The sequence below is a fragment of the Paraglaciecola marina genome (assembly GCF_004360155.1).
Lineage (GTDB): Bacteria > Pseudomonadota > Gammaproteobacteria > Enterobacterales > Alteromonadaceae > Paraglaciecola > Paraglaciecola marina.
Window position 1 is genome coordinate 1 of the sequence record NZ_ML178724.1, and the last position, 57,671, is coordinate 57,671.

57 protein-coding genes and 1 tRNA gene (1 of these 58 running past the window's edge) are annotated in these 57,671 nt (G+C 39.3%); 19 read left to right on the top strand and 39 right to left on the bottom strand.

The window, feature by feature from the left end:
• Positions 1-266: 266 nt before the first annotated feature.
• Both EOK74_RS20800 and EOK74_RS04160 read right to left on the bottom strand, forming a co-directional pair.
• A complete protein-coding gene (locus EOK74_RS20800; protein WP_166638712.1) occupies positions 267-434 on the bottom strand; it encodes a hypothetical protein in 168 nt (55 codons plus the stop codon).
• A gap of 301 nt (positions 435-735) precedes the next feature.
• Positions 736-1,326 carry a helix-turn-helix domain-containing protein gene (locus tag EOK74_RS04160; RefSeq protein WP_133468665.1) on the bottom strand — a complete coding sequence of 197 codons (591 nt, stop codon included), beginning with the start codon at positions 1,324-1,326 and terminating at the stop codon, positions 736-738.
• A gap of 111 nt (positions 1,327-1,437) precedes the next feature.
• Here EOK74_RS04160 and EOK74_RS04165 point away from each other — a divergent pair, with 111 nt between their 5' ends.
• The gene (locus EOK74_RS04165) at positions 1,438-2,184 is read left to right on the top strand and encodes an SDR family NAD(P)-dependent oxidoreductase (protein ID WP_133468666.1); all 747 of its coding nucleotides are present in this window, start codon (positions 1,438-1,440) and stop codon (positions 2,182-2,184) included.
• Positions 2,185-2,201: 17 nt separating this feature from the next.
• Here the strand turns inward: EOK74_RS04165 and EOK74_RS04170 are convergent, their stop codons facing one another.
• From EOK74_RS04170 to EOK74_RS04200, 7 genes are all read right to left on the bottom strand, one after another.
• Positions 2,202-2,627, bottom strand: a complete 426-nt coding sequence (locus tag EOK74_RS04170) for a hypothetical protein (RefSeq protein ID WP_133468667.1) — start codon at positions 2,625-2,627, stop codon at positions 2,202-2,204.
• 26 nt (positions 2,628-2,653) lie between these two features.
• Entirely contained in the window at positions 2,654-3,214 is a 561-nt protein-coding gene (gloA, locus tag EOK74_RS04175) for a lactoylglutathione lyase (protein WP_133468668.1), read from the bottom strand.
• 128 nt (positions 3,215-3,342) lie between these two features.
• Positions 3,343-3,747: a DUF1801 domain-containing protein gene (locus tag EOK74_RS04180; RefSeq protein WP_133468669.1), complete on the bottom strand. Its 405-nt coding sequence runs from the start codon at positions 3,745-3,747 to the stop codon at positions 3,343-3,345.
• A gap of 11 nt (positions 3,748-3,758) precedes the next feature.
• Positions 3,759-4,955, bottom strand: a complete 1,197-nt coding sequence (locus tag EOK74_RS04185) for an FAD-dependent monooxygenase (protein WP_133468670.1) — start codon at positions 4,953-4,955, stop codon at positions 3,759-3,761.
• A 16-nt stretch (positions 4,956-4,971) separates the two neighbouring features.
• On the bottom strand, positions 4,972-7,086 hold the full coding sequence (gene ovoA / locus EOK74_RS04190; RefSeq protein ID WP_133468671.1) for a 5-histidylcysteine sulfoxide synthase: 2,115 nt from the start codon (positions 7,084-7,086) through the stop codon (positions 4,972-4,974).
• A 52-nt stretch (positions 7,087-7,138) separates the two neighbouring features.
• On the bottom strand, positions 7,139-8,236 hold the full coding sequence (locus tag EOK74_RS04195) for a hypothetical protein (protein ID WP_133468672.1): 1,098 nt from the start codon (positions 8,234-8,236) through the stop codon (positions 7,139-7,141).
• Between the two features lie 75 nt (positions 8,237-8,311).
• Positions 8,312-8,581 (bottom strand): TIGR03643 family protein, encoded by a 270-nt coding sequence (locus EOK74_RS04200; protein WP_133468673.1) that lies wholly within the window; start codon positions 8,579-8,581, stop codon positions 8,312-8,314.
• A gap of 157 nt (positions 8,582-8,738) precedes the next feature.
• Between EOK74_RS04200 and EOK74_RS04205 the strand changes: the two genes are divergently transcribed.
• The 3 genes from EOK74_RS04205 to EOK74_RS04215 are packed head-to-tail and all read left to right on the top strand — an operon-like array spanning position 8,739 to position 11,834.
• Positions 8,739-10,166 (top strand): cryptochrome/photolyase family protein, encoded by a 1,428-nt coding sequence (locus EOK74_RS04205; RefSeq protein WP_239024006.1) that lies wholly within the window; start codon positions 8,739-8,741, stop codon positions 10,164-10,166.
• Between the two features lie 2 nt (positions 10,167-10,168).
• Positions 10,169-11,707 (top strand): cryptochrome/photolyase family protein, encoded by a 1,539-nt coding sequence (locus EOK74_RS04210; protein WP_133468675.1) that lies wholly within the window; start codon positions 10,169-10,171, stop codon positions 11,705-11,707.
• A complete protein-coding gene (locus EOK74_RS04215) occupies positions 11,694-11,834 on the top strand; it encodes a DUF2256 domain-containing protein (RefSeq protein WP_133468676.1) in 141 nt (46 codons plus the stop codon). The genes EOK74_RS04210 and EOK74_RS04215 overlap by 14 nt, the downstream gene beginning before the upstream one ends.
• Before the next feature lie 86 nt (positions 11,835-11,920).
• Here the strand turns inward: EOK74_RS04215 and mdoH are convergent, their stop codons facing one another.
• Both mdoH and EOK74_RS04225 read right to left on the bottom strand, forming a co-directional pair.
• Positions 11,921-13,864: a glucans biosynthesis glucosyltransferase MdoH gene (mdoH, locus tag EOK74_RS04220; protein ID WP_239024007.1), complete on the bottom strand. Its 1,944-nt coding sequence runs from the start codon at positions 13,862-13,864 to the stop codon at positions 11,921-11,923.
• Positions 13,854-15,416: an OpgD/OpgG family glucan biosynthesis protein gene (locus tag EOK74_RS04225; protein WP_133468677.1), complete on the bottom strand. Its 1,563-nt coding sequence runs from the start codon at positions 15,414-15,416 to the stop codon at positions 13,854-13,856. The genes mdoH and EOK74_RS04225 overlap by 11 nt, the downstream gene beginning before the upstream one ends.
• Before the next feature lie 932 nt (positions 15,417-16,348).
• Between EOK74_RS04225 and EOK74_RS04230 the strand changes: the two genes are divergently transcribed.
• Genes EOK74_RS04230 through EOK74_RS04250 form a run of 5 tightly spaced genes read left to right on the top strand, consistent with a single transcriptional unit; the run spans position 16,349 to position 21,877 of the window.
• Entirely contained in the window at positions 16,349-17,677 is a 1,329-nt protein-coding gene (locus EOK74_RS04230) for a sigma-54-dependent transcriptional regulator (RefSeq protein WP_133468678.1), read from the top strand.
• Positions 17,678-17,724: 47 nt separating this feature from the next.
• A complete protein-coding gene (locus tag EOK74_RS04235; protein WP_133468679.1) occupies positions 17,725-17,940 on the top strand; it encodes a histidine kinase in 216 nt (71 codons plus the stop codon).
• Between the two features lies 1 nt (position 17,941).
• Entirely contained in the window at positions 17,942-19,444 is a 1,503-nt protein-coding gene (locus EOK74_RS04240; protein ID WP_133468680.1) for a sensor histidine kinase, read from the top strand.
• Positions 19,437-19,895 carry a response regulator gene (locus tag EOK74_RS04245; RefSeq protein ID WP_133468681.1) on the top strand — a complete coding sequence of 153 codons (459 nt, stop codon included), beginning with the start codon at positions 19,437-19,439 and terminating at the stop codon, positions 19,893-19,895. Before EOK74_RS04240 ends, EOK74_RS04245 begins: the two co-directional genes overlap by 8 nt.
• 26 nt (positions 19,896-19,921) lie before the next feature.
• Entirely contained in the window at positions 19,922-21,877 is a 1,956-nt protein-coding gene (locus EOK74_RS04250; protein ID WP_133468682.1) for a hybrid sensor histidine kinase/response regulator, read from the top strand.
• 33 nt (positions 21,878-21,910) lie between these two features.
• Here EOK74_RS04250 and EOK74_RS04255 read toward each other — a convergent pair whose 3' ends face one another.
• The 5 genes from EOK74_RS04255 to EOK74_RS04275 form a co-directional block, all read right to left on the bottom strand.
• Entirely contained in the window at positions 21,911-22,876 is a 966-nt protein-coding gene (locus tag EOK74_RS04255; RefSeq protein WP_133468683.1) for a diguanylate cyclase, read from the bottom strand.
• A gap of 263 nt (positions 22,877-23,139) precedes the next feature.
• Positions 23,140-23,715 (bottom strand): BON domain-containing protein, encoded by a 576-nt coding sequence (locus tag EOK74_RS04260; protein WP_133468684.1) that lies wholly within the window; start codon positions 23,713-23,715, stop codon positions 23,140-23,142.
• Between the two features lie 355 nt (positions 23,716-24,070).
• Positions 24,071-24,319, bottom strand: coding sequence for a hypothetical protein (locus tag EOK74_RS04265; protein ID WP_133468685.1), 249 nt, complete (start codon positions 24,317-24,319; stop codon positions 24,071-24,073).
• Between the two features lie 18 nt (positions 24,320-24,337).
• Complete coding sequence (locus tag EOK74_RS04270; RefSeq protein ID WP_133468686.1) at positions 24,338-24,748, bottom strand: hypothetical protein; 411 nt, start codon at positions 24,746-24,748, stop codon at positions 24,338-24,340.
• Positions 24,749-24,756: 8 nt separating this feature from the next.
• Entirely contained in the window at positions 24,757-25,077 is a 321-nt protein-coding gene (locus EOK74_RS04275; protein ID WP_133468687.1) for a DUF883 domain-containing protein, read from the bottom strand.
• A gap of 361 nt (positions 25,078-25,438) precedes the next feature.
• Between EOK74_RS04275 and EOK74_RS04280 the strand changes: the two genes are divergently transcribed.
• On the top strand, positions 25,439-26,410 hold the full coding sequence (locus tag EOK74_RS04280) for an endonuclease/exonuclease/phosphatase family protein (protein WP_239024008.1): 972 nt from the start codon (positions 25,439-25,441) through the stop codon (positions 26,408-26,410).
• A gap of 9 nt (positions 26,411-26,419) precedes the next feature.
• Here the strand turns inward: EOK74_RS04280 and EOK74_RS04285 are convergent, their stop codons facing one another.
• A complete protein-coding gene (locus EOK74_RS04285; RefSeq protein WP_133468688.1) occupies positions 26,420-27,517 on the bottom strand; it encodes a DUF748 domain-containing protein in 1,098 nt (365 codons plus the stop codon).
• A 296-nt stretch (positions 27,518-27,813) separates the two neighbouring features.
• Here EOK74_RS04285 and EOK74_RS04290 point away from each other — a divergent pair, with 296 nt between their 5' ends.
• The gene (locus EOK74_RS04290) at positions 27,814-28,746 is read left to right on the top strand and encodes a mechanosensitive ion channel family protein (RefSeq protein WP_133468689.1); all 933 of its coding nucleotides are present in this window, start codon (positions 27,814-27,816) and stop codon (positions 28,744-28,746) included.
• A 135-nt stretch (positions 28,747-28,881) separates the two neighbouring features.
• Here the strand turns inward: EOK74_RS04290 and EOK74_RS04295 are convergent, their stop codons facing one another.
• From EOK74_RS04295 to EOK74_RS04320, 5 genes are all read right to left on the bottom strand, one after another.
• Positions 28,882-29,133 (bottom strand): DUF2383 domain-containing protein, encoded by a 252-nt coding sequence (locus EOK74_RS04295; protein ID WP_133468690.1) that lies wholly within the window; start codon positions 29,131-29,133, stop codon positions 28,882-28,884.
• Between the two features lie 414 nt (positions 29,134-29,547).
• A complete protein-coding gene (locus EOK74_RS04305; RefSeq protein ID WP_133468691.1) occupies positions 29,548-31,173 on the bottom strand; it encodes a diacylglycerol kinase family protein in 1,626 nt (541 codons plus the stop codon).
• A gap of 50 nt (positions 31,174-31,223) precedes the next feature.
• Entirely contained in the window at positions 31,224-32,150 is a 927-nt protein-coding gene (locus EOK74_RS04310) for a phospholipase A (RefSeq protein WP_133468692.1), read from the bottom strand.
• Between the two features lie 182 nt (positions 32,151-32,332).
• Entirely contained in the window at positions 32,333-32,524 is a 192-nt protein-coding gene (locus EOK74_RS04315; protein WP_133468693.1) for a hypothetical protein, read from the bottom strand.
• Positions 32,525-32,569: 45 nt separating this feature from the next.
• Positions 32,570-32,746 (bottom strand): DUF1328 domain-containing protein, encoded by a 177-nt coding sequence (locus tag EOK74_RS04320; protein ID WP_133468694.1) that lies wholly within the window; start codon positions 32,744-32,746, stop codon positions 32,570-32,572.
• 415 nt (positions 32,747-33,161) lie between these two features.
• On the opposite strand from EOK74_RS04320, the gene EOK74_RS04325 reads away from it, so the two are divergent.
• From EOK74_RS04325 to EOK74_RS04335, 3 genes are all read left to right on the top strand, one after another.
• Complete coding sequence (locus tag EOK74_RS04325) at positions 33,162-33,557, top strand: DUF2391 family protein (RefSeq protein ID WP_133468733.1); 396 nt, start codon at positions 33,162-33,164, stop codon at positions 33,555-33,557.
• 81 nt (positions 33,558-33,638) lie between these two features.
• Entirely contained in the window at positions 33,639-34,523 is an 885-nt protein-coding gene (locus EOK74_RS04330; protein WP_133468695.1) for a mechanosensitive ion channel family protein, read from the top strand.
• Complete coding sequence (locus tag EOK74_RS04335; protein WP_239024009.1) at positions 34,524-35,513, top strand: zinc transporter ZntB; 990 nt, start codon at positions 34,524-34,526, stop codon at positions 35,511-35,513.
• 38 nt (positions 35,514-35,551) lie between these two features.
• On the opposite strand, the gene EOK74_RS04340 is transcribed toward EOK74_RS04335, so the two are convergent.
• Complete coding sequence (locus EOK74_RS04340; RefSeq protein WP_239024010.1) at positions 35,552-36,559, bottom strand: phospholipase A; 1,008 nt, start codon at positions 36,557-36,559, stop codon at positions 35,552-35,554.
• A 200-nt stretch (positions 36,560-36,759) separates the two neighbouring features.
• Between EOK74_RS04340 and EOK74_RS04345 the strand changes: the two genes are divergently transcribed.
• The gene (locus EOK74_RS04345; RefSeq protein ID WP_133468696.1) at positions 36,760-37,860 is read left to right on the top strand and encodes a hypothetical protein; all 1,101 of its coding nucleotides are present in this window, start codon (positions 36,760-36,762) and stop codon (positions 37,858-37,860) included.
• A gap of 60 nt (positions 37,861-37,920) precedes the next feature.
• Here the strand turns inward: EOK74_RS04345 and EOK74_RS04350 are convergent, their stop codons facing one another.
• The 9 genes from EOK74_RS04350 to EOK74_RS04390 form a co-directional block, all read right to left on the bottom strand.
• Positions 37,921-38,514 (bottom strand): hypothetical protein, encoded by a 594-nt coding sequence (locus tag EOK74_RS04350; protein WP_133468697.1) that lies wholly within the window; start codon positions 38,512-38,514, stop codon positions 37,921-37,923.
• A 45-nt stretch (positions 38,515-38,559) separates the two neighbouring features.
• Positions 38,560-39,594 carry an ACR3 family arsenite efflux transporter gene (gene arsB, locus EOK74_RS04355; protein ID WP_133468698.1) on the bottom strand — a complete coding sequence of 345 codons (1,035 nt, stop codon included), beginning with the start codon at positions 39,592-39,594 and terminating at the stop codon, positions 38,560-38,562.
• An 11-nt stretch (positions 39,595-39,605) separates the two neighbouring features.
• Positions 39,606-40,325: an arsenical resistance protein ArsH gene (gene arsH, locus EOK74_RS04360; protein ID WP_133468699.1), complete on the bottom strand. Its 720-nt coding sequence runs from the start codon at positions 40,323-40,325 to the stop codon at positions 39,606-39,608.
• A complete protein-coding gene (locus EOK74_RS04365) occupies positions 40,325-40,795 on the bottom strand; it encodes an arsenate reductase ArsC (protein ID WP_133468700.1) in 471 nt (156 codons plus the stop codon). The genes arsH and EOK74_RS04365 overlap by 1 nt, the downstream gene beginning before the upstream one ends.
• 20 nt (positions 40,796-40,815) lie before the next feature.
• Entirely contained in the window at positions 40,816-41,151 is a 336-nt protein-coding gene (locus EOK74_RS04370) for a metalloregulator ArsR/SmtB family transcription factor (protein WP_133468701.1), read from the bottom strand.
• Positions 41,152-41,645: 494 nt separating this feature from the next.
• Positions 41,646-42,065 carry a hypothetical protein gene (locus EOK74_RS04375; protein WP_133468702.1) on the bottom strand — a complete coding sequence of 140 codons (420 nt, stop codon included), beginning with the start codon at positions 42,063-42,065 and terminating at the stop codon, positions 41,646-41,648.
• Positions 42,066-42,225: 160 nt separating this feature from the next.
• A complete protein-coding gene (locus EOK74_RS04380; protein ID WP_133468703.1) occupies positions 42,226-42,753 on the bottom strand; it encodes a hypothetical protein in 528 nt (175 codons plus the stop codon).
• Positions 42,754-42,976: 223 nt separating this feature from the next.
• On the bottom strand, positions 42,977-43,429 hold the full coding sequence (locus EOK74_RS04385; protein ID WP_133468704.1) for a hypothetical protein: 453 nt from the start codon (positions 43,427-43,429) through the stop codon (positions 42,977-42,979).
• A 115-nt stretch (positions 43,430-43,544) separates the two neighbouring features.
• A complete protein-coding gene (locus tag EOK74_RS04390) occupies positions 43,545-44,615 on the bottom strand; it encodes a vWA domain-containing protein (RefSeq protein WP_133468705.1) in 1,071 nt (356 codons plus the stop codon).
• 278 nt (positions 44,616-44,893) lie between these two features.
• Between EOK74_RS04390 and EOK74_RS04395 the strand changes: the two genes are divergently transcribed.
• The 4 genes from EOK74_RS04395 to EOK74_RS04410 all read left to right on the top strand — a co-directional run bounded on the left by EOK74_RS04395 (position 44,894) and on the right by EOK74_RS04410 (position 47,385).
• Positions 44,894-45,421: a M48 family metallopeptidase gene (locus EOK74_RS04395; protein WP_133468706.1), complete on the top strand. Its 528-nt coding sequence runs from the start codon at positions 44,894-44,896 to the stop codon at positions 45,419-45,421.
• Positions 45,422-45,424: 3 nt separating this feature from the next.
• Positions 45,425-45,778, top strand: coding sequence for a YacL family protein (locus EOK74_RS04400; protein ID WP_133468707.1), 354 nt, complete (start codon positions 45,425-45,427; stop codon positions 45,776-45,778).
• A 418-nt stretch (positions 45,779-46,196) separates the two neighbouring features.
• Positions 46,197-46,613: a globin family protein gene (locus tag EOK74_RS04405; RefSeq protein WP_133468708.1), complete on the top strand. Its 417-nt coding sequence runs from the start codon at positions 46,197-46,199 to the stop codon at positions 46,611-46,613.
• 115 nt (positions 46,614-46,728) lie between these two features.
• Positions 46,729-47,385: an OmpW/AlkL family protein gene (locus EOK74_RS04410; RefSeq protein ID WP_133468709.1), complete on the top strand. Its 657-nt coding sequence runs from the start codon at positions 46,729-46,731 to the stop codon at positions 47,383-47,385.
• A gap of 90 nt (positions 47,386-47,475) precedes the next feature.
• On the opposite strand, the gene EOK74_RS04415 is transcribed toward EOK74_RS04410, so the two are convergent.
• From EOK74_RS04415 to EOK74_RS04445, 7 genes are all read right to left on the bottom strand, one after another.
• Complete coding sequence (locus tag EOK74_RS04415; RefSeq protein ID WP_133468710.1) at positions 47,476-47,982, bottom strand: hypothetical protein; 507 nt, start codon at positions 47,980-47,982, stop codon at positions 47,476-47,478.
• Between the two features lie 114 nt (positions 47,983-48,096).
• A complete protein-coding gene (gnd, locus tag EOK74_RS04420) occupies positions 48,097-49,551 on the bottom strand; it encodes a decarboxylating NADP(+)-dependent phosphogluconate dehydrogenase (RefSeq protein ID WP_133468711.1) in 1,455 nt (484 codons plus the stop codon).
• Positions 49,552-50,237: 686 nt separating this feature from the next.
• Positions 50,238-50,322: transfer RNA gene (locus tag EOK74_RS04425), tRNA-Leu, on the bottom strand.
• Between the two features lie 122 nt (positions 50,323-50,444).
• A complete protein-coding gene (locus EOK74_RS04430; RefSeq protein WP_133468712.1) occupies positions 50,445-51,383 on the bottom strand; it encodes a sugar kinase in 939 nt (312 codons plus the stop codon).
• 102 nt (positions 51,384-51,485) lie between these two features.
• The gene (locus EOK74_RS04435) at positions 51,486-52,787 is read right to left on the bottom strand and encodes an MFS transporter (RefSeq protein WP_133468713.1); all 1,302 of its coding nucleotides are present in this window, start codon (positions 52,785-52,787) and stop codon (positions 51,486-51,488) included.
• 262 nt (positions 52,788-53,049) lie between these two features.
• Complete coding sequence (locus EOK74_RS04440) at positions 53,050-55,302, bottom strand: polysaccharide lyase 6 family protein (protein ID WP_133468714.1); 2,253 nt, start codon at positions 55,300-55,302, stop codon at positions 53,050-53,052.
• A 140-nt stretch (positions 55,303-55,442) separates the two neighbouring features.
• Positions 55,443-57,671: the 3' portion of a TonB-dependent receptor gene (locus tag EOK74_RS04445; RefSeq protein WP_133468715.1), read on the bottom strand. It continues 843 nt past the right edge of the window; only the last 2,229 of its 3,072 coding nucleotides appear in the window; its start codon lies off the right edge, out of view; it ends in the stop codon at positions 55,443-55,445.

Genomic DNA, 57,671 nt, shown 5'->3' on the forward strand with positions numbered 1-57,671 from the left:
AGAATACGAGGGATGGCAAAGGCCAGAGCCTTACTCAAAAGTGCCTAAAGTCTCTAAGTACTAAACACAACACTCAACATAAGCTGGAGAGTTAAAACTCGCCTGAAATTTGTGCTTTCACACCCAATAACAAAGAAAACTCTTCAATAACGAAAAACCAACCTTTAAAACATCAAAACACCCACCCAAAAACCGAAAAAATCAGAAGAATGACTTAATCAGAATCGCTGTCTTTACTTTTTTAAAAGTGACTGTCTTTGTTATTTTTAAGCAATACCACCTAAAATACAAACCAAACCCAGAACCTGCCCAATAATTGCGTAAGTCAGTTCCATTTTAGCTAAGGCAAGTTGTGTATTTTGATCTGTTTTTGGATCAACTTGTGAATAATTAACAGCAAAAACCCTATCTTCTTTCTTGTTTTTGTTATTCAAACTTAAATTCCTCCTGAATTGTCTAGCAAGCTAACAATTTATTAGACGACATAATGTCGTGTTTAAACACGACATTATGTCCAATATAATTCAGACCTTATTTTTACTCGGTCTCTACGTTATTCTTTTATAACTGTTTTTTACCTATCAAGCAAAAGCTAAATGGGAAAGTACCCCAAAATGTCCACGATCNCAAATTAAATTGCAAGGCATTAACGCAGACACACATCGTAGCTTTACCGTAAGGTATCATTGCTGGCCCAGTAAATAAGTTCTTTAGCTCTTTAACTTTTCTCATAGCTCAATAAACCACATAAAACAGCCCTGTAGCCAAAGGAGTAGATATACACTCAAACCTGTGAGGAATAGCCGCATTAAAACTGATTAATTGATGGGCTTTAATAGACACACGCTTGTTGGCGATAAACATCAACAAACTGCCTTGCTCTAGCCAAATATGTTTAGTTGATCCTGCCACATTGGCCGCAAACGCTGTCTTTCCAGTTGTTTTAAAATAAAAATGATAGATTTCATTAGAGAAGTGCCGTGTTTGGCTGTTTAGCAAATGACAAACGAAAGGGCTGTCTTTTTTACTAACTAAGTTATCTGTATTGATTTCAGATACACGAATATTAAGTGCCTGCTCTGGTGGCTGTACTAAGTCTCCTAAACTTATTTCCATAGCATTGGCTAACTTGGCTAACACCACTATGGTTGGCGTGGTCTGCGCTGATTCAATTTGTGCGATCATTGAACGACTTACACCTGAGCGATCCGCAAGGGCTTGCAAGCTTTCTTGTTTCGCGGCCCGATAACTACGTACAAAATGTCCAATAAAATCAAAACTAGGCTCACTTTGTGTGTACTTTTTATCAATAGTGTCTGTTGTCATACTCCCCACCACATTCCAATATACTGGATAAATTCCTATTTATACTTACACAGTCATCAAGAAAGCGCCAGACTCACCATTCAAAACACAATTCATTCAGGTGATTAAGTCATGGCAGAATCAAAAAAAGTCGTAGCGGTAACAGGTGCAAACTCGGGCATTGGGCTAGACATTGTTAAAGCCTATCTTGCCGCGGGTCATAAAGTCGCAGCGTTTTCACGAAGTATTGAGCAATGTGAAGCTTTGGCTCAGCAGTACCCCAAAAGCTTAATGTGTAAACAGGGGGTAGTTGAGAACTCACAGGATTTAGAAAGCTTTTATCAACAAATATCAGATACTTGGCAAGGGCTCGATATCCTTGTTGCCAACGCGGGTATCGCCCATGCAGAAGCAATATCAGAGGTAACTGAAGAGAGCTTTGAAAACACCCTAAACATCAATGTAAAAGGCGTGTTTTTCACCGTACAAAAGGCATTGCCTGTACTCAACAAAAAGGCATCTATCACTTTAATTTCATCCATACAGGCTAATCGCGGGGCCGGTGTGTGGGCAGCTTATGGCGCCTCTAAAGCGGCGGTTCGTTCATTGGCCCGCTCCTTTGCAGCAGAACTTGGGCCAAAAGGTATACGGGTAAATTGCTTATCACCCGGTGTCACGCAAACGCCTATCTTTGATAAATTTGGCATTGATAGAGAGGTACTTGACCAAAGCTTAATTCAAATTAGTGACAGCACGCCGCTAAAACGCTTAGGTACAGTTGATGATATTACCAATGCAATCATGTATTTAAACTCAAACAATGCGTCGTTTATTACCGGGGCCGATTTACAAGTAGATGGAGGCTTGGCACAAATTTAAAAATACTCTAACTAGCTTTAACTTTTTAAAGCTAGCCATTGCTGCTTTAGGCCAGCTAAATGTAGTAAACCTAATGCTAGGCAAATACTCGAACTCCATACCCAAAACTCTGGGCTTCTACCAATAGGGTTAGTCACAAAGTAAAAACCAGCCACTCCCCGTAAAAGGTAAATACTGGTAATAGCAACAAGGGCAAGGCGTACTAATGGCAAACCTTTAATTAGCCCAGCCCCCGAGAATGCAAACAGAGCCCAAATCATTAACACACTGGCAATCCCTAGTGTGATAAGAGTGGGCTGCATCATACCTTGTTCAGCCATGTTCGCCATATGCTCACCAGCCCCAAAAAAACGGTACCAAGGCGCACCAAAATAAATACACCCTAGGTGCAACAACCCAGCTATAGCGTTTAAGCTGCCTGCTGCAATTAGGTTATTGTTCACATGTTTTCCTTTGGTGTGCACTAACATTACTTTTGCTGCAAGTGGCCTTTCAGCAAACTTGGTAAGCGCTCTGGAGTGAATATTTCAATCCAGTAACCATCTGGGTCTTTAATAAAAGCAATGCCTTTCATGCCGCCATCGTTTGGTTTTTTCTGAAACTCAACTCCTAAAGACTCAAACCGTTCACAGGCCGCATCAATATCAGGCACAGAAAACCCAATATGGCCAAAGCCCTTAGGCTCAGAATTACCATTGTGATAAGACACAGTGTCGTCGTTCTCATCACCCCAGTTATGGGTCAACTCTAACATAGCTGGGCGACCAAAGGTTTGCACCATGCGTTGGTCATCGTCTGCAGACCAATCAGCGCTAGCTTGTGGTGGTACACAGGCTAAAAAGTACAGGGAGAACTTCATGTTTTCAAAGTCTAGGCGTTTGACTAACGTCATGCCTAACACTTGGGTATAAAAGGCTAATGTAGGCTCAGGATTTTTGATCCTGAACATGGTTTGATTAAATACAAATTCATGGGTGGCAGGGTCGTGCTCTTCGCTTAAGCCTTTAGCTTGGTCAAAATGACGGCTCATATTGATATCCTTTTATGCATTATTAACGCGACAAGGGGTTATGGTATCTTAGATGATAAGCCCTTTGAATGGTTTTATAGGGTCAACAAAAAAGTAAGGTATCAAGCCTACTTTTTAGATGGTTTGTCTTAATTATTAATACTTTTACGCAGCTGATAAGTTAAGGCTGCAAAGATAAACTGCTTTATAGGCTCTTCTTGAATAGGGTCGCGGCTATCAAATAATATTCCGCGGTTTTTATCGTAATCTAAGTCTGGGTAAACCAACCTAAACTCTTCAATTAAACGTGTTTGACAGTGTACAAAGAGTCCGTACCTTTGCGGGTTAGCCTTAAGGGGGGCAAGCCTTACTGTTGTTCCAGATTTAGGAGTATGAGTTAGGTAACTTGGCTCTCCCCATTTTAAACATTCGTTAATCTCGCCTATGTTTTCAGACGTGTTTGCAATATCTAACACCCACTGGCGAATAGTTAATAGAGTATCTTTAACACTTGGCTGATAACTATCAAACACGGCTTTTACTCTTGGCTCCATCCTCAGCCCTTTTAGCCCAAGTCTTTAGGTAGGTTGTAACCGTATATACCATCTAGTTGTTTGGCTGCCAAAGCATCACTTAACCCAAGCTTTGAAAGCCCTAACAGCACAGCTAACTTTGCTTGATTGGTGGGCGTACTCATATGATACAAGCCTGCATTTTTACGTGCCCCAAGTTGAATACCTTTGGTGCGGGCTAATCGTAAATTTTGATACTTTTCTAAAGCAGCTGGTATGGGTAAATTACTCGCCAAGCAATGGGCTAACGCATAGCTGTCTTCAATGGCCATGGCTGCACCTTGTGCTAAAAACGGCAACATGGGGTGGCAAGCATCTCCTAGCAGCGCAACATGTTTATCTACCCACTGGTTCAATGGTTTTCTGTCAAACAAAGCCCATAAAAAGCAAGACTCAGCAGCCCCAAGTAACTCAGTTACTTCTGGGTGCCATCCCTTAAAAGCGCTTTTAAGTTCATTAATATCACCAGCTTCGTTCCAAGACTCTTTGCGCCAATCATCTCGTTCTTGTACCGCCACAAAATTCACTAAGTCGCCGCCACGCAAATAATAACTGACAAAATGCTGCCCTGGCCCCACCCATAAATTAGCCTTAGGCTTAACTAGATTTTTGGGAAGTTTACTGGCTTTTACTGTACCTCGCCATGCCACTTGACCTGTGAATTCAGCTGGGGCTTCTCCCAACATACAAGCCTGAACCTTAGACTTAATTCCATCAGCACCAACAAGTAAATCAGCTTGCACTTGAGTGCCACTTTCAAACTCAATAGACATGCCATTATCATGTAATTGATAACCTAATACAGCATCACCTAAGTGAATACTTACCCCTTCTTCAATGCACGCATTATATAGAGTAGTATGTAAGTCAGCTCGGTGGATATGTAGATAATCAGCAGCATATTTTTCAGTGGCACTTGCCCCAAGGGGCACAGAAAAATAGTGGGTGCCTGTTTGGTAATGACGCATCACGGCTGCGCTAGGTTGAAACCCTAATGTTTTGATCTCATCAGCTACATTTAAGCGCGCCAATACATGCATGGCATTGGGGCTTAACTGCAACCCCGTCCCTACCTCAGATAGTTCAGCGCTTTGTTCATAAACAGCAAGATCAAAGCCCTTTTTTCGTAACGCCAACGCAGCGCAGAGGCCGCCAATTCCAGCCCCTGCTATCACAATTTTTATACCCAAAAGGGATCCTAAGGAGTTAGATTTTCTTACGCCAAATAGTAATATGGTTGTTAGCGGTTTGGCTAGTGCGTTTGTCTAATTCAAACTGGCTAACAATATCAGCCTGCTGCAATAACTCAAACTCACCTTCCATCAACTCCGTCAGGTGTGCTTCACTGCTTAGGTTTTCACCGTTACGTTTAACACCGCCTATCCAGCGGTGTTTATCGGTTATATCTTCATTCCAACCGTAACTGCTGCCTATTACCATAATGCCACCGGGTTTAACCCTTTGGCTCAATTGCGCTAGTAACACTTCTGGATGATAACTGTATTCAATGACACGATGGCAAACGAGCACATCATAATCACAAAATTGCGGCTTAAGGTTATGGCCGTCACCTTGGGCAAAGTTCAAGTTTTCAGGAGCTTGCTGAAAACCTAGATCAGCCAGGGTAACCTCATGAAAATCAAAAATATCACCTTGAGTAGGCATGGCATAACGAACCTGCCCTTGCTCTTTTAAATCTAAGCAATGCTGAATATGCCTAGCGGTAAAATCGATACCATCAACCTGCCCTGCTATTTTTGCCAGTTCAAATGATAAACGCCCTGCACCGCAACCTAAATCTAATACCTTGCTATCGGCCTTTATATAATCTTTAACAAGACTCAAAAGCTGCTGAATATCACATGTGGTATCTACACTAGTGGCCTTAAAGTGATGATGTAACAAGCGGCTTATCTCTGTTTGCATCTCACATTTAGTCACAGGTGTAATAGGGACCTCTTGACTTGAACTTGCCACATAACGAAACCCAGCATGTTGATAAAAATGACGGCGAAACGCATAGCGTGAATCACGAGTAGCTTCGTTTCCGGTAGAAATCCAACTGCCCCCTTTTATGAGGTTATGTTGACCATCAAAAGTAGGAGTTGAAAAGTCATCATACAAAGGGTGAACCTTGAAGCCTTCATAACCATCGATTGGGCTTTCTGTCCACTGCCATACGTTACCAATAACATCATAAAACTCAGTTTGCTTAAATTGATCAACAGGACATGAAGAGGCGTAATGTTCTAAATTAATGTTACCCGGGGCTTTACTCCAATAAGGTAAATCAGTATCAAGTTGCTCTCTAAGTACTTGCCACTCACCTTCAGTGGGCAAACGTACAAAATCTTCGCTTAGGCTATTTTTCCAATTACAAAAGGCTTTTGCTTCAAGGTAATTTACTTCAACAGGCCAGTTGAGAGGCAAAGGGATTTCTTCTGTTAGATTACGTTGCCAATACTCACCATTCTTTACATCCCAAAATCTGGGCGTTGTAGACTTAGTGAATGCTAACCAACTTTGGCCCTCTTCGGTCCAATACTGTTTATTTTGATAACCACCAGCATTTATAAACTCCATAAATTCTTGGTTAGAAACCAAATACTCAGACGCAGAAAACTTGTCTACAGAAAGAGGTTGTTGACCATATTCATTATCCCAACCGTAGGTTGCATTGGCTTCAGGTTTGCCCAAAACAAGGTCTTGAGCTGCCACATCAATTAAGCGGTTCCTTGGCGCATCACTGAATTCAGCACAAGACTTCCATAGGTTGGAGGGGGTGAGATAAATTAAATCAAGCATGCGTATGATCACAGATGATGTTTCTACATGAATGCGTTCATGTTCACATCCCATCAACAACACCCAAGCCAGTGAATCTTGCTGAATTGGCAAAGCCAAAGGCATAGTATCAATTAGCGCCAATACGCGCTTTTTAACATTATCACGGTATTCAGACACAGCGCCTACGCTTGGCCATTCATAATTACCTGGCGACAAATCGTCCCAAGACATTTCGTCTACACCAACTGCGCAAACAGATTCAATCTGTTCGTTTTCGCGGCTTTGAATAAATTGCCCTAAGAGTAATTTATTGATGTAAAAAACAGCTGTGTGACCATAATAAAATATTAGAGGATGTCGCAAAGGCTCGGGCCGAATGTAATAGGCTTCATCTTGATTAATCAATGAAAACAATGACTCGTATACATCCCACGTTTGTTCAAAGTAGGTTCTGATTTCGGCCCGTTTACTTTCAACATTATCACCCGTTAATAAAGGTGGCTTATCAAGGGTGATTACTTTTTGTTTTAACAAAATGTTATTCCTAATATTTTTACTATCAGCTTAAATATAGCCTATTAAATTTTTATGATCCCAGAGCAATATTGGACCCTTGATATGGTGCTAAAACCATATCTCTAATCCTTTTACCTAGGTTTGTGGCATCTGCGTCAAACATATTTTGACAATATAGGTCTACTTTATTTACCAACCAATTGTCATTTTCAAATAAAGACAGAGCCCCAAGAACTAAGGTGTCGTCATAGTCTGTGTCATTTATCGACCTAGGTAATGCCTTGTCTAAAACGTTAGGAGCAAGTTGCCCTGTTTTCCAACTACTTATACCTTCAAGTACATTTAACAACGCAAATATCACATTCAAATAAGGGTTATACGCTTGACTGGTTGCCCCTATTCTATGTTCAACCCGGGCTGTTTTTTGCCAATCAGTGGTGTAAGACAGCACTGAGTTGTCTGCAGCAAAAAATAATGGTTCTTGACCCATAGCTTGGTTGTGCTTGCCTTTTTCTTTGTACAAAGCAATGCTGCCTTGATGCCCGCCAGATAACACCACAGGCGAACTCAGTTCAGCATCTAAACCATAGTCTTTTCTTAGAGATAAGCGTTTAAACGCATCTTCTTCAGGTAAAAACAAAATACAGTTGTGATAGCTATTTTTTAGCAGGTGGTATTGAACCCATTCTCCTAACCCTTGCTGTGCAAATAAATTTTCACCCTTGTCGTTCTCAACACTTACGTTCAATTGTATGGCATTAGGTATATGAACAGACCGCGTATCTATTGAAAATATTGCACCCGAGCCACTGAGATAACGTCCGCTATCAGCGCCCCAAGCAACGGGCTGCATCAATACATTTGCTGCGCCGTATTGGCGCATAAGTTGAGGCAGTAACTGCATAACCTTGTCGAGGTTTTGAGCCTCTTTTAAAGGAGATTGGCCATTAAAAAGAGAGACATACTCCCATTGGTTTTTCCAATACTCAGTTTTCAGCTCACCATCTATATCAAGCTGTTTCAGCTTGCTATTGATGCCAGAGTAATCAAGTTGCTTTTGCCATGGAGATAATTCAAATACCCCTTCTAACTCAAAGTGCACCACTGGGTTAAACCCCTGCAGTGCTAAGTTATCGAGCAAATGTTTTATAATGTGTTGCAGCAACATAATGTTAAGCGTTCAACTCTGTGTTTATATTTATTGTTGTAAGTGTACAAAGCTAAAATGAACAGGCAACTACTATCACCTATGTTTATACTGAGTTTTACAATATCCCCGCAGAATACCTTCGGGACGCATACCGAGGTGCTTTGTGTTCCTTCCTGCCATGCGCTTGCGCCACACTTTAAATGAAGCGTTTTTCAACTCCGCCCGCATAAAACGTGTCAGTTGGTTTGGCGTCATCCCAAATAAGTACTCAATAGCCTCGAAAGGAGTTCTGTCTTCCCACGCCATTTCAATGATACGTGACACCTCAGCTGGGCTATAACGATTAGGATTATTAACTTTCATAATTCACCGTTACGGGAGAATGAATTTTCTGGTTCACTAAACCATGAAAAAATAATGGCTAGATTGATCTTAAAAAGTGTAGAAAACGTAAAATGACATCTAATAGATGATAGAAATTTTTTAAAAAAGGAAGACTCCCATTAACGCAACGACTTTAGTGTGGTTCAGACAAGACTTACGATTAAAAGACAACCCTGCCCTGCACTATGCAGCAGAACTAGGGTCAGTATTGCCCATATTTATTCTTGATGAAGATTGCCCTAAACACGCTCAAATAGGGGGGGCTAGCCAGTGGTGGTTGCACCACTCTTTACAAGCGTTGAATGCTTCTTTTAATGACAAGCTGCATATGCAAAAAGGTCATGCCACAGAGATTCTACTAGACATCATTAGTACTCATGACATCAAACAAATTGTGTGGAATCGCTGCTACGAACCTTGGCAAATAAAACGTGATAGTCAATTAAAACAACAATTAATGGATATGGGAGTACAGGTTAAAAGCTTTAACAGCCATTTACTATGGGAGCCTTGGCAAGTACTTAAAAAAGACGAAACACCTTACAAAGTATTTACACCTTACTACCGCAAAGGCTGCCTAACAAAAACAGCCCCCCGTATGCCAGTAGCAAAGCCTGAAAACCTTACAATTACATATATACCCGAACTTGACCATGGCTTAGCCTCGTTAGCGCTTATGCCAAGTATTGACTGGTATGACACCATAGCGAGAACATGGTCACCAGGAGAAGAAGGCGCAGCTAAACGTTTAAGTGAATTTTTACCTAATGGAGCAAAAGAGTATAAAAACAACCGAGATTTTCCGGAGCTAGGGGCGACCTCTAAGCTTTCTCCCCATTTACATTTTGGTGAAATATCTCCCAATCAGATTTGGTACGCGGGGATCCACGCCTTAGATGGCAACATAGATAACTCGGGGTTAGATTGCTACTTAAGTGAACTTGGTTGGCGGGAGTTTTCTTACTACCTGCTGTATCACTTTCCTCATATTCCTGAGCAAAACTTTAGCCCTAAGTTTGAGCATTTTCCGTGGCGCACCGATAACGAATCATTACAAGCTTGGCAGCGAGGACAAACAGGTATCCCTATTGTTGATGCGGGCATGCGAGAATTATGGCAAACCGGCACCATGCACAACAGAGTACGTATGGTAGTTGCCTCTTTTTTAGTTAAAAACTTGCTGATTCATTGGCGCGAAGGCGAACACTGGTTTTGGGATTGCTTACTAGACGCAGACCTTGCAGCCAACAGTGCAAGTTGGCAATGGGTGGCTGGCACAGGGGCAGATGCAGCGCCCTATTTTAGAATATTTAACCCAGTAACACAGGGCCAAAAGTTTGATTCTCAAGGAGATTACGTTAAACGTTATTGCCCAGAACTCAGTAAACTACCCGACAAGTACATTCATAATCCTTGGGATGCTCCGCAGAACATTTTAGATTATGCAGGGATCACATTAGGTGAAAACTATCCCCGTCCTTTGGTTGATTTAAAAGCCTCAAGGCAAAGAGCATTAGATGCACTAGCAGATGCCAAACAGCTTGCTGAGCAGGAAGCATCTTAAGCATGGCCTGCTTACGATTAATTCTTGGTGATCAGCTAAGTCATTCGCTAGCAAGCTTGCAAGATTGTGACAAAAACCAAGACATAATTTTAATGGCTGAAGTCAAAACAGAAGCCAGCTATGTTAAACATCACAAAAAGAAAATAGCATTTTTATTCTCTGCCATGCGTCACTTCGCAGCAGAGTTAACAAGTAGCGGTCATCAGGTTTTTTACCGAAAATATGACGACAAAGATAATCAAGGTAGCTTGTTTGCAGAGGTAGCGCTTATCTGCAAACAACAGACTATTGACAAAATCATACTCACTCATCCTGGTGAATATCGAGTAGTTGCAGATATGCAAAGCTGGCAAGATAAGTTAGGTATAGAAGTAAGTATTCAAGAAGACACACGCTTTTTAGCTAGCCTTGAGGAATTTGCAAACTGGGCAAAAGGACGCAAGCAACTGCGCATGGAGTTTTTCTATCGAGAAATGCGCAAGGCCTGGTATTGCTTAATGGATGGCGACAAACCCGTAGGCAATAAGTGGAACTTTGATAGCGCCAACCGCAAAGCCCTACCCAAAGGTATGCACCCACCACCACCCACAACCTTTGAACCCGATGACATTACCCAAGAAGTTATCTCGCTGGTTCACCAAGAGTTTAGTGATCATTTTGGAAGTCTTGAGCCATTTCAATTTGCAGTTACCCGAGAGCAGGCACTACAAGTGCTCTCGGTATTTGTTGCAGAACGCCTAGATAATTTTGGAGATTACCAAGACGCCATGGTACAAGGCGAACCTTGGATGTACCACTCACATATCAGTTTTTACCTAAACTCTGGGTTACTCACTCCCAAAGAAGTTATCGAACAAGCAGAGAACGCTTATCGTCATGGTCATGCTCCGTTAAACGCAGTAGAAGGCTTTATTCGCCAAGTACTAGGATGGCGTGAATACGTACGCGGCTTGTACTGGTTCAAAATGCCCAGCTATCAGAATGAGAACTTTTTAAACGCCAAGCGCCCTTTGCCCAGCTTTTTTTGGGATGCAAACACCAGAATGAACTGCTTGTCTCAGTGCATAACTGAAACCTCTGATAATGCCTACGCCCACCATATTCAAAGATTAATGGTATTAGGTAATTTTGCTTTGCTGGCAGGCCTTCACCCTGATGAAGTCAATGAATGGTATTTAATTGTCTATGCCGATGCCTACGAGTGGGTCGAAATGCCCAATGTCACTGGCATGATTTTATTCGCTGATGGTGGATTACTGGCTAGTAAACCCTATGCAGCAAGCGGTAGCTACATCAATAAAATGTCTAACTACTGTCAACACTGCCACTACAATGTAAAAGAAAAACTGGGCGCCCAAGCTTGCCCTTTTAACTATTTATATTGGGATTTCCTAGAGCGCAACAAAGAAAAACTTGGCAGTAACCCCAGGTTAGGCATGCCGTACCGTACTTTAAACAAGATGACAGATGAAAAGCGCTTAGCCATTAGCCGAGATAGTCAGATATTTTTTAAAGCACTAGAGAGCAATGAAGAAGTCTGAACTGCCCACTAAAATCTGTGTGGTGTGTGAGCGGCCTTTCACTTGGCGTAAAAAGTGGCAACGGGATTGGCTACAAGTTAAGTATTGTTCTAAGCGCTGTGCTTCAAATAAAAGAAGTACAAGATAAGAAGCCGTCTTAGAACACTTAGTCCTTTAATAAAAAGCCCAGTCTAGTTGTCTAGACTGGGCTTTATAATGGTGAGATGAGCTTTTTTATCCGAGCTTTGAAGATACCGGCGACACTGAGCTTGGCACTTCATTACTTGACTTTGGGGGATAAATTCCTCGAGCCAAAGGCTGCAGCGGCATATCCACCCAAGCTTCTTCAGGTAACATAGGGACGGCAGCAAGTCTTCGTTTCATCTGCAAGTTTTTCATACTGCGATTAACATTACGGATAGCACTGTTTGGCTGACATTCCGTATCTAATAAGAATATCCCTTTACGTTTACACCACAGCCCGAACTTAACGCTACTTGATAACCTAATTATAGGCGCAGCTAACACTAAGCCAGAAAATACCGGCAACAACCACAAAAATAAGGTCGGGGTATAATAAGCAGTGACGCCTCCCCAAATTAGTCCAATGGTAGTCAGCAGATAACTAAAGCGGAAAGCCTGTGACCAAGGAAGCATTCGACCTTCCCTAACCTGAGCTTCCCATTTAACACTCTTACCCGCTAAAACATTAAGCACAAAATAACTATGGAACATCATCATTACTGGGGCTAACAGTACTGCAAAGAAAAACTCGACGACTGCGCTTTTCAAAAAGTTAATACCCCCACCAAACTTTTTGCGTCGCTGCAATAAGGTGATCACAATACCCAAAACTTTGGGTAAAAATAGTAAGGCTATGGTGACCCAAAGTGTCGTGATCATCACATTCTTTTTAGTGATCAACCAAGTGGGAAACAGCTGGTAGGTGCTAGTAAAATAAACTGGCGTGGTAAAGGCTTGAATTAATGCATCTGTGGTACCAGCCAATAAGGACAACAGCAGCAGAATAGAACTGGCATAAGCAAAGGCACCAAAAGTAAAGTGCATTCTGTTTGCTAGATGCAACCCTTTACTGGTTACAATCCCTAAATGTTGCATATTACCTTGCACCCAACGCCTGTCTCGGGTGGCGTAATCTATGATATTGCTAGGAACTTCTTCGTAACTACCCGCAGAGTCTGTTAACAAAAATACTTGCCACCCTGCCCTACGCAATAACGCCGCTTCAACGAAATCGTGACTTAAAATTTCTCCACCAAAAGGTTGTTTACCTTTTAGCGCAGGCAGCCCACAAGTATCGATAAAGGCTTTGACTCGAATAACGGCGTTGTGCCCCCAATAATTAGCACAGTCACCCTGCCAAAAAGACAACCCCGTCGCCAACATTGGGCTATAAACTTGCGCTGCAAATTGCACGAAACGCCCAAAGAAGGTGCTTTGTCTTGCCGGCATAGGTATGGTTTGAATCAATCCCGTGTTTGGGTTGATTTCCATACGTTGAGCTAGCTCAAGCATTTTTTCACCGGTCATAATACTGTCTGCATCCAGCACTATCATGCTTTCATACTGATGCCCCCAGCGCTGGCAGAAGTCTTTGATGTTTCCTACCTTACGACCAACATTTTTCTTACGGTTGCGATAAAAGCAGCGCCTAGCCAAATCAGTTGGTAAACGTTTTAACAAACTTTCCCAAGACCTAAGCTCTGCAGATAATAAGGCTTGATCTTGGGTGTCACTGAGCATATAAAAATCAAACTGCTTAGCACTGTGTGTCGTTAGCATAGTGAGTACTGTGGCTTCAAACCCAGCCATAATCCGCTGGGTTTCTTCATTGTATACCGGCATAACGATAGCGTGGCGTTTCTGAAGTGGCTCAGAGCTCACTGGAGCATGCTGTTCAGCTTGAAACGTTAATGGGTCTCGCTTAAACAACTTAAGAAAGAAGCCTATGATTGATGTCCAAAACGCCATGGTTAACCACAAAAATAACACTGAGGTTAAACCAAGTTGAACCCATTCTAAAGGTCTGAACTCATTGGGCTGAAAGATGATATAAACCTGTGACATGGCCCAATACGCTGTGGGCAACACCAATAACGCCATGATTAACAAACGGATTTTTCGGGCTCTAACCTTCAAAACAAAGTTATTTTTCATAAACATAAGTCCATACCTCACTAATAGGTTTTTCCTTGTGGGTAACTAAAAGTCGCATATCATTTACACTGCGTTCACTTTCAGGTGTAAACAAAAAGGTGGCTCTTATTTCGTGATCGAAATTAGTTTTAAACACTCTCACTTGGCTAACGTTGCCATTTGTCGCTGAGATGTCAGCAGCCAAATCTTCTGGGTTAATGACCAGATTATCTGGCACGGTGAAATCTACAATAAAGCGACGGGTTAAGTTGTCTTCATCCACTTCTTCACCGGGTAATCTATCCGAGCCTTGCAAGGTACGTATTACTTTTGACTTATCGTAAGCGTATGCGTCGCCACTGACAGTACTTAACTCATAATGCACATGAATACTGTCACCTTGTTTAACGGGTCTATCATTAACCCAATAAGCCACTATATTGTCATGGGTTTCTGAATTAGTAGGGATTTCAACCAACTCTAAACGGCCTTGATTAAAGCCTTTGTAAGGGGTAACCCAATAACCAGGGCGTTGATGGTAGTGCGCTTCGCTATCAACATAATGTTCGTATTGGATATCCCGCTGTAATAAGCCAAATCCTTTCGGAGCTTTGTCTCCCAAAGATGTAATACGTAAACGGTTAGGATTATCTAAAGGTCTCCATAGACGTTCGTTATTAGAGGTAATTAACATCATGCCATCACTGTCGTGAACTTCAGGGCGGTAGTCATCAGGTTTCGTTAATGAGTTTTCACCATACAAAAACATACTGGTAAAAGGCGCTAACCCCACTTTGTCTATGTCTTCTCTAGCAAATAACCAGGCTTTAACATCGGTTACCGTGTCGCCCGAGGTCTCAGACTCCATAGTAAATTTATAAATACCTGTCATTGATGGACTATCCATCTTGGCGTAAACAATAAGTTGTTTACCGTTAGCGGGTTCGATTAACCAAAAGTCGGTAAAGTAAGGGAACTCTTCTCCCTCTGGCATGCCGGTATCAATGGCGATGCCCCGTGCTGATAAACCATACTTTTGATGTTTACCAATTAATCTGAAATAGGTAGCGCCTAAAAAAGCAATCAGCTCGTCTTTGTATTTATCACTGTTTAACGGGTAATGGACTCTAAAACCAGCAAATCCTACATCTTCATTAATTTCATTAGCCAAAAACTCAGCAGGGGGGTCATATCGAAAATAGTCTGTGTTGAAAGGCAGACCCGTGACACGATTTTTATAATCAATCATGTGGATATTTACAGGATGCTTGTATAAAAAACCTGAATGAAATAGCTGCACTTCAAAAGGGTAAACCCCTCTCCAGATACTTTCTTTCGGCTCAAACCTTATGGCTCTGTACTGCTGATAATCTATACTGCTTAGCGCTTCGTTCTCAATTGCTGGCGTTGGCTCAAAATCTATTTCAGCTTCTGTTTTTGCTTGTAGCACTAGCTTGCGAAGAAACGGACTACTTTCGCTTGGTAACTCATCCTGCTGTATATTTTGCGCAGACACTTCCACTGAACTTACCAATACTAGTATCGACGCAAAAAAAACGTTTTTTAGGGACAAACTACTCTCCTTATATTTAAACTAACTGCACTTTATGGTTGGACAAATGCACTAATTACGCCACATTTTACAAAACGAGTTTTAATTTTAAATATTGATTACCACTGGCCCATCTAATACTAAAGTTGTACTTTTGAGGACCATCAGTAAATGAAAAAAATACACCTTGAGCCTGTTCATATGCGCACACCTTCCACCTCTCGTATCAAAATAAAGACATAAAAACTCCATTTTCAAAGCTCTATTATTTTTGGCTTATTTTTAATGTTCTAGAGTTAAAACCGAGCAGAAAACATACTTACCTACCCTAGCAAGTAGTTCTTTTTTATCTAAATAGCATTTAATTGAAAAATATGTCTAAGGTTAACCGCCCAATATCCAGAAAAACGCCAAAACCTCACCAACACATGACTTAAAGTAAACACACATCTAAATTAAGCCAAAAATAAATGAGAATAATTGGAATATCTATTTATATAGAAAGCGTACAATACTACTTAGGGTTTTTAAAAGTTTGAAATCTGATGCATTGCTAGAAGTAAAACTGTATACGCTTGAAGTTAACTGCACATTTAAAGCTTAAGTGTCGCTAATAAGAGTCAAAGGATTCATGAATGATTTGAGGAAATAATAGCCCTTTAAAATCAAACTTTCGTCACCAAAATATTAAACATTACATGAATACTTACAGCTGTTATGTTTGGGTTAATTATTAAACTCCTTGACGAAGATTAATAGGTGAGAAGGTCTTACAGACAATGTGTATTATTTTCACAATGACAGCAATTAGTTTCATATAGGTAAAGTTGCCAAATGTTAAAGGGAATGTGGATCCTAAATAGGTAAATTAGAACCACTAGTTTGACCACTAAGGTTCAAAGTTGTTTCACAAATATTAAATCGCAGAGAAAACTCTGTACGAGGATAAACCATTGCTAAATGTATTGCTTGTTGATGACGACTTAGAGTTTGCAGAAGTTGCTTCAAATATAATTGAATTTTTAGGGCATCAAGTGTCTATTGCCAACAGCTTGAAAGAAGCCTGTGAATGGACTGACAGCCAACCCTTTGACCATATTTTACTAGATTTTATGTTGCCAGATGGTAGTGGCTTACATTTAGTTGATCGCCTCGAAAAAAACAACTCCGCAGCACATATCACCTTTATTACCGGACACCCCTCAGTAAAAGGAATTTTGGCTGGGATCAGTGGGCCCAAAGTTGATTACCTAGTAAAACCCCTGCAAAGAGAAGATATTGAACAAGCCCTCTCTCGAAAATCCAAAAAATCTAAAGCATCTAAAGGCTCAATAGTTAAAAGACATTTTGGTTGTTTAATTGGCGAGTCTGCTGCCATGCAAGAGCTTTACTTAATGATTGAACGTGTTGCTAAGACCTCGGCGAATGTGATGTTGATGGGTAACAGCGGAGTGGGTAAAGAGGTAGTGGCCAGTGCGATTCATCAAGCCAGCCAAGTAGAAGGACAACTAGTCGCAACAAACTGTGGTGCTTTGTCGAAAGACTTGATCGGCAGTGAGTTGTTTGGCCATGAAAAAGGCGCATTCACCGGAGCAGTGGCTAAGAAGGACGGCGTGTTTGAAAGAGCTGAGAATGGCACGCTATTTTTAGACGAAGTCACAGAAATGCCCATAGACATGCAGCCTAATTTACTTCGCGTATTAGAAAGTAAGAAGGTTATTCGGGTAGGTGGTGTCAAAGAGATTCCAGTTAATTGCCGGGTAGTATCCGCTACTAACCGTTCAATGGAATCTATCGCAAAAGATAATGTACTTAGAGAAGACATTTACTTTAGGTTAGCTGTTTTTCCTATATCTATTCCTGCATTGTGTGAACGTAAAGAAGATATCCCTCTTTTAGCCCAAGCCTTTTTAGAAGAGTTAAACACTGAGAATGACTGTAACTACGAATGGACCAGTGCCCAACTAGATAAGCTTTCTAATTTTGACTGGCCGGGTAATGTTCGAGAATTAAGGCATGCTGTGCATAGAGCTTTCATTATGAGTGATCCTGCGACTAAAAATATTCAACTACCGTCTAGCTTTCAATCCCCTTTCTCACTCGCCAAAAAGGCGAATCAAGGTGTGTCTGCAGGGCAAACTATTGAAAATGTTGAAAAAGAACTGATCCGTATCACCTTAGAAAAAGTAGAGGGTAATAAAACTGCCGCCGCCGATATGCTAGGGATAAGCACCAAAACCCTCTATAACCGTTTACACGCTTACGGTGATTTCGAAGAGTAAGTCCATAGATATCAATTAGTTGAATGCAAAGTACTTAGGGAAGTCATATGTCACACGAAGAAAATGTCACTGTAAGTAAATTAGTACATGACGCTCGCTCTCCGCTAAATCGCATTTCTATGAATGCTGAGATGATAAAGTTAGTGCTTGAAAATGACATGCCAAAAGAGAAAGGCCTGCAAGCCCTAGATAAGATAATTAAAGCTTGTCAGGAATGTAGCCAAACCTTGCAAACCATCAGCCAAGAATTCGGTGATAAATAGCATGGAAGTACACAACAATAAAAAACACTTGTTCGATAACTCCCTGTCGACTTGGTTACTCATCGCAGTATTAGTGCTCGGACTAATTATCGGTAATGCTTATATCGCCATAAAAACCGTAGGGGAATTGTCCAATACACAAAAAGACCTGTATCAGACCTCAGAGTCTGTTTTAGCTCTAAATGACTTACATATCTCTGTTCTTTCAGCGGAGACAGGGCAAAGGGGATATTTGTTAACCGAAATTGATGAATATCTGATGCCATATAGGCGTGCCCTAAGAAAGGTAGCTGACCAGATGGAGCTAGTAAAACAACAGCACTTCCAGCATCCACAACAAAAAGAACACATCACCACACTTCTTGCATTAAGTGAGGAAAAATTAGATGAGCTCGAAAAAACAGTCAAACTCGCATTAGCAGACAAAGAGAGAAGAGCACTCAGTTTAGTTATGACTGGTCGTGGCAGAGACTTATACACTGATATATTAAGCCTCATCAACGAACTTAAAGAAGCGGAAATTGAATATCGCGATAGCCGTCTAAAGTATCTTTTCAATATTCGCCAAGAGGCCAACATTACGTTTTGGCTCTCTGGTATCACTAGCTCGTTGTTGTTATTTGGCATGTTATTTATGGCAAAATTAAACATTAATTTTGAAAGTAAATTGCGCCGTTCACTTGAACAACAAAATGAGAAACTTGCAGAACAAGTTGCCGCTAGAACTAAGGAACTCACCATATATTCTGAAGAACTTAGTAGAAGTAATAGAGAATTAGAGGATTTTGCATTTGTCGCCTCCCATGACTTACAAGAACCACTGCGTAAAATTAGAGCCTTTGGTGATAGATTAATGTCGACTTACGAACAAGAGCTTGAAGGTAAAGGGGTCGACTATATAAAACGAATGAAAACTGCTGCCGAACGCATGTCTAATTTAATCAATGATTTACTCGATTTTTCTAGGATAACAACACGTGGTAAAGATTTTAAAAGTGTAGATTTGAACTTAGTAATGGAAGACATTCTTAGTGATCTAGAGATAGCTTCAGAAGAAAGCGGCAGCCAAATAACCATTGACACTCTGCCTACTATTCAGGGTGACAAGGGCCAGATGTATCAGTTATTTCTAAATTTACTTTCTAACGCCATAAAGTTTCGAAAACCTGAAGTGGCGCCTGATATATCGATAACATATAAAGAAAAACACTTATCAGATGAACACACTAATCTTGAGATTGAGTGGCACATTCTAACAATTACCGATAACGGTATAGGGTTTGAGCAAGAGTTTGCAGATAAAATATTTGTTCCCTTTCAACGCTTGCATGGTCGTTCTGAATACAAAGGTACCGGTATTGGCTTGGCCGTTTGTCGCAGAATAGTTGAAAGACACGGTGGCAACATTAGTGCCACCAGCACATTAGGAGTAGGCACAGTGTTTACTGTCAAAATACCCGCTACACCCGTTCTTTTTGAAAACACGGAATCAAACAATGACTGAAGTAAATAGAAAGCCAATAACCATTTTAATGGCCGATGATGATGAAGATGACAGACTTTTGACCAAAGAAGCTCTAGACGAAAGCCGTGTTATAAATGACTTACACTGTGTTGAAGATGGCGTTGAATTAATTAACTATCTCAAGCGTAAAGGTAAATACGCCGACGCTAGTAAATATCCTTGGCCAGGTTTGATATTGTTAGATTTAAACATGCCCCGTAAAGACGGCAGAGAAGCTTTAAAGGAAATCAAAGCGGATCCGAATTTAAAGTCTATTCCGGTAGTCATCTTAACGACCTCACAACAAGAAGAAGATATGGTGAAAGGTTATGGCTTAGGCGCAGCCTCCTACATCACTAAACCTGTGAACTTTGAAGGGCTAGTCAACCTAATGAAAGCATTAGGAAAGTACTGGATTGAGTTTGTTGAGTTACCCAATCAGTCTTATTAGCAGAAAACACAGTACTCGGATTTAAAATGCAAAAAAAAAGTGCGCGAATTTTACTAGTTGAAGATGATGAAGATGACTATGTTATTGCCAGAGATTGCCTAGAAGAATTAGACGAGTATAGATTCCAAATTGACTGGGTGGCGACACCTCAAGAAGCATTTGAAAAACTAACGCTTAATCAACATGATATTTGCTTACTCGACTACCAGTTGGGAGCTCTAAACGGTTTAACAGTATTAGAGCAAGCGACTGAAATTCGCTGTCGCGTACCTATTATCATGCTGACCGGGCAATCTGACAAAGTATTAGACAAATCAGCACTAGACGCTGGAGCCGTTGACTTTATTGTTAAACACGAGCTTGATAGCCCTCGTTTTGCTAGGGCTATTCGTTATGCATTGGCCAGACAAGAGGTAGAGAATGAGCGACTAGAAAGAATTAACGCTGAAACTAAAAGCCGCTCTAAAGATCGTTTTTTAGCTCACCTTAGCCACGAATTACGCACGCCTTTAACCTCTATATTAGGTTACACAGAGTTACTGTTGGGCACTCAAAAAGCTGAGCCAGTACAAGATGAATTAAATATCATTCTAAACAATGGTAAACACTTACTCAGCTTACTAAATGATGTGCTGGACCTTTCAAAAATAGCAGCCAAAAAATTGGAGCTAAACCCTGCAACTATCCACCTAAACAGTTTTTTAGTGGATATTTATACTTTGATGCAAATAACTGCTAGCGATAAGGGTATCTCACTGACATTGAGTTCAAGTACATCCCTACCTAATGAAATTTATAGTGATCCTACCCGTTTACGCCAAATACTCATAAACCTTATTTATAATGCCATTAAGTTTACTGAACAAGGCTCAGTAGATGTGGTGGTAAAAGCAAAAGAGACACCAGACAACCAATACCAACTTCAATTTGATGTAAAAGATACTGGCCAAGGTATTCCTGTTGAAAAACTAGATAAAATATTTCAACCATTTGAACAGGTTGAAGATATGGTATCCAGAAAAGAAGAGGGGGCCGGGTTAGGACTGGCTATCTCTTCTGAACTGGCTAGCAAATTTAATGGAAGCATTTCTGCCACCTCAACTGTTGGCAAAGGTAGTTGCTTCACTGCAATCATAAAATGCAGTGCCACTAGCAACAAACAGCAATCTCTTTTGACCCTAACTAAGCAATTGGTAAACGATAAACCAACCTCTCTTAGCCCATTACAAGGACGGGTATTAGTGGTAGATGATATCCCGGATATTAGAATGCTGATTGGCCACATTACTCAGTCGTTTGGGCTAACCGTTGATTTTGCGGAAAATGGTAAACAAGCCTTAGATAAAACCATCATTAGTTTGCAAAGTAATACACCTTACGATGCCATCGTAATGGACATACATATGCCACAAATGGATGGCAAAGAAGCCGTTGTTGCTATTCGCAATCAAGGGTTTGGCGGACATATATTAGCTCTAACAGCAGCAACCATGAAGGGTGTTGAGCAACAATTAAAAAATCTAGGTTTTGATTCAGTCATATCAAAGCCTGTAGATAAAGTCCTATTACACAGTGACTTATCAAAAATTTTAGCGATCACTGAACCTAGCTTACAAAAAATAACGCCCTCCTCTTCTTCCTCACTGTGTTTTATGTTGGTTGAAGATGATGTAGATGCAGCAGAGATTACCAAGTTATTACTTGAATCCATGGGCGCAGAGGTCGCTGTCGCACATTCGGCTAAACAATGCCGAGCCTTGCTTAAATCAAAAGATAAATGGGATAAAATTTTACTTGACGTGCATTTGCCAGATGAGAATGGCTTAGACTTGGCTAAACATAGTCAATTACAAAGCTACACTGATGAAATAGTCATAATAAGCGGTGTTGATATTGACAAAGATACACTGCAACAGCATGGAGCCTCTAAAGCTCTTCTAAAGCCCTTAAATAAAGATAAACTCGCAACGTTAATCAATTAACAAAGCAGATAAAAACGTTGAAAAAGGCATAGCTTAGCCCCAGAACTGATTACGGCCATGATCCTTTGCTCTGTATAGATTGTTGTCAGCCTCTTCTAATAACCAACTAGGATCTATTTTAGATTCATCAGCAGTATGTGGCTCGCAGCTACTAATTCCTATACTTACACTTAAATATTTATGCTCATCATTTGCACTAGGTATTGCTAGTTTTTGCAACTCTTGAAGCACAGCTTGGGCAACTTTTTGAGCACCCTTGCGATCAGTATCTGGTAATAAAATAGCAAATTCTTCACCACCAAACCTAGCGCCAAAATCCGAATCCCTAGCTGCAACTTTCTTAATAACGTTAGCTACTTTTTTCAAACATTCATCGCCCTCAAGGTGACCAAAAGTATCATTAAAAAGTTTAAAATGATCTACATCTACCATCAGAGTCGACAGAGGGGCACTTGTTCGCTTCATTCTGTACCATTCGCTTTTTAATCTAGTGTTCAACTGCATTTTATTCGCCAACCCCGTCAAACCATCAGTACAAGAAATTAGCTCCAACTCTTTCATGTTTTTCATTAATTTCATGTAGTTATTGATCTTTGCATTGAGTAAAAAAGTATTCACAGGTTTAACCATGCAGTCTAATGCACCTAACTCTAAGGCAATCAATTGAGCGTTAATGGAGTTGGTTTCTGTTAGCACAATAACAGGAATAAAATTTAACATTGAGTTGGAGCGAATTTGCCTAAGGGTTTCTACCCACAAGTCTTTACTATGACCTGCATACAAAATGATCATGTCCACATCTTGATCTCCACAAGCCTGAAAAATATCACTGGTGTGAGAAGTGGTAATGACATTAAAGATCTGAGCGAATGAAGTTGACAAACATTCTAATGATCTGCCTGAACCAATTAACATTAAAGTTTGATCTGGCTCAGTAAAAACTCGGCCAAGGTAATCTGACTCAGCGGCCTGTAAAATATTGTTACTGGTTGCAAACATAATTAGCAATTCCTAAAAGTTGAGCTTTATTTGGGTGAACAAGAACATATTGGGCAATGTTTATATTTTAACATCCCATTAGTTTCGTATCGGGCAAACCAATTAAAGTGACTCACCAAGATACAATCTAGCGTCTCATGTTTCTGTCCAGTCCTTGAATCAATAAAACTTGCTACTAATACTAAGAGCTTTTGCATAATGAAAGGTTCCTGATTTCAGAAAAAAACCGCGCTTTAAAAGCGCGGGTTTCCATATGGCCGTAATTAGTTTTTAACAACTAAGTCTTCTAGCTCTATTTCATTAATGACTTTAGAGACACCATCGGTGTTCTCTGCAATAGCAATCGCTAAGTCACGTTCAGAGTCTGACTCCAAAATACCTGATAATGTGACTACGCCATCTTCAACTTCTACTTCAAGGTCCAAACCACTCACATCTGGCTCAAATAATAAACGGGCCTTAACACCTGCTTCTACTTTTGAGTCTGACAAACCTTGCATGACTTGACTATCTTCAGCATGCTCTTCATGGTCCTTTTCAGACACTATGGTAAGCTTGTTATCAACAGTCTCTACACCGTCAATAGAAGTAACTAATTCTTCAGCTAGTGCTTTGTCTACACTGCTATCAACTTTACCTGTAAGAATAACCACGCCGTCTTTTACATCGGTATTGATGTCAAATGAATTCAGGTTGGTATTAAATAATAAGGCAGACTCAGCTTTGCCGTCTATCCATGCATCTTTGGCACCTTCTTTCCAAGTGTTTTCAGCGCTCACACCTAGAGATGTTGTACTAATAGCAGTTGCAAAAATAATTGAAATGGTTGTACGTTTCATTTTGTTCTCCTGTTAAAAGTTCACATAAACTAATGCCAGTAACATGCCACAACATAAGTAATTGATTTTATTGTATATTTTAATTTAGCAGTAATAATCAGAGAAATGATGTGTAACTATTTACACACAAGATGTAAAAATTTCACACTAACCATCAAGAGCCAAATGCAGTTAATGTGACGTTAAGAAATTAGAATTTCTTCAAAGAAGCGTTAATGAAATACGTTAAGCGTTTGTCTGCAATGACAGTGTATCTAAATAAAATTAGTCTGCGGAACTAGACTATAGAGCAAAGTTGGAATATCGATGGCAGGGTCGCAAGAAAGACCGCATCCTTGCTTTTCGAAGGAGTGTTCTATCCTAATAATTCTGTAAACAAGGGAAATAAGCGAGTCCAGGTTGAAATTGAGCGAGCCTGCGAGGGCGATGCACCTACCATTGCTCCAACTGAAAATGCTGAAATTAAGGCTGTTGGGCTTCCAGCAAAGTCTTTGGTTTTATTTTTGGCCATGGCGACCTGTCTTTTGGTATATTTACTAGCTGCCAAATAATCACATTGAGCTTGCTGAAGTTGACTCTTTTGCTTTGTTAATACATCGAACACTGTAATCTGCTCCTTTTGCTAATCATTGTCAGAAAACATATCAACCGAAGCGTTAATATTTATCGACCGTTTAACACGTTTAAAAATCCCATACGTACAACAAAGAAGCGCAACATTTACCACTACAAAGGTTATTGGGATAAACAGCCAATGCGCCCCTAGGGTGTACAAACCGTAACCCAATGTAAGTAGCAATGTTATCCAAATCAGTAAACCGATCCCCACTAGGGTCATCAAACAGATAGCACTTGCTATCAGTGCTTGGAGTGAAAGCGTTAGATCTGCTTTAATAACATCTTTTGCTAATCTAGCTTTCACCAAATAAGCCCTAAATACTTTTTCCCATGCAGCTAAAATACTCAAAGGAGCAGCATCGTTTTGCTGCTCCCGTGATGCACTTGATCTTGTGTGGGTGGTTTTGGCGGTCATGCTAAAACCTACTTACGCTTCAGCAGCGATGTCAATAATACGCCTGCTGCAAAGGCAATTCCTGCAGTAGCTAAAGGGTTTTCTTTGGTATATTTACCAACGGTAGAAGCATCCCAATACTGTTTTGCTTGGGCTTGTTTTTCACTCATGCTTGCCGCCGTACCCGTTGCAGTCTCACGGAGTTTTTGCTCCATAGATGCACTATGATCGGCTAGAGTATCAACTGACTCATGCAGAGTTTCAGTTACCTTGTCTGCGATAGGTGTAGTAGAGCTTTTAGTCGCTTTAGCTTTACTTGCTTGAGATCCAGAATTTGCTGTCGTCGCCATTATGTTCTCCTAGTTTAGTTTACTAACCGAAGTACATTCTTCGGTAGTGAACTTAATAAAGCAACTCATGTACCAGTATAAAAAAACCATATTTTACAATTAGTTAAATATATTTAAGGGTTAGAAATATCGAGCAAAAAATACTTATGTGTAAATTATTCTCACGATTATGAAGTATTTGCCCATTGCCTTTAGGATTATCAAAAGTTCAGATTAATCAATAAAGATGTAGACTGTAGAATTACCAAGGGCGTCTCTAAGGTAAGAACTAGGTTAAGCCGCTATCATTATTGGCAGTATACGTGCATTGCACAGAGCAGGCCCTTCAAAACACCATCAATAAAAATTACGAGGAAGTAAAATGTTAGGTATGGTTTTGTGCGTAATCACAGTAGTACTATTTTTACTGACAATTTTGCCATTGTTCAGCTTTAATCATTGGATTTTTAGAGTGTGGGAGTTTCCTAGAGTACAACTAACCCTATTAGCTGTGCTATCTGCTACAAGTTGTTTATTTCTAAACAATCCTTTATTCCAGTTCTCGCTAATCGGCATTAACCTGACGGTAGCCTGTTATCAGTTAGCTTGGATTATTCCTTATACGAGATTAAGCACTAAGCAAGTTCAGCAAGTGGCTCAGCATTTAGATGTGCAGAAACTAAAAATACTAACGAGCAATGTATTGATGACAAACCATAGCGCACCTAAATTGTTAGATTTAATAACGAAGAAACAACCTGATGTAATCGTTACCTTAGAGTCAGACCAATGGTGGCAAGATTCGTTATCGGCCATTCATAAGGATTACCCATACAGAGTTAACAAGCCATTAGACAACCTATACGGCATGCATCTATTTAGTCGATTTCCACTTGAAGATATTAAGGTGCGAGAGTTAGTAGAAGAAGGGGTCCCTTCTATTCAGTGTTACCTTGTTCTACCAGATAAGCATAGAATTAAATGCTACTTTTTACATCCAGCACCTCCCAGCCCTACGGAAAATGAGACGGCAAAACCCAGAGATAAAGAGTTATTGATGATTGCCAAAGAAGTGGCAGATAGAGACGATCCCTTGCTAGTAACAGGTGACTTAAATGACGTAGCTTGGTCACCTACAACCCGAGCTTTCAGACAAATTAGCGGACTAAAAGATCCCCGTATTGGTAGAGGTATGTTTAATACCTTCCATGTTAATTATCCTTTTCTGCGTTGGCCTTTAGACCATATATTCCACAGTGACCATTTTGGTTTAGTGGATATTCAACGCTTGCCTTCAATCGACTCAGACCACTTTCCACTTTTCGTTGAGCTTGCTTTTAAAGGCAGTAATTAACCCCTACTGCTATTCTGACGGGCTTGTTACTTTAAGACCATTAATCGAGTCTTCTAACTTTAAGTCATAGGCTTGCACAAAGGCATTTTTAACCACTCCTTTAAAAGCCACCCACGCCGAAATATCTGGGTTACTCAAATCACCAGAAATCGGAATACGTGTTGCTATAAGCTGCTCATCATTATTCTCAAAAATTTCGGCTACCATGCCTCCTGCTACCTCACCTAAAAGCTCAATGGGGTTGTCATCATCTTCAATGGCGTCTTCTTGCCACGAAAACACCTCTAGTTCATAAATACCCACTTTAAAATAACCAGTCACAGCACCTTTCTCTGCTTTAAGTTCTGACGCAAAATCTATATGCCCAGCTTCAAAATCAACAGGTGAATAGAACTTAACCAAAGCATCAAGATAAGACACATTGATTTTATCCATCTCTAGATCCATGTCGAAAGTAGGAACTTTTTCGTTTGGATCAAAAGAAGCGGTAAGGGATAAATCAGCAGTCCCCTGCACCTTACCAGAAAACGCTAGCTCAGCTATTTGCGGGCTTTGTGGCGCAACCGCAATATTACTTGCTTCAAGCTCCACGTCTTCAACTGAAAAACTCGCTCGTTTCAGTTGGTCTTTAGCATCCATTACAAAAGCCCCTCGAACCACAGTCAATTTATCAATAGCTAGTGGAGTTAAATCAGTGGCTAGCCCTAACCAAGTTTTCTCATTCAACACAGAATCTGATTCAATGACGTCATCTTTAGGTTGGTCAAACAAAGAGATTTTAGGCTCAATCATCATGATTTCAGTAACAATTCGTCCTTCAAAAAGCGCGCTCCATAATACTGATAATTCAATCTGGGGAGCCAACAACAGAGGTTGTTGTAGGTTATCGCCCTCTTGATACAGATTAACCTGGTTAAGCTGATAAGCGCCCTGTATGAAAGCTATATCCACTTCTTTTACTGCACCAGAAATACCAGGCGTTTCATCTATAATCCTATTTACGTACCACACCATTATGCTTGCGAGTGCAATGCGAAATGCAACTAGCAGCAATACAAACAAGACTACAACTATTAATTTCTTTGACTTCAATGGTTGAAAGACCATTTTCCACCTCTACTATGTTTGGGTTTCTATCAACTCAGCAAGCCATGTACCAACCACTAATAGTAAGCGAAAATTTGCAATAAACTTAAGTTAGCCAATGACTTAACCAACTTAGATAGAGACAAACAATATTTAGGAACGGCTTACCCTGAAAAGCTTTTGCAACCACTATGTAAATGTTACATAAAACCTAACAGTGTTTAGCAAGGAGAAATGAAATATATAATGAATACAATAACTTAAAAAAAGGAATAGATATTGTTTAAAGAAACCTAATAATCGATTAGGAGAATAATATGGACTTAATAGAAATTGAGACATTTTGGAACTTGATTAATGAAAAGCTGACTACTTGGCTAGAGCAAGGCATTAAACATTTACCCAATATAGTGGTAGCGATTGTTATCACCATTGTGTTTTCAATATTTGCTAGAATTGCCGGCAATATTGCTAAAAAAGGTTTGCACAAAGCCTTAGAGTCTAGACAAATAGCTGACTTACTTGCCGCTATATTTAAAATGCTCATCCTAGTAACGGGGATTTTTATCGCCTTAGATTTTCTCGGACTAAAAGGTACAGTCACCTCATTATTAGCGGGCGCAGGTATTGTTGGTTTAGCCATAGGTTTTGCCTTCCAAGATATGACCGAGAACCTCATTGCTGGTATCGCTATGGGTATACGCAAGCCATTTCAAATTGGAGATGTGGTTCAGTCTGATGGAGTATTTGGTACAGTCAAAACCATCAATTTACGAAACACCTTAGTTGAAACTTTTTTTGGTCAATTAGAAATTATCCCTAACAAAATATTGTTCAGAAATATTCTAACCAACTATTCGACTATAGGCATGCGAAGAATCGAGATACCGGTTGGAATTTCTTATGGCGATGATCCGCAAAAAGCCGCAGAGGTTTTAGTTGAAAAGATAAATGCCTGTGACTTTGTTATTCGAAAAGAAGAAACTGCTGTTTTTGCAGAAGGCTTTGGTGACAGTAGCATCAATTTATTACTTTGGTTTTGGATTGACTACCCAGGTGAAACAGGATTTATGCAAGCAAGGCACGAAGCGGTTATAAATGTGAAACAAGCCTTAGAAGCTGCTGATATCTTAATTCCATTCCCTATAAGAACCTTGGACTTTGGAGCAAAAGGGGGAGAAAAACTAGATACCATGCTGCAATCAGGTAAGGTCCTGAAAGCCAAAACAGCTTCAAATGAAAGTGAATAAACTGGCTTCCTGGGACTATAATAAAAAGAAAAACTACTAGATTACTCATTACTTTTCAGCTTGCAACAGCAAGATTTGACTCAAAAATCGCCCATTGCAAATGCAACGGGCTTAATATGATTGAACTAAGATAATCTATGGGGAGACGATTTGTAACGCTTTCATATCACCATGGCATTTCTGTATCACTAAGCGAACTCTTAGAAGCGCATTATGACAATCAAAACCTTCAGAGGCATTAATGGCATCATTTAAGTTTGCGAGAGTTTTGTCTTCAACTTCTTCAAGTTGATCAACATAAGTATGATCTTTGTCTGATGTCATGGCCACTTTAATTTTGATATATGATTTTCTGACTTTAACTGCTATTGATTCACCAGTTTCCATTTCGCCTTTCTCTGTACAGCGAAGGATTGAAGTGGCTTAACTGCCATTTGACGGGCCTTAATCACTTGGGTAAAAAACCGTTTTATTTCTTGGTCTGATATTGCTTTAGACGCTTCACCATAAAAATCTACTCCAGCTCGCAATACTTTAATAACGTCTGTTGCTTTATCTACTATTACTGTTTAATTTATAACCAAAACTACTCTATCACTTGATTGCAGGTTATAGATCAAATCTCGAAAAATCCGCCGACACACTACAACATTAAGATAATGTTTTTATAAAAAAACAACATAAATACATGACAAATATTCCCAAAGATTTAACTACATAACACGCTAGAAATACTTGACAGGAAGGGCCTACAAATCAAGAAAAAACTACATCAATCATAGCGCTTAACGTTAAACGAGCTTACTCTACATCTGCCTCATAAATAACCTTAAGTGATTTATGCTTTACGACAATGAGCAGTTCTTTGGCGGTTCGATTCTCGCCATCAACAACATAATCAATATCTTTATTAGCGGTAATTTTAGCTTGTTTAGCTTGGCAGAAGAAACACTGTTCACTTATTTGACTTCCTGCAATAGCATTGATTGCCAACCCGCTAAAATTAAATAACTGCTCAGCGGGCTCGCCTTTAGAAGGCAACCACGTAAGGTCCATCTTGCCATCGGTCAAATCAGGCTGACCGCCCCCCTGAGCTAAAATGGTACTAAAGGGTGCAGCATTTGCTGCAACTAGACTAGTGGTGTGTATGGCAATTTGAGGCTTATCATCAACAGCAAGGGTTAATTCAACTCCCTCTCCTAACTGTATGGCTTGCCATAGGCCCTGTATATAGGCTAATTGACCTGATTCATTTTTTTCACTTCTACTGGCAAACTTGATCATCTTCTGACCAAGGCCTATTCCCACCATTAGTAACACCAACTCTTGATTACAGTTAAGAGTATCAATGGTTTGTGTATCTCCTTTGATAATTAGCTCACAACAACGGGAGATAGGTACTATCTTACTTGAAATACCAAACAACACATGACACAAAGCATTAGTTGTACCTAAGGGGATCATCCCCAAAGCGACATTGGTATCGACCAACTGTGATGCGACTTCGTTTATGGTGCCATCACCTCCACAGGCAACTATAGTTTGGCAATGCGCATTGAGTGCTTGTTGGGTCAATTTTTTTGCAGAAATTTGTTTTGTGGTTTCAAATACTTGTACTTCAAAGCGCACTGATAAGCGCTGTAAAACCTCTTGCTTATACTTTAACCACTTACCTGAACCAGAAACGGGGTTCGCAATTAAGGCAAGTTTAGACTTACTAACCAGTCCACCTTTAGCATGGATTTGATTCAGGTGTTTCAATTGCCTTTTGTTTAAATTAGCAGTTTGTCTTACGCCTTGAATTTTTTTCAAGGCTTGCTCAACAGACCAGTCTGGGTGTTTACTTAAGAGGTAAGCTGCCATAACAAATACTGATCGCCCACGACCTAAAGCGCAATGTATCACCACGCCTGAGTCGACAGCTCGCTGAATATCAATCCAATTAATAGCATGACTGAGCTGAGCATCTGTGGGACTTTGATGGTCGAGCACTGGAATATTAAGATATTGCCATTCTTCATCTGCTAAAACCCAACCCAGCCCACTAAACTCAGCAGTAACGTCTAGAACTGATGACACCTTATAACGCCTAAGTTCATCCACGTCAGAAGGGAATAACCTGCAAGCTAAATACAGGTTACCTTCAATCTTTTGAATGGGTGGCACCGCATCACGTTTTCTAGCCCAAGTATTGTAAAATTGCACCCCAATTAAGAAGGGAATAAACAACCAACGAATATATAAAGGAATAGAACCATCATGCTTTTTTCTAAATATGCCCGGCTGTTCCAATAGATAGGCAAAAGTTACCGCTAGCAAAGACACAGAAATCCATATTAAGCCCAAGCTTGTATAAATATTAGGGACAGCCCAAGCAGCTATCAAAATCAGAAGTGCCAATAAAGCGTAATAGAAAGTAATGGTCATGGTTTCCTCTGGCTATATAGATTAACTGGGGGTTTTAGGCCGCCCCATCATTATAGAAATTTAAGCTGCACGCCTAAGCCCACTCTTTGCTGATGACGGTTATAATCGATTAAAGAATCACCGTAACCATTAAAGTACTGGAACAAAAAATCATAATTTTTCGTTAATGGATAAGTAACATTTAATTCAAAACTACCTTTGTTATCACTTGTTCTTAAATTGTTTCTTACCAAACCAGAGATATTAGTTTTACCCCAAGTAGTGCCATATCCGATCTCTATGTGACCTAAGTATTTAGTAATATCTGGATTATCATCCCCTGTGGCACTGCTGGGTGTTTCCTTTTCATCTTCTGGGAGTCGGTACCAAGTTTTTATATAATAGAATGAGGAGTCATCACTAAATAAGGCTGAAGCAAAAAGTCTATTCCAACTCCTCGATAATGTGTTTGTCTGACCGTTTGACTGATGATTGATACCTGCTTGAATGTTATTAAATTTAAATCCAAGAATGGATAATTCATTCTGCCAAGAATAATAAATTTCTGGCTCATAATTAGTTTCTCTAAATGGCTTAGATACTTCTGAGTTATAGACCTGCCAAAAGGACTTTAAAGTAAACCCTAAATACATACCTGAAGTGGAGCCATTTTCGATATACAGGGGTAACTTCACACTAATTTGATATTTAGCTTCAAAGTTATCCACGTTAGATTCATCTAAGCCGTCTACTGTTACGGCATTAGGACTAGTGGCATAGGTAACAGGTAGAAAATAGTTGCGCCTATGTTGAGAAATGGAGAAGGGGTTGCTAATAGCCACTTCCACTGACTCTGTTTTTACATCTAAAATAGACTCGGTTTTATCAACCTCTGCTTTTTTTGTTTCAATAATAGGGGCATCTGTACTTTGTGCGAAAGCCAATGCTGGCACACAAAAACTAATAACAACGCCATAAAATCTCAGTATGTTTTTCATAATGCCTTCCGCTTTATTCATAATTTAATTAAGTACAATTCCCAATGGCCAGAATACCGGCACAGGCCTACATATCCGCAATCACAGTCTCTATTGAGCAAATAAATTGGCGCTCAACAAGAGATAATACTGAGCCACAAAAAAAGGGCTTAACGCCCTTTTTCAACTATGCAAACTGTCGATTAACAATCTGTATCTTCAGCGTCAACGCCATCTTTAACGTCTTCACAAGCATCCTCAATTGCATTACCAGCGTCAGTAACTGCGTTATCTACTTTTTCACCTGCATCTTCTGCTTCTCCATCACATGATGACAAAGCAAATACTGCGGTTAATGCTAATAGTGTAGTAGTAATCGTTTTTAAATTTTTCATGGTTTTCTCCGTTCGTTGAAATAAAAGTCGTTATGTATCTAAATACTAAATTTTTGGTTTCTTGCCTCGTACAGCGTTAAAAATAAGTGAAAGAACCAAAAACACTACAAAGATAAAAAATATAATCTTAGCGATACCAGTCGCTGCTCCTGCAATGCCACCGAATCCAAACACCGCGGCGATAATTGCAATAATTAAAAATGTTAATGCCCAACCTAACATGATGTCTCCCTTTAAAATAAGTTGATTAAAAGTGGTGTACACAAACTACTATGCGACATCTATACCAACAAAAACAAAACCATTAAGACACTGTTTTTAAAAGGTTTATTTTAATTTTTACTATTTTGTGAAAAAAGGCTAAGGCGCTTATATGTAAAACTTACACATAGGGTGCGAATTAATTTCGTATAATTACAACTCGCTAATTGAAAGTATGAATAATATTGATACTAGAGTTTAATACGCACAGATAGAAACAATACAGAGTGTCGTCAGATACGCTATAAATGCATCTGTTAATATCGTCATTATGTTTATATTGGCAGGAAATTAGCATTGTAATTTTAGACTGCGCTAAAACATAGGGCGCAATATAAATTTACGATAATCTAAACCAATAAGACCCAATATGAACATTAAACTGTATTTTAATAAAGAAGACGCCAGTCAAATAGCTGTAGGCGCTTTCGCTATGTCTATGCCTATCGCTTTTACACAAGAAGCATGGCAAATGGCTGAAAGCTTACCCCTTTTCAATCTAGGCTTATTGGCAATAATTTCATTATCATTTTTAACCATATACACCTACTACAACTTATTCCAAGGGAATATTACCCATCGCTTATTAGGCTACATTGTGAGAATAGTTGTTGCTTATGTAATAACTCTGTCTGTTGTGGCTTTAGTATTAGTGGCGCTAGATAAGTTTCCAATCATTACTGACTCATCTTTGGCGTTAAAGCGTCTGGTTATAATTTCTATGCCCGCCTCTTTAGGGGCAATAATCGTAGATAGTCTAGATAAGGAATAATAAAACTTACTTGGTGATCACTAGAATACAACCTATGATAGCTCTCAAATATTCTCAATGTGTAGCCAATAAATCACTCATATGGATGACATTACAAACACGCTGAATCAGGTAGTATTTACCTTGTATGAGCAACCCTTTACGGTTGGTGGCTTACTATTTACGCCAATTTTGTTATTCGTTGGCATAATGCTAACTAAATGGTTGGTAAACAAACTGGTCACTCGATTAATTGCTAATGGTGCCAATGCTGACATAGTTCATTTAGTGAGACGCATCACCTACATATTGGCCATTGTAGTTATCACTATTACCACCCTAGATTTATTAAATGTACCTATAACAGCGTTTGCTTTTTTATCTGGAGCAATTGCCATAGGTGTTGGCTTTGGTGCTCAAAATATCATTAATAACTTTATAAGTGGCTGGATTTTAATGTGGGAACGACCTATTCGTATAGGCGATTTTTTAGAAGTTGAGAACGCCCGAGGTCGTGTGGAGAGTATTAATACTCGCTCCACCAGAATCAGGCGCATAGATGGCGTACATATGCTTATCCCCAATAGTAAACTACTTGAAAACACAGTTGTGAATTGGACCCTAATCGACACATTAACCCGTACCATGGTCAAGGTAGGAGTGGCCTATGGTTCTCCAGCTAAAAAAGTAAAAGAACTTATACATCAAGCAGTAACAGAACAAGACGATATTCTTAAGGATCCTGCTCCTGTGGTTTTATTTGAAGACTTTGGAGATAGCGCTTTACTTTTTGAAACCTATTTTTGGATTAACGCTACAGTAGATCGTGATTTAAGAGTGGTGCGCAGCAACGTTCGATTTGCAATAGACGAGCTGTTTGCAGAGCACGGAATTGTAATTGCCTTTCCACAAAGAGATATACATCTAGATGGACAGTTACAGTTAGTTTCCCAAGAAGACAGCAAACAGCATAAAGATCTCACCTAAATGACAACACAACATAAAACCGTCTCACATAATATGCCTAATGCTGTGCTTTGGGCTTTCAATCTAACGCAAACCGCCACACCTGTTACTGGGGATTTAAATGAGCTAGTGCAAACAACAGAAGGCTTTCGTTGGGTCCATTTACAAGCAGATGCCACAGACTCGGTAAGTTGTCTTTCGGCGTTAGGCCTTAAAGAAGAAATTGTAGAAGCTTTATGTACCACTGAAACTCGACCAAAGGCTTTGCAATTTGGTGAAGGAATGTTGATCTATTTACGAGGCATTAACCGTAATCCCGATGCTGATCCCGAAGATATGGTATCTTTACGTCTCTGGCTTACTAAAGACAGCTTAATTTCGGTGAGACGAAAAAACCGCAAACTTCTGTCTTTGCTTGATGTAAAAGCAGAAGTCGAGCAAGGCTTAATACCCGAAAGCCCAGCAGACTTAATGTTAGACATAATAACAAAAATTGCAGATCGTATAAGTGAAACTGTCGACTTACTAGATGAAGAGCTAACAGAGTTTGAAGCTCAAGAGCAATCCACTAAAGAGGACCGCTTAAAACTATCTAGTATGCGTCGTCAAGCCGCTGCAATCCGTCGTTACCTTGCGCCACAACGGGATGCCTTAGATGCAATTTACCGCTTCAATAAATCTTTAAGCCAAGCACAAATATTTGAGTTGCGAGATCAAACAGATCGTATGACCCGTTATGTAGAAGATTTGGATTTAGCCAAAGAACGGGCAATGGTGCTCCAAGACGAACTACGTAACCGTATAGCCGAGCAACAAGGCATGCGGATGTATGTGCTGTCTTTGGTCACTGCAATCTTTTTACCGCTGTCATTTTTAACGGGGATTTTTGGGATGAATGTGGCGGGTCTTCCTGGTACAGAAAACCCTCAAGCCTTTAATTACTTAGCCACCAGCATGCTGATATTAGCCGTTATATTGCTTTTAAGCATGCTTTGGAAAAAATGGTTTTAGAGATGTTAACAGGCCCAAAATAACATCGCCTCCAGACACTACAACCAATTAGTCAACTTAAACCCAATACCTAATCTTTGTGTATGATGATTGTAATAAATCAAGCTCTCACCGTACCCATTGAAATATTCCACATAACCTTGAATTTTGTCATTAATGGGGAACGACCACCCCAGCTGTAGGGCCCCCTTGTTATCACTACGCAGATTATTACGTATCATTAACTCCAGCGAATGCTTGTCTGAAATACTCCACAAGCCACCAATTTCTCCATACCCCATATACTTTTCAATATTAGGGTTATCATCACCACTAGCATCAAGGGGGCTAGTTTTTTCATCTTCAGGAATTCGATACCAGCTTCTAAATCCCCACACAAAATGCTTAGTTGGGGCAAACGCAAAGCTCAATATAATGCGGTTCCAGCTTCGAGATAACGAACCAGTTTGCCCATTAGATTGATGATTAAAAGACAAACTAGTTTGCTCAATAGGTAATAAACCTAATAACGACCAAGAATGATGGTAATTCAGAATTACTTCTGGTTCATAATTAGTTTCTCTAAAAGGCGCTGAAATTGCGCCATTATAGGCTTGCCACCAACTTGTAGCAGTAAAAGCAACTTGTAAGTCCAAGTCTTTAAACAACAAGTCTTGTGCTGCGAGATACTTTAAGGAAACTTGAAATTTTACTTCTACGTCGTCTAACTCTGAATCAACGGGTAAGTCAGCATAGGGCTCTTGATTAATACTAGTTAAACTTGCAGGTATCACAAAGTTAGGTTTATGTGGAAGCATAGCAAAGGGGTTTTCTGATGCGGCTCGCTCCAACTTTACCCGTTTGCTGAATAAATTAGCATCAGGATCTTGGCAAGTTTTTCTTATCTGGGCAACTGTTCGCTCAGATTTAGCGTTTTTAACCGCTTCTAACAAACATTCATTGAAAGTGTTAACTTCATCCGATTTTGACTCATATTCTGACTGAGCTAAGCTCAGATTTGCTACGCCCATCAAACCAATAAACAGTAACTTTTTACCTAACTTCATTTTAAATTCCCATGGCGATAAAGGCGCCACTTACCTAATAAAAATTGTCGAGTCTTAAAAAGACCGCTACTTTTGCCAAAGCTGGTACAAAATGCAAGAAAAGACTTCAATGAAAGTAGATTAGTAACAAAACTTTCATCAATGAATGGCATGCTCCAGAAGATACTTATCGTTTTTAGTGCCTATAGCCTTGACCATCTATGAATATATATTTTAAAAAAGACTCCATAAAAGCCCGACTTATATTAATCATCGCAATTTGTGTAGCAGGCATGTTGATCTTAGCTGCCAATCAAATACATGACACTAATAAACTTATTGAGCTTAATACTCAAAGTAAGGCTTTGTTAAACTTAAACGCACAATTATTGCAGCTACGCCGACATGAAAAAGATTTTTTGCTGAGAAGCGATGTAAAGTATCAGGACTTATTTCAGCAACAAGCCGATGATTTTGAAACACAAGCTGCAGCTCTAGAATACTTTTTTACTTCAAAGAAAAATGAGCAGGCTATGTTTAACCATGTAAAGCAAAGCTTTTCGGACTATCGTCAAAAATTCATAGCACTAACTGAAGTTCAAAAACAAATAGGTCTAGATGAAAGTAGCGGATACCAAGGACAGTTTAGAAAAGCAACTCATAAGTTAGAACAACACCTTCAACAAAACAGTTACCTTAAATTTCATTTAGCTTTATTACAATTAAGGCGCAATGAAAAAGATTTTATGTTACGTCACCAAGTTAAATATTTTGAGCAATATCAACAAGAGTACAGAGAGCTGCGACAAAACATAGCCAACACAGGAAACATCCAACTGCTCAGCCTTTTGGATAGTTATCAAGGGGGCTTTGCCCAATTAGTAGCGGCTCAGCAAAAATTAGGGCTAACGCATACCCAAGGCCTACAAGGTGCTTTTCGTGAACAAGCTCATAACACTGAAAATGCCTTAATAGTGTTAGATAAGTCCTTGGTAATGATACTTGAAGATACCCAACAAAAAGTGAAACGTAATAGCCTGTTAATCATGCTTGGAACATCGGCTGTTTTACTGACCTTATTGATTAGAAGTTTTATTACATTACAAAAAGCGTTTTCCACCTTTGTGATGTTTTTCTATCGATGTAAACGTGAATATCAACATATTGACGAACGCAAACAAGGTTTTTCAGAATTTAAATACTTAGCCACCATAGCCAATGAGATGATCGATGCTCGCCAAGAGATGGAACTTGAACTCAAAAAAGCTCAATTAAAAATTGCTGAACTAAAACAACAGCAACAAGCGCCCTCAGAAACTTAATACATAACCTAAGTGAAGGATATCCTGGGGGCGTTAATTATAAGCGGCAACTAAGGCCAATTATACGCAGGTGTCAGTTTCTTCAGTGGTGAGCTCTTTGATTAATTCCTGGCTGCCATCTGGGTAAACCTGAATTAGGTTTGTTCCTTTAAGCCCACATAGGTTATTCCAAGCAATCACTACTCTATAACCTTCATCATTTTCTTCAAATGTTTCGGGCACAGAATAATCAACTGCAAGAAGATGATATAACTCAGCTTCTGTATCTATGTCTCCAAAAAAATCCACTAAGTCAGTCATAGACTCAATCACAAAACTTGAGTCATTTAGTAGCGCCACTCCATAAAGAGGGCAATATTCAGGTAAACATTGTGCGTCGTAGCCATTGTTGGTATCTGCGGTATCTAAAAGCGCGACCTGCTCCGTGCTTAAATCAGTATAAATCTCAGCATCAAATTGAATCAGTACTTCATCAGCCTGTTCGTCTTGACCGTATAGATTACCGCGACGTTTTTCCCAATAGATATAACTATCGCTAAGGTTAAAGTCAGCTAATTGGTATTCATCGGCAAAAGCTTGCTTGGGTAAGTCGTCAGAGTCATTACAGCTTAAACATAACAAAGACAAAATGGTAAGGGCTAAATACAGTTTCATTAGATATCCATATAAATGAGATTATTAGATCTTATCCTACCTTAATTAATCAAACCAGTGTCGAGTTTTATTGGCAAAGTACACCAATGACAACATCACTGGTACCTCAACTAACACTCCAACCACAGTGGCCAGCGCTGCACCTGAATGCAAACCAAACAAAGATATTGCCACGGCGACAGCTAACTCAAAAAAATTAGAAGTGCCTATCATACTAGCTGGTGCAGCTACATTGTGGGGCAACTTTAAACGTTTAGCGATAAAATAAGCGATAGCAAAAATACCGTAAGTTTGAATAATTAATGGAATAGCAATTAGCACAATAGTTTGTGGCTGTTCTAAAATACTTTGAGCTTGAAAGCCAAACAACAACACAACGGTTGCAAGTAAACCAATTATCGACCATGGCTTTAGTTTGCCCACAAAATTATCAATGGCCTTAGCACCAGCTTCACTTGAATCTTGATGTTTTTTATCCAATGCAGAGCGTGTCACGGCCCCCGCAATTAAGGGTAATAACACGTATAAAACCACAGATAGCAATAAGGTATTCCATGGCACCTCAATGTCGCTCACACCCAGTAATAACGCAGTAAGCGGAGCAAAAGCAAATACCATAATAATGTCGTTTATTGATACCTGTACTAGAGTGTAGTTGGCGTCACCTTTAGTCATTTGACTCCACACAAATACCATAGCAGTACAAGGAGCTACGCCCAGTAAAATCATGCCTGCTATGTATTCATTAGCTGATTGAGGGTCAACCCAGCCGGCAAAGAAGCCTTTAAAAAATAACCAACCTAAGGCAGCCATAGTAAAAGGCTTAATTAACCAATTGACCACTAATGTTAACGCCAACCCTTTTGGCTTTTTACCTACATCCTTGATTGAAGAGAAGTCGATTTGGATCATCATGGGGTAAACCATTAACCAAATTAGTACGGCAACCACAATATTCACATGGGCATATTCTAGCCCAGCAACCAATTCAAATACTGCAGGAACATAACTACCTAGCACTACACCTGCAACGATACACAAGCCCACCCAAACAGATAGGTAGCGTTCAAATAACCCCATGGTAACTCTCCTTAAATTGACCGCTGATTTACACGTTGACTAAGCTTTTCTGCCGACTCAACTCGCTCCGAATAGCGGTCAACCAGATACTCAGCATTGTCTCGGGTAAGCAGGGTAAACTTCACCAACTCCTCAAGTACATCCACAATACGGTTGTAATAGGAGGATGGCTTCATGCGATCATTATCATCAAACTCCATAAAGGCTTTCGCTACTGAGGATTGATTAGGTATGGTAAGCATACGCATCCAGCGGCCAAGCACGCGCATTTGGTTTACGGCATTAAACGACTGTGAGCCTCCACACACTTGCATCACTGCTAAGGTTTTGCCTTGTGTAGGACGCACTGCACCAACACTCAAAGGCACCCAATCAATTTGGCTTTTTAAAATACCTGTCATAGAACCGTGTCGCTCTGGCGAGCACCACACCTGGCCTTCAGACCACATCATCAGTTCTCTAAGCTCTACCACTTTGGGGTGTGTAGGCTCGTCACCGTCTGGCAATGGCAAACCAGTTGGGTCAAATATTTTTGGTTCTGCCCCCATTTTTTCTAATAAACGGGCTGACTCTTCAACCACTAAACGGCTAAATGAACGTTCACGTAATGAGCCATAAAGTAACAATATTTTAGGCTTATGGCTTGATGAAGAGTTTGCAAACTTGCTGGCTCTAGGTTGGCTAAACCGCGCCTCATCAATACAAGGAAGCAAGGTGTCTTTTATGCTCATTAATTCGCTCCTAAGTTTTCCAAAGCAAGCTTTAATGCTTTCTTATCTTTCACATCGGCATCAATTTTTGCTAGTTGATCAACACGTTTTCTAATTTCAGCAATGGTTGCACGGAATGCATCTGCAAGCTGTTCTTCAGTCCCTTCTAATTTAGATGGGTCTGTTAAGCCCCAATGGACATTTACACTATTACCAAACCATACAGGGCAAGACTCACCAGCAGCAGAGTCACATACCGTCACTACTATATCTGCATCAAAATCTTCAAACTCATCCCATGACTGACTCATTAAGCCTTCAGTCGAAATACCCGCTTCTTGCAAGTATTTAATAGATAAAGGATGCACTTCGCCAACAGGCTGACTACCTGCACTTTTTGCTTCAATTATGCCTTGTGCAAAATGATTAGTAATCGCCTCTGACAAAATGCTGCGACAGCGGTTATGGGTACATATATATAAAATTTTCACTGGGTTTTCCTTAATTGACGTTAACAACAGGAGGGTAAATTTTTACTGATATTCAAATTGTTCAGGCAACTCGATAAATACTCGGTATTACTTTCAGCTGTAGTTTTTAAAACATCTACAGACCACTCGGGCAATGAAGGGTTAAGCCGATAAAACACCCACTTACCTCGCCTTTCATCCTGCAACAGCCCACATTTACGTAACTCAGCGAGATGTCTAGATACTTTAGGCTGGCTCAGTTTAAGGGCGCTAATAAGATCACACACACACAGTTCTGACTGCATAGTGATAAGTAACAAACACTTTAATCTAGTGTCTTCTGACAAACATTTATAAAAGGATACTGGGGTGATCATAATATTCTCCCTCAAAACATATGAAATATCATATATATGATATTTCATATGTCAAAGATTAAAACAGATAAAAACAAGATGGAGCAGGTTGAGGCAGAACAAAGCAGAATGAAACTGCGTACAGCAGACATATCGGAAATTGTCTGGCTGTCTAGATAAAGATCTGTTTTTCAATCGAGAGCGAATGGGATAATTTGACGTCATGGACGGGGGAAAATGAGTTACTCAATTTAATTTTGATCTGCCCCTTTTATATTTTGTGGCTCTAGGTAGTGAAAGGTTTAAGAATGAGCGGACATCACTAACAGGAAGAAGATTATCTGCTTTACCTCCCAGTAGAAAACCTGGCTGGCGTAAAGTTTAATGTATTTAACCTTCTTCTGACCCTAGATACTTATTTTATTTTCACATCCCTACAATATTTACCAACGCAGACTTCAATCACATGTTTATATTGAGTTAAGTGAAACGAGTTTAACTGTGTAACGCTCCATTCATAATCCGAATTCTCTGAACAATAGAAAAAAGCTTTTTCCTCTAACATCACAATTTATAGAAAGGTCTCCACGTAAATTTCCAGCTCTGTCAAATATAAATAGTTGTGAGACATCAGAAACCATCAAAGTCGATATGCCAATTAAATAATGCAAATTTTCAGTCCATTTCATGGCAACTAAACGAGGTGATTTTTGAATTATGCTTTTTGTCTGTCTTTTTAAATCGAGTATTTCTAAGTTAGAGAAAGTCAAAATTTGATGTTTTATTGCGTTATATTTTATCCCATATTCATGTAATGCTAATAAATTCTCTCCTTTGGAGAATACATTCATAGAACCAGAATAAGAGTGGGGCTTTGCAAAAATAGCAGGAATAGATAAAAAGCAAATCATCACAAGTAACGCTTTGATTATCATAAACCGATCCAACCTTCTTTTAAAGTAGATCCGTTGGGCACTTCAGCAAATGGAGTTCTGCTTCTTACTGCCGCAAACGCATGATCTAATTCATGGTTCAAAAGCCTCAATCCTCTCATCTCGACAAAAACTCCTTCAGCTAATTGAAACCCTAATCCATTTATATTGAATTGGATATATTCTTGTTACTTCTAGAATCGATGAATTGAACAGTACTTGATACTTTATTGTCAAAAAAGCCAGTCCATTCCATATACAATTCTTTTGCAAGCTCATTTTTTTCTTCACTACTAAAAAAAACTTTAGCTAGGCTCAATTTATTCTTATCCATGATTGTTATGCTTCTTACATTCCGCCAAGGAATGTAAAGACCAGAATATAACTTGAAGTGTATACCATCGACGTCCATGTATACCTGACAATCGAGTGGCTTATTTTTAAAAATAAAATCTGACATTTCATGATACTCATCTAAAACACTTTCTGAAATTGAAAACGGTTTAATATATGTTTCTAGAGCTAGGCGACGCTTTTGATTTATCCAGCCTAAATAAAGGGTAGGGAAAAACCACCATGAAAAAACTACAAATACAGCCCACCAAATATTATGTTCTTTATAAGCATAATAAATGGAAAACAAAAACAAGCTTAAAATAAGTAAAGCTCTAATAATTTTTAAAATTTTCATAAAACATCATTTTTTAGGTTGGTTAATCGCATAGTCTGACTCGACTGGTCTTTCCGTTGAAAAACTGACTAGGCTTTATGTTCCCCGTTTATCAATATCGGGGGCAGAACAAGGTTGAATAATCCTTAGGCTATACTCGATATTTGGTTAACTCAGAGCTATGGAAATACTATGAGCCGTTTACCTCGTATCTGCCCCCGATGGCGTGTGTATTTATGGCTGATTATTCAATAATCGTTACCGAAGGTAGCTTCAGGCCTATATGCCGCTTTAACTCATCCGCCTGCTCAGAAGCAAAACTGAAATTAGGAAAAATCCCTGGTTTTATGTGATTAAAGGGGAGCGAGCAGTAAGCAATATTGTCTTGAACATCAATAGCGACTCGCTTTACTTTTTCTAAGGGCAGTTTGCTATCACCAATAATTACCAGATTATTTTCTATTCTAAAGTGTTCCACCGGGTTGCTTACCCGGTTATTCATCTCTTCTTGCTTAAAGATAGTCCAATAGAGGGGTAATAAGAATAGGTTTGTTATCCCAGAGAGAACCAATATTGATAGAGACTCATCTGTCAATCCAAGATAGGCTAAATATACAAACATCATTAGCAACCACAAGCTAAAAATTCGGCGTTGCGACGAGGATAGTTTTTTCAAATGTAGAGTGCTCATAGCCATTTATTTGTCCTTCTTTCACAGTTTTTAACACCAGCGCGTTTCAACCATACATACCCCTGAGTGTTTTATTGTTGCAATTAATTTTATGGTTCACATTCTAAGGCTAAGTAATAAACTAGAGGTACTGATGAAATTCTATAATTTGTTTTTCCTTAATGACTTGTCCTTGGTTTTGACTCGTCATCCATAAGGTTACAAATCTATCTTCAAGATCTGTGAATTCGAAATTTATAATCGAACCGTAGTCATCAATGGTACCGTCGTTGTTTACATCCCACTCCCATGACTCAACAGGGTCGAATCCTTCTTTAACAATGACATGACTGACATCGATTGTGATGATGTTTCCAACCGCCATCTCACCTGCAATATTCACATCTGCTCGGAGATTGGCTTCATAATCACTGTACATTTCGTTTGCAATAAAGTGCGTGAAACTATCTATAGCCGCATCTTTTCGTGTATTTCTCTCCTGTTGACTAGGTGTAGAAGGTGGCTTTTTATGGTCTAAACTCCCCCCAATCCCAAATATGTTAGTCATACTCCATACGTTACCGCCTGTGGATAAAGAGAGGCTTATGTAGTCATTATTTTTAATTGGTACAAATGCATTCAACGAGTCCATGCTATTGATAGCACTGCATTTCAACCACGAACGGTCAATACTATACCCAGAAAACACTGAATTAGTTCCAATGACCAGTGGGGAATTACAAAAATTATTAGTTGTTAAAACACTATGAATAATGATGTTTTTTTGAAGCGCCAGCGTAATTAAATTTTCAACTGCAATTTCTTTTACTATGTCTCGCCCTTCATCAGTAAATAAAATGATGTGAGTATCTGTGATTAGTGGGTCTGACAATATTTTCTCTATCGCAATAAGTCCGTCTTCTGTGCCTCCTGCAGATTCAACGGCTTTAATTGAAGAAAAAACATCACCACTATCACCTTCTATCACAAATGCAGTTCGGTTGGTAAATGAGAAAAGGTTAATATTTTCGGTGAGCTTGGGATGTTCAGAACTATGCCGTTTTATTCTTAATATACTTTCAGCAATATCCTCATTGTATCGACTCATGGATCCAGAGGTATCTAAAACAATATTTAATTTGGAGCTTGTTGCAGCACTTATCGTATTCGTTACCAATAAGCCTAATAGCATTGTAGTAAGCCAAGCTTTCATTTGAAATCCTTTATAAAAAATAACAGTTACGCTGAATGATGCTAAACCAACAATTTTGATATTTGTGAGTGTTTAAGATCTCTATTTAATGACCATGTCATTTTCAGCAGATAGCGTCAACATTGCATTACAAGAAATCCTACTGGTGTAATTTTCCAACCTATTTTTATCGCCTGCTAGACGCTGCCTAATGATATAAATCAGCCCCATACCACCTCTGCTCTTATCCCTATAATTCACGTATAATCTAAAATATTTACGCCAACTCCAATACATACATGCCCAACCAATTAACCTATCTAGCTTACTACCCAGAACATTTGCAGCAACAGATCCAGCAATTACTGGATAAAAATAAGCTAGGTGATTGGTTACGCTCACGTTACCCAAATTTACATAATGTGGCTAACGACAATGACTTACGTGACTATGCAATGTCCTTAAAAAATCAATACATGAAAAAGACCCAGCCACTGAGCAAAGTAATTTACGACAGTAAAATTCATATTGTTAATCACGCACTTGGTTTGCATAGCTACGTGTCTAGGGTGCAAGGGGGGAAACTGAAAAGTAAAAATGAATTACGAGTCAGTACTCTATTTCAAAATACTCCCGATGCATTTCTGCAAATGATTGTGGTCCATGAGTTAGCCCATCTTAAAGAAAAACAACATAACAAGGCTTTTTACAAACTGTGTGAACATATGATGCCTGAGTATCATCAAGTTGAATTTGATGTGCGAGTATACTTAACCGAATTAGAGCATAATGGCCAAGTTTTCGTTTCTGTAACAGATAAGAGGTGATTTGTGGAATATCAATTTTCTTATGATTTATTAGGCAAACCCACTGCTAAGTGTGAACTAGATTGTGAGCTATTTGGCGATTGGCTAAGCCTTGACATTGCTAATAACAGTAAACAGATTAAAGAGCTGCTCGATACCATCCAAAAGTTACAATTACATCAATTACAAGATTATGAATACATAGGAAAAACGTTTCATCTGCTATTAGATCCTGAAGAAGTAGAGTTGCAGCTAAACAATGCCAGTCTCGCACCATTAACCAAATTAGACATAGAGTGGCACGAACAAGAATCTGTTGGGTGTGGATTGGTTGACCTACAGCATCTTTTGGAAGCTTGGTTAGACTTTATTACGTAATGATAATTTATTTGATTGCTCGATATTGGTGATATCTATCATTAATATTAGGCCAACTTTGTGCATCGCCGTGTACAAGCAACCACAAAAACATCGTAACCCTTTGTTTTATAATAAATATAAAACTTGGCCTGAAACATGCTAAAGGCATAGTATGAGTAGGTTTGTTTTCTAGGTGTAGGGAACTAGTTAAAGGGTGTACAGACAGATTCTTTAACGGCCAAAAATAAAACAATAATAAAAATAAATAATAAAATCGGCAGAAATTAAACAGACTCAATAGGCAAAGGCGCCTTGACATAGCATTATGTCAAGGCGTCTTTTTTTTTGGAGAAATTTTTAAACATAATTTCTCCAACTTGTGTAAACACATGAGAATTACAGTCGATAAAACTGAGTTAATAAAATAGGGCGCTCGATGAACAAGTATCAAATAACACTGGTACAGGAAAGCTTTTCGAAAATAGTTCCCATATCCAGTCTAGCCGCTAAGCTTTTCTATAATAAGCTGTTCGAACTAAACCCAAAGCTAAAGCCTTTATTCAAACAAGATATAACTGAACAAGGTACCAAGCTCATGAAAATGTTAGGCATAGCAGTAAATAATTTAAATAATCTAGAGATGTTGATCCCCATGGTGTATACACTGGGTGAGCGTCATATTGGTTATGGTGTAAAAGAAGAGCACTACGACACTGTGGGAGAGGCACTAATATGGACCCTTGAGCAAGCTCTTGGCAAAGCCTTTACTCCAGAACTAAAAGACGCTTGGCTAATTGCCTACACTACACTAGCAACCGTTATGATAGAAGCTGCTAATAAAAAGCTAAACTAGAAAACTATTACCTTACATCAAGCGCTTAGTCACTAAAACAAAACCTTGTTTTAGATCAATTTATCTCTTTTAGAGGCGAATAAAATACGCCTATCAACTTAAAAAAGAGATACTCATGAAAAAATCACACATAGCAATTGCACTTACTGGCATTCTTTTTTGCGCAGCTCAACCTGCATATTCATATGAAAAAGGAGATTGGCTCATACGAGCAGGGGCAACTTCAGTCTCACCCCATGATTCTAGCAGTAACGTTAATGTAGCGGGAGCAGACTTGGGCGTAGGTGTAAATGTAGATAGCAATACTCAATTAGGTTTAAATATTTTGTATTTTTACACGCCTAAGTTAGCGTTAGAATTACTGGCTGCAACCCCTTTCAGCCACGATATAGGACTAGATACAGTAGGTGGTCTAGGAAGCACGAAACACCTTCCTCCTACCCTTAGTGTCAATTACTACTTTGCTGATCCAAGCGCTAAGTTTCAGCCATATGCGGGAGTAGGCCTTAACTACACCATATTTTTTGATGAAGACTTTACAGCAGCTAATACAGAAGCTGGCTTTAGTGATTTAGAATTAGATGACTCTGTCGGGTTAGCGGCACAAATTGGATTCGATTACGCTATTGATGACAAATGGTCAATTAATACGTCTGTACGTTGGATAGACATTGATACTGAAGCCACCTTTGACTTAAATGGTGCAACAGGCTCTGTTGATGTAGATATTGACCCATTGGTTTACAGTGTGATGCTTGGCTATCGCTTTTAACCAATAGGCTAGAGTTTTAATGCTAAGTCCCATAGTGTCAAATCACTATGGGATGCCCCCTACAATGATAACAGCGAAATATAGTCAGTACTAAAGCTCATTTTGATGCATCACAATCCAACCATTAATATAAATATTACGGGGTCTTGCCGCTGAATAGATAGTTCCTGTTTGAAAATAATCCGCTATTTTTGAAAAGCTTAACTCTAAGGTCTGCTTACGATAATAATTATCTAACATGGGTTTATCGAATTGAACATGCTTGTCTACAGACACCTTGGTTGAGTGAGCAATACCGCCGACCTTGAACACAATGGAATTTCTTTTTACCTCTAGTACTTTCATAGGTACGTATCTGTGTCGAATATCAGAATCTTTATTCAAAGCGTAATAATCCACTAAAAAGAAATCATTACGCTGGGGTTTTTCTACTATTAATTTTGCAATGTGTGCATCGTGCCAAGAAGATAGAATAAAGCCCAATACTAGCAACAGCACTAAGGTCCACTCAAAATACTCAGCACTTAACTGAAATACTCGCCTTATCAAGCTAAAGCTTGGAAACCTAAAATATCCAGTTTCGTATGTTGTAGTCATTTACTAATTTACTCAATAAACAGTCAAACAGAGTTTAACTGTACTCTTTCTTGGGGCATAAAAAAAGCCCGAGCGCTAAGAGAGCATGGGCTTTAAATTTGTACTTAGTAGAGTTTAGGCGTTATAAGTAGACGAAGATGTATTACCGCCTCGTCCTGTCCAGTTAGTATGGAAGAACTCACCTCTAGGCTTATCTGTGCGCTCATAAGTATGAGCACCAAAGTAGTCACGCTGTGCTTGTAATAAGTTAGCAGGTAAGCGCTCTGTGCGATAACCATCAAAGTAATTAAGTGCTGCAGTTAAGCAAGGAGCTGGTACGCCATTTGTTACTGCACTTATCACAACATTTCTCCAACCTTGTTGCGCATCAACTACTGTATTTTTGAAGTAATCATCTAACAATAAATTGTTAAGCTCTGGATTTTTATCGAAAGCATTTTTTATATCGCCTAAGAATGCAGAACGAATGATACAACCACCACGCCACATCAATGCAATGCCGCCGTAGTTAAGGTTCCAGTTAAACTCTTTAGCGGCTTCACGCATTAAAGTATAACCCTGTGCATAAGATACAATTTTAGCGGCCAGTACAGCTTGACGTAAATCTTCGATAAACGCAGCTTTGTCACCTTCAAATACTTTTTCAGGACCAGAGATAACTTTAGATGCCTCTACTCGCTCTTCTTTAAGTGCAGATATACAACGAGCAAATACAGATTCAGCGATTAGTGTAAGAGGCACACCTAAATCAAGTGCTACAACACCAGTCCATTTCCCAGTACCTTTTTGACCAGCTGTATCAAGAATACTCTCAACAAGAGGGCTACCGTCTTCGTCTTTATAGGCCAAGATGTCACGGGTAATTTCAACTAGATAACTGTCTAATTCTGTAGTGTTCCACTCTTTGAATACTTCATGCATTTCATCGGCAGACATGCCAAGTACTTCTTTCATGATTTGATAAGCTTCACACAATAATTGCATATCGCCATATTCAATACCGTTATGTACCATCTTAACGAAGTGACCAGCGCCATTTTCACCCACATAATCACAACAAGGTGAGCCGTCTTCAACCTTGGCTGAGATATCTTGGAAGATAGGCTTAACCGCTTGCCATGCTTCAGCAGAACCGCCAGGCATAATTGAAGGCCCTTTAAGTGCGCCTTCTTCACCACCAGAAACCCCTGCACCAACAAAGTTAATACCTTTTTCTGCACAGTATTTCTCACGACGAATAGTATCTGGGAAATGGGTATTACCACCGTCAATAATGATATCGCCTTTGTCCAATAAAGGCAGAAGCTGTTCAATAGTGGCATCTACTGGCGCACCAGATTTCACCATAATCATAATCTTACGAGGAGTAGCAAGGGATTGAACAAGCTCCTCTACCGAGTAAGCTCCGCGTATGGTTTCGCCTTTAGCACGACCATTAATAAAGTTCTCAACCTTATCCGTTGAACGATTATAAGCAGTAACGGTATAACCTTTACTGGCCATATTGAGAATGAGGTTTTCCCCCATAACAGCTAGGCCAATTAGGCCGATATCAGACAGAGTTTTCATAGAATTCCAATTTTTATTTTAAGTTAAAAAAAGTGTGCGCTTGCTGACCAATGACAATATAAAGTTAACAAACTAAATTCAAAGGTGTAGGGCCAATTGAACTCAACACAATATAACTGTGATATTTTAACCACTAACCACAAATTTAGCACTTCAATTGTGCATAAATAAATAATGCATTGATATAAGACATATTCTTAAAAATCAAGAAGGCAAGTAATGCCTCATTGACTACTTTTATTCTGTCTAAATGTAGTTTTAACACTTCACTTAACACTATTATTTTCAGCCATAAAGGCAGTTAAAAGAATATGAAAGAGGCACGGTACTTGGCCACGTTACCGCCTATGACAGAGCAGTTTAAAAAGACATTAAGATTAGTTGGCGAGTATTAGCAACATGTATCTAACATAATTAAAAACCTGTAAATTCAGACACAGAAAGCTAACTTAAGTTAACGTTAATCTATCTCATTACAGGGTTGGTACCAATAAATAAAACCAGTGCGTTTAGGAACAGTGCTCCGACTGGTTTTATGGTTTGCCAAGGATGGCAAAGCTGGGTGCATATCATCAGGAATGTGTGATTGACTTGCCTTAAAGCGTTTTAAATTTAGCAAATCTCAGACATAAAAAAAGCCAACTTAAGCTGACTTCTTTTTCGCTTCTATTCTTATCAAATAGAAGTGGTACCAGTGGGCGGACTCGAACCGCCACGCATTGCTGCAACGGATTTTGAATCCGTCATGTCTACCAATTCCATCACACTGGCATATCGATTTCTCAACAACCGATCAATCTAGTTTTCGAGAGGCAGGCATTATAGCTATCACTTATTTTCATGCAAGGTTTTTGTGTCATTTACATGTCATGTGATGTTTTTTTGAACGCCTATTAAATATCAGTAAACTTGCTTCTCATAAACTCAATAAAATCGGCTTTAGGTGCAATAGCGCCTGGATGCTGAATAACACATGCAGCAGCGGCAGAAGCGATTTTTGCAGAATACTCTGTTGAATGGCCGTTTAGCCTTGCACCGATATATCCTCCATTAAAAGAGTCACCCGCTGACGTTGTATCCACGACATTTTCAACAGGCTTAATTTTCAGCTCTGATAATTTGCCATCGAGCTGGATAAACAAGCTTTCAGGACCGTTTTTAATCACTAATTCAGCAATATTATATGGCTGACAAAAATCTACAACTTGCTCTACTGTGGTTAGACCGTATAGCTGTTCAAAATCGTCAATACCTGGCAATAACATATCGCTTAAAGCGAAGGCTTTTTCAAAGGCCTGTTTTGCCTCATCAGCACCTCTCCATAAACGCGCGCGATAATTAGGATCAAAAATAATCTTAACACCGGAGATACTAAGCGTATTTAACATTTCCCAAAATGCTGTGCGATAAGCAGGCTCTATTACTGCAAGACTAATTCCAGAAAAGAAAAACACATCCGACTCAGTTAAAGAACTTAACACCTTGTCGTCAACAAATTTCATAACTTGGCGGGCAGCAGAGCTGTCTCGCCAATATAAAAATGAACGCTCACCTTGGTCGTCTGTTTGAACTAAATAAATCCCTGGTGTTTTCACTTCATCCGCAAACACCAAATCATTATTCAATCCTTCACCGGCGAACTTATCTGTCATTTGTTGGCTAATAAGATCTTTACCTAATGCAGTCATAAAACTAACGTCTTGGGTGCTAAACAAACGCTTAAGATAAACAGCTGTATTATAGGCATCTCCCGCAAAGGATTGACGCATAACTTCAGGTTCACTCTGCTTAAGCTCAAGCATACACTCACCAAATAAAACTACTTTTTGCATGTTAAACCTTGGATTTTGTCCATTTATAAAGAAATTACAGCTCTTAATTTGAACTCTTCTTTCTTCAATTAAAGCTTACCTTAGAGGCAAGCTAGTTATTAATTATTTATTACTTTTTAATGGCTCTATTTTAGGGCAAAGGAACAAAATACTTGCCATAACAATAAAAGCTAGTACAGCACCAAGTATGAAAACATTTTGGTAATTTGCGCCAGCAGTCAAAAATGGCACAGTAGCTGTTAAACCTGCTGCTGAGAATTTAGCAGCCATACCAGCAAAACCAGATAATGAACCCACGCTGTCTTTACCTAACATATCACTTGGTAATGTTTGAATACTGCCAATTGACGTTTGGAAGCCAAATAAGATCGCAGCCATAATGAGTACAGCAGTATTGGCACCACCAGGATTAGCTAGCAATAACAATGAAGGCAGCATAATTAAACAACCAAGTACAATCACAGTCTTACGTGTCTTGTTAACGCTCCAACCTGCTTTAATTCGGTTTTGAGATAAAAGACCACCAAACCAAGCACCTAACATTGCACCTACATAAGGAACCCAACCAATAATTGCGAGTCCTTTAACATCCATATTGTAAACTTCTACCAAGTAAGTAGGTATCCAAACGATAAACAACCACCAGATAGGGTCAATTGCAGCTGTCGCAATAATTACGCCCCAGCTTTCCTTACGCTTCAACATTTCGCCGTAAGTAGGTACGTACTCATCTAGCTTAACTTCGCCTGTTTCAGTGCTTACCGCTTTTTGACCAGATAATATGTATTCACGCTCTTCATCTGTGATCCAAGGGTGCTTAATTGGCGGAGCTTTGACTAAGACTAACCATGGAACTAACCATAAAAGCCCTATTAAGCCAATTAATACAAAAATAATTTTCCAACTTAAAAATGTTGCTAAATACGCAATTAGTGGAACTGAAATAATACCGCCTATTGCAGCGCCCGAATTAAAGATACCTTGTGCCAGTGCACGCTCTTTACTTGGGAACCATTCTGCATTAGCTTTAGCAGCCCCAGGCCAGTTACCTGCTTCGGATATACCTAGGAGTGCTCGAAAAATACTAAAGGTCAATACGCCTTGAGCAAATGCATGTAATGCTGTTGCCAAAGACCAAACACCTATGGATAAAACAAAACCTAATCGGGTGCCAATCCAGTCGAAAATCTTACCGAATAAGGCCTGACCGATTGCATATGAGAATAAAAAGACCACACTTACCGTACCTAAAACTTGTTTAAGCTCATCTGCGCTTTTTTCTGGATAAATATCACTACCCATGTATGGCCATAAAACGCTAAGTGCTTGGCGATCGATATAATTGATAACTGTTGCTAGTGCGATTAAAGCAATAACCCACCAACGCAAATTTTTCATTTTCATATTTTTATACTCTTTTTTGGGCTCTAAATGACTAACTAAAGTTTTTATTTAACAGACTCTATTCTAACTTCTTAAAGCGGTACGAATATTTTTTAATAAGGGTTCTAGATTATCGCAAAACCCTAACTTTATGTAACTTATTTGCCGCCATAAGAAATAGTGATTAAATCTGATAAGCGAATTCCACTATTGTTTTCTTGAATATTAAAAAACTAAAAACCTTTCAAAGATTCAATCATGAATGCAATAGTGGCCGTTTCTCCTATTTCACTTCATTATTTTTCAATATTGCTGTGTGTGGCCCATTACTTCTGAGCTCCACAATCTTTGGTGATAATGTCTCAATAAAACTATTACCAGTAATTTCAGTAACTGGTTCTCCAACCGTATGTTCAATATTGACGGAAGCAGAGTTCATAAGCTTATTATTTGCAATATGCGTAACCTGTGAACCGTGCAGGATTACAGATGCAAATGACTTGTTACGACTTCCTTTACCTACGTTTTCTATAACGTTAGCTTCCATCAAAAAGTGAGGACCGAATGTACTTTCATCAGTGCCACCTCGGTAAACCTTAGCAATAGCACCTTCTACATTTTCAACAGTATTATTATTGAAATAAATATATTCAGCGTTGTAAATGCCTAAATCATCAGTTTCTTTATTTAATCGTAAAATATCGCCACTGATATTTTTAAAAGTACTATTTGTGAACTTGATTTCATCAGCAAAACTTCTATTACCTGCATCAAACACATGAAATGAGTGATTAACATCTAAATTTTTAATACTAGAGTCATGAATTTCAAGACGGTAATTACGCTGCATGGGTGTTCTTGAAGTACGAATTAATGTATTTCCAGCAGAGTCTGGCGCTTGTTTACCATCAATAATAAGATCAACTAACTTCAAACTGCCATAATCATTAATATCTACAAAGGTTGAGCGCCCAGGGTATAAATAGGCTTGACCTTTATTTGCAGCCTTGATCGTGATTGTTTTTGTTAGTTTGATAACCTTAGAAATGCTGTAATCACCATCTTCTAACATTAAAATATCACCAGAAGAGGCGTTACTTATTGCATTAAATAGGGCGTTTTCAGCAGGTTTAACTTTTAATATTCGTCCTGAATCAAAGGCTACTTCGGGCTCGTTTTTTGGATAATAACTAGCCCCAACTGTATCTTTTTGAACTAAAACTAAATCTTTAGAAGCACCAATATTTTTAAGTTGTTCACTGACTGGATATAGCAGTCCATTTTCAGCTCTTTTCATTTCAATAGAAGTTGGTACAAATCCATTAATGATAGTCGGAGTAGTATTTTTAGTAACTATATTGTTCTCAAAGTGAATTCCGCTTATATCATCAAAAATTGAAATACCATCAAGATTATCTTTATTAACCACAAGGTTATTTTGGAACTTACTATTAATTGGAGCTGCACTGCGCTCTGCATCGCTGCCTGCTGCTAAATGAATATGGTCAACGTCAACTAAGGTATTGTTTTCAATTAGCGCATTGTCGACCTGGTGATAGCGATTAATTTTTGAGTTAGGAACGCCATTCATAATAGTAAAACCACTACCAAAACGATAACCTGTTAAACCTTCCATATAATTATTACGAATTATTTGGTCTCGGTTAATTACGCGGATACCACCAGTATGGTCAACACCATTTCCGAGAAACACGTTGCCTTCAACCAAGTTACCATTACCATGACGTAAAGTTAGGGTTCCCTTAGATTCAAAAAATAGGTTATTTAAAATTTTATTTTTGCCAGATTTATTAGAGATAATTTCTACTTCACCATTACAACGGTCGAAAAAATTGTTTTCTATCGTGGTAAATGAATTAGTAAGCGAATAGTGGCTAGTACCTATCCGTAAAGTTTCACCACCATTCGAGCCTAAAACGGGGCGAGGGCCAAAATAATTGTTGTCGATGCGATGATAATTTTCTTGGCTTTCTTCGGTATTTAAGCGCACAGCCATAGTAACACCGGCATTCTTTTTGCCTACCAAGTTGCTATGGTCAAAGCGGTTATACTTGCCATACATTACAACCCACTTGTCTTGCTCAAACTTTTCAGGGTTACTGAAATTATCCACAACGACTTGAGTTACTCTACTATGATATGCCAAGTTATCTTTATCTTGTCTAAAGGAAATTACTTCACCGGTGGGCGTATAACCATCTTTGAATACTAGCCCTGACACAACTAAATATTCGCCAGCCAACCTTAAGTTTGAAAGGCCAGACAAAAATACTTTTCCAGGGGTTTCAGCTTTTAGTCTTATGGGCGCTTGCTCTGTACCTTTGGCTTTAAATAAAATTTCAAAGTCTGACCAGGTGCCGTTCGCTAAAATAACTTCATCACCGGGCCGCAATTTTTCAGAGGCCTGTTGATATTCAGTCGGAGTTTTTACTAAATATTCTTTAGCAAATGTGTCTTGGCTAAATAAAACCACAGCCATATAGGTAAAAACAATTAAGGAAAAACAACGTGTCATAAAGGAGTGCTCTTATCTCTATTATTTAGCTTGTTATAAAAGGTTAAAAAAAAAGCTCTCTATACTAAACATTACAGAGAGCTCAATATGTATATCAATATGTAAGGCTGAACAAAAATCAAGTTCAGCCCCGTCTCATATTAATGTTTGTATGTCACACCAGCATAAATACGCGGTCCATACACGTTAACTTCTGAGAAGTTATCAGGTGTTGGGTTAAACTGTCGCTTTGTCTCGTTAAACAAATTAATCGCTTCAACAGAGAATTTAAGATTGTCATTTAGCTTGTAGCTAACACGAGCTTCATACTGACCTTTATCACCTACATATCTCAAGTTTCCGGGAGTAGATACATACTGTTGGAAATATTCGCTTCTGTATTTGTATATCAACTGAGCATTAAAACCACCGTCTTGATAATACATTTGAGCAGACGCTACATTCTCTGAAAACCCGAAAATTTCAGCAGCCGGAACAATACCCACTCTTTCAGTGATAGACCCATCAGCATTAATAACATTAGATGCACCAAAGTTTGCGTCTTCTACCTCAAAGTCAGAATCTGCCCAGTTGTAACTTATCTTCACCCCCATATTACTTAGTACACTTGGCAAGTATGTAAATGCATGGGTAGCAGTCATCTCTAAACCGTAAATGGTACTGGTGTCTTCAGTGGTTTGTTGCGTTGTTACTATAGTTTCTAGGTCTTCACCGTCCACGTTAAATGTTTCAGTAACAGACGTATTTTCGAACCCACCTTCAAAGCTCTTATAGTAACCACCTAATGCTAAAACAGTATCTTCATTAGGGTACCATTCGATTGCTAAGTCAGCATTCCATGATGTGAAGGGCTTTAAGTCAGGATTACCATTTGCAGTAGCAGTACCGATAGCTGCGCTGATATCTTCCGCTTCCTCACCATCTTCAGTTAAACCAGTAAATGCGCGTCCATAGCCTAGGTCTGACGGAGATGGTCTTGATAATGCTCGATAAACCGCACCACGAAGTAATATGTCGTCACTTATGTCTACGACTGCATTAAAGCTTGGTAAAATTTCTGAGTAACTGCCTCCGCCTGTAACTTCAACCAATTCACCGGAAACTTCACTAACTGTGATGGCTCCTTCAGAATTTATGCTCGACTCTAAGGGCCCCCTTAAACCTACAGAAGTAACATCAGTTGTAATATATCGAACACCAAAGTTACCACGTACTGAATAGTCACCAATTAGGGTGTCGTAATCAGCTTGTAAGTAAACTGCGAGTGTTTCTTCATCTACATCCACATTAGCCACTGTATCTCTTGGCTCAGGAATAACTGGAGCTGAACCAATCACAGCTGTCGCTAAACATAGAGGGTCAAAGGTAGCAAATGCATTACCTGTTCCCTGCGATATAACTGCACCACTATCGTCAACGTTAGTGATGAGATCTTGTCCGCCGGTAACAGAAGATAAAAACCCACTTTCAGGGAATTTTGAATTTTGGCAGGCTGCTACAGCCTCCGCAATTTGAGCATCATCATCATTTGTGAATTCATCTCGAGACCTAGGGTTACTATCAAACTCTAATTTTGAGAAGCGAAGGCCACCTTTAATTTGGCTAATCACATCACTGTCTGCTAAATATTGAAAATCAGTTCTAAACGCGCTTACTGTATTATTTCTGAACTGGTTTAAATCTACTCGAGTACGGGCTGCGTCAGCAAAATTATTTGGATTAGTTACATCAAAATTTCTAACTTGCATAATCGGAATAAGAGAGCCATTTTGGCCAATTTCGATGGAGGTATTGATGTATCCGCCATCCTCTGCACCCACTACCGCATTACCAAGAGTATCTGTTGGTTCTGATTGTAAGCGAGTATGATAAAGACTCTCGCGACGCTCCGTTTCTGATACAGAAAGATCAGCTGAGATTGACAACACATCACTGACGTCATAAATAAATGAAACACCCCCACCCTTATATTCCTCTAAGCGCTCTAAATAGGTACTAAGTGTTTCAATTCGTTGAAAATTAGTCCCAGATATTAACGCCCCAGAATCAGATATCACTAAGTCAGTATCAAATTGACCATCACGAACAACGGTTGGGTCATCAAGTCTTTTACTATTAGCAAATACCAAATCGTTTCTTGTTTCTTTAAATAAACGCTCTGATACTTCTACATCCACATTCATTTCAAACTTTTCTGTTGGTCTCCATTGCACAGCAGCAAAGTAAGACTCTCTATCATCATCTGTAATATTTTGACGATATGAGTATGAGCTTGGTGCGAAGACATAAGGCACGCCATCATCGATAGGTAGGCCCGTATCAGGATCGATATTGTAATTAACACCGCCATCACCATTATCATTTAAGCC

Coding starts and splice junctions, on each gene's coding strand:
- EOK74_RS04160 (WP_133468665.1), bottom strand. CDS start 1,326: ATGACAACAGACACTATTGATAAAAAGTACACACAAAGTGAGCCTAGT.
- EOK74_RS04165 (WP_133468666.1), top strand. CDS start 1,438: ATGGCAGAATCAAAAAAAGTCGTAGCGGTAACAGGTGCAAACTCGGGC.
- gloA (WP_133468668.1), bottom strand. CDS start 3,214: ATGAGCCGTCATTTTGACCAAGCTAAAGGCTTAAGCGAAGAGCACGAC.
- EOK74_RS04180 (WP_133468669.1), bottom strand. CDS start 3,747: ATGGAGCCAAGAGTAAAAGCCGTGTTTGATAGTTATCAGCCAAGTGTT.
- EOK74_RS04195 (WP_133468672.1), bottom strand. CDS start 8,236: ATGTTGCTGCAACACATTATAAAACATTTGCTCGATAACTTAGCACTG.
- EOK74_RS04200 (WP_133468673.1), bottom strand. CDS start 8,581: ATGAAAGTTAATAATCCTAATCGTTATAGCCCAGCTGAGGTGTCACGT.
- EOK74_RS04210 (WP_133468675.1), top strand. CDS start 10,169: ATGGCCTGCTTACGATTAATTCTTGGTGATCAGCTAAGTCATTCGCTA.
- EOK74_RS04215 (WP_133468676.1), top strand. CDS start 11,694: ATGAAGAAGTCTGAACTGCCCACTAAAATCTGTGTGGTGTGTGAGCGG.
- mdoH (WP_239024007.1), bottom strand. CDS start 13,864: ATGAAAAATAACTTTGTTTTGAAGGTTAGAGCCCGAAAAATCCGTTTG.
- EOK74_RS04235 (WP_133468679.1), top strand. CDS start 17,725: ATGTCACACGAAGAAAATGTCACTGTAAGTAAATTAGTACATGACGCT.
- EOK74_RS04240 (WP_133468680.1), top strand. CDS start 17,942: ATGGAAGTACACAACAATAAAAAACACTTGTTCGATAACTCCCTGTCG.
- EOK74_RS04245 (WP_133468681.1), top strand. CDS start 19,437: ATGACTGAAGTAAATAGAAAGCCAATAACCATTTTAATGGCCGATGAT.
- EOK74_RS04250 (WP_133468682.1), top strand. CDS start 19,922: ATGCAAAAAAAAAGTGCGCGAATTTTACTAGTTGAAGATGATGAAGAT.
- EOK74_RS04255 (WP_133468683.1), bottom strand. CDS start 22,876: ATGTTTGCAACCAGTAACAATATTTTACAGGCCGCTGAGTCAGATTAC.
- EOK74_RS04260 (WP_133468684.1), bottom strand. CDS start 23,715: ATGAAACGTACAACCATTTCAATTATTTTTGCAACTGCTATTAGTACA.
- EOK74_RS04270 (WP_133468686.1), bottom strand. CDS start 24,748: ATGACCGCCAAAACCACCCACACAAGATCAAGTGCATCACGGGAGCAG.
- EOK74_RS04275 (WP_133468687.1), bottom strand. CDS start 25,077: ATGGCGACGACAGCAAATTCTGGATCTCAAGCAAGTAAAGCTAAAGCG.
- EOK74_RS04280 (WP_239024008.1), top strand. CDS start 25,439: ATGTTAGGTATGGTTTTGTGCGTAATCACAGTAGTACTATTTTTACTG.
- EOK74_RS04285 (WP_133468688.1), bottom strand. CDS start 27,517: ATGGTCTTTCAACCATTGAAGTCAAAGAAATTAATAGTTGTAGTCTTG.
- EOK74_RS04290 (WP_133468689.1), top strand. CDS start 27,814: ATGGACTTAATAGAAATTGAGACATTTTGGAACTTGATTAATGAAAAG.
- EOK74_RS04295 (WP_133468690.1), bottom strand. CDS start 29,133: ATGGAAACTGGTGAATCAATAGCAGTTAAAGTCAGAAAATCATATATC.
- EOK74_RS04305 (WP_133468691.1), bottom strand. CDS start 31,173: ATGACCATTACTTTCTATTACGCTTTATTGGCACTTCTGATTTTGATA.
- EOK74_RS04310 (WP_133468692.1), bottom strand. CDS start 32,150: ATGAAAAACATACTGAGATTTTATGGCGTTGTTATTAGTTTTTGTGTG.
- EOK74_RS04315 (WP_133468693.1), bottom strand. CDS start 32,524: ATGAAAAATTTAAAAACGATTACTACTACACTATTAGCATTAACCGCA.
- EOK74_RS04320 (WP_133468694.1), bottom strand. CDS start 32,746: ATGTTAGGTTGGGCATTAACATTTTTAATTATTGCAATTATCGCCGCG.
- EOK74_RS04330 (WP_133468695.1), top strand. CDS start 33,639: ATGGATGACATTACAAACACGCTGAATCAGGTAGTATTTACCTTGTAT.
- EOK74_RS04335 (WP_239024009.1), top strand. CDS start 34,524: ATGACAACACAACATAAAACCGTCTCACATAATATGCCTAATGCTGTG.
- EOK74_RS04340 (WP_239024010.1), bottom strand. CDS start 36,559: ATGAAGTTAGGTAAAAAGTTACTGTTTATTGGTTTGATGGGCGTAGCA.
- EOK74_RS04345 (WP_133468696.1), top strand. CDS start 36,760: ATGAATATATATTTTAAAAAAGACTCCATAAAAGCCCGACTTATATTA.
- EOK74_RS04350 (WP_133468697.1), bottom strand. CDS start 38,514: ATGAAACTGTATTTAGCCCTTACCATTTTGTCTTTGTTATGTTTAAGC.
- arsB (WP_133468698.1), bottom strand. CDS start 39,594: ATGGGGTTATTTGAACGCTACCTATCTGTTTGGGTGGGCTTGTGTATC.
- arsH (WP_133468699.1), bottom strand. CDS start 40,325: ATGAGCATAAAAGACACCTTGCTTCCTTGTATTGATGAGGCGCGGTTT.
- EOK74_RS04370 (WP_133468701.1), bottom strand. CDS start 41,151: ATGATCACCCCAGTATCCTTTTATAAATGTTTGTCAGAAGACACTAGA.
- EOK74_RS04375 (WP_133468702.1), bottom strand. CDS start 42,065: ATGATAATCAAAGCGTTACTTGTGATGATTTGCTTTTTATCTATTCCT.
- EOK74_RS04380 (WP_133468703.1), bottom strand. CDS start 42,753: ATGAAAATTTTAAAAATTATTAGAGCTTTACTTATTTTAAGCTTGTTT.
- EOK74_RS04385 (WP_133468704.1), bottom strand. CDS start 43,429: ATGGCTATGAGCACTCTACATTTGAAAAAACTATCCTCGTCGCAACGC.
- EOK74_RS04390 (WP_133468705.1), bottom strand. CDS start 44,615: ATGAAAGCTTGGCTTACTACAATGCTATTAGGCTTATTGGTAACGAAT.
- EOK74_RS04395 (WP_133468706.1), top strand. CDS start 44,894: ATGCCCAACCAATTAACCTATCTAGCTTACTACCCAGAACATTTGCAG.
- EOK74_RS04405 (WP_133468708.1), top strand. CDS start 46,197: ATGAACAAGTATCAAATAACACTGGTACAGGAAAGCTTTTCGAAAATA.
- EOK74_RS04410 (WP_133468709.1), top strand. CDS start 46,729: ATGAAAAAATCACACATAGCAATTGCACTTACTGGCATTCTTTTTTGC.
- EOK74_RS04415 (WP_133468710.1), bottom strand. CDS start 47,982: ATGACTACAACATACGAAACTGGATATTTTAGGTTTCCAAGCTTTAGC.
- gnd (WP_133468711.1), bottom strand. CDS start 49,551: ATGAAAACTCTGTCTGATATCGGCCTAATTGGCCTAGCTGTTATGGGG.
- EOK74_RS04430 (WP_133468712.1), bottom strand. CDS start 51,383: ATGCAAAAAGTAGTTTTATTTGGTGAGTGTATGCTTGAGCTTAAGCAG.
- EOK74_RS04435 (WP_133468713.1), bottom strand. CDS start 52,787: ATGAAAATGAAAAATTTGCGTTGGTGGGTTATTGCTTTAATCGCACTA.
- EOK74_RS04440 (WP_133468714.1), bottom strand. CDS start 55,302: ATGACACGTTGTTTTTCCTTAATTGTTTTTACCTATATGGCTGTGGTT.